Consider the following 56,988-nt stretch of genomic DNA (forward strand, 5'->3'; position numbering starts at 1 on the left):
ATGTCGTGCCGGGCGGACGTTTCCGTGAGGTTTATTACTGGGACAGCTATTTCACCATGTTGGGGCTGGCAGAGAGCGGCCATTGGGACAAAGTCCAGGACATGGTTGATAACTTTGCTTCCCTGCTGGATCGCTACGGCCACATTCCTAACGGTAACCGCACCTACTACCTGAGCCGGTCACAGCCGCCGTTCTTTAGCCTGATGGTCGATCTGCTGGCAACCCATGAAGGCGACAAAGCCTATACCCGCTATCTGCCGCAGCTGCAAAAAGAATACGACTACTGGATGGCAGACAGCGACAGCGTCGCAGCGGGCAGTGCCAGCAAACGGGTGATCAAGCTGGCCGACGGTACGTTGCTGAATCGCTACTGGGATGCGCGCGACGTGCCGCGGACGGAATCCTGGATGGATGATATTACGACGGCCAGTAAAGCGCCGCAGCGCAACAAGGCCGAGATGTACCGCGAGCTGCGTGCCGGAGCCGCCTCGGGCTGGGACTTCAGTTCGCGCTGGTTCACCGACGCTCATAACCTGGCCACCATCCGTACCACCCAACTGGCCCCGGTGGATCTGAACAGCCTGATGTTCCACCTGGAAAAAACCCTGTCTACCGCCTATCGCCTGAACAAACAGGACGATCGGGCAAAGGCCTTTGCAGACCGGGCAGAAAAACGTCAGGCGGCGGTTAACCGTTACCTGTGGGACAGCAAGCAGGGCTGGTACGCGGACTATGACTGGAAGAAACGCCAGATCCATCCGCAGCTCACCGCTGCCACGCTGTTTCCGCTCTATATGCAGATTGCCAGCGACAAACAGGCTGACAGCACCGCCAGCGCGGTGGAAAAACAGCTGCTCAAACCGGGCGGCCTGGTGACCACGACGGTTAACAATGGTCAACAGTGGGACGCGCCTAACGGCTGGGCACCGCTGCAGTGGGTCGCGGTAGAAGGCCTGGAGCACTACAAGAAACCTCAACTGGCGCAGCAGGTGGGCTTACGTTTCCTGCGTAACGTACAGCTGACCTACGACAAGGAGCATAAGCTGGTCGAAAAATATGTGGTGGAAGGTGCGAACCTGGGCGGCGGCGGCGGCGGTGAATACCCGCTGCAGGATGGCTTCGGCTGGACCAACGGCGTGACGCTGAAGCTGCTAAATAAATATTGCCCGAAAGAGAAAACCTGTAACAGCGCGCACGATATTCCCGAGGCGCAGAGCAGCGCACAATAACGGCAAGGTCATTGCCAATATAAAAAGGGCCCGCAGTCACCTGCGGGCCCTTTTTTTACATCATGTTCTGCGTTAACTGCGTACTTTGCGGTAGATAAACAGCACGACAAGCGCACCGATGACCGCGACAACGAAGCTACCAAAGTTGAACCCGTCCACACGGCCAAAGCCGAAGAAGGTACTGATCCAACCACCGACTACGGCACCGATAATACCCAGAATCACGGTAATGATGAAACCACCACCATCTTTACCTGGCATGATCCATTTCGCCAGGATACCGGCGATTAAACCAAAGATGATCCATGAAATAATACCCATCCGTTACTCCTTCCTTTTGGTTAGTCAATGGCGATCGCCTGATTAATCAAGCGGTTCACTGCGCCAAGTATAGTCGCGTTTTTCCAAAAATGTAGCGCAAGCAGTTAATGATAGTGGTTATTGTGTTAAAGCTTTATTATTGTGCGCCGATAACGAACGGGTAGTAACAGGATAATTACGTGAAAAAACGTTGCTCATCTGGAGCCAGCAAGTGAAAGAAACCGATAAAGAACAGTATCTGAAACGTGGCACGCTGGCCGTGCTTGGCGTGATGAAGGACCTGCTTCAGTTACAAACACCTTTGCTGGTGAATTTTTCGCGCGGGCAGTTTATTAGCCGTATGCTGGCTGCCGATGAAACGCGCATTGTGTTTGATCTGGGAAGCAATAACCTCGATAACGACTACGCGCTGCACTGCAATGAAATCACGGTCTTCGCCGAAACCCACGGTGCCAAAATCGAATTTGCCCTTGGGGCACTGGAAAAAACCGACTTTGAGGGGTTACCTGCTTTTCAGGCCGCCCTGCCGGACGTACTGTGGCAAATCCAGCGTCGGGAATTTTTCCGCATCAGCGCCCCTATGGAGCCGCAGTTCTGGTGCCATTGCCAGTGGCCTGACGGCACGGCCGCGCGCCTGCGCTTACAGGATCTCTCCCTGGGCGGCATTGGTGTTCTGGTGGAAGAAGCGATGCCGGAAGGGCTGAAAAGCGGGGACGATTTCAACAGCCTGCAGGTCGAACTGGGGGAATTTGGCCAGTTCAACGTCAGCGCTAAGCTTATGCACATTGGCGAACGCAGCATTATCACCAATAAAAATGAGACGAAAGTGACGCCTCGCCTGAGCTTCCGTTTTACCGCACTTGAGCCCCATCAGGAGCGGCAGCTGCAGCAGATTATTTTTGCCTTAGAGCGCCAGGCGCGCGACAAAGCACAACGCTTCCAGTAATCCGCCCTTTATCCTGCGCCGCGCACCGGCGGCGCATCCAGGCTATGCTTTCCCTTGCTTTCACGTTTAACCGGAACCAGCAAGGAGAATCTCCCCAATGGAAAACTGGCTCAGTTCACGTCATTTTCAGTCCATTTTTTTCAATCAAACACTCTGGATCAACAGCGCTATTGTTATCATTGCTACCCTTGTCATTTACTGGCTGCTGCGCAGCCTGATTCGTTTTGCCTCTAACCGCATTGCCCACTACAGCGAAGTTCGCTACGCCCGGTTTACCGGTATTCTGGTCGAGATCTTGCGCAGCACCAGCCAGCTTCTGCTGCTGATTTTTTCCTTTCTTATCGCCCTGCGCTTTATCGATCTCCCTGACGCCTGGCGCGCGACGATCTCGCACAGCTGGTTCCTGGCCCTGATTGTGCAGATTACGCTGTGGATCGATGGCGGCATCCGCCTGTGGTTAAAGAGCCTGCTGCGCGATCCGCAGCATGTTCGCAATCCTGTCACCACGGTGATTATGGGCATTTTACTGCGCGTGCTGGTTTGGGTCATGATGCTGCTGGCCATTTTATCGAACATGGGCATCGACATTACGGCGCTGGTTGCCAGCCTGGGCGTGGGCGGTATTGCCATCGCCCTCGCCATTCAGACGGTGCTGAGTGATGTGTTTGCCTCACTGGCGATTGGCTTTGATAAGCCTTTCGAACACGGTGATTTTATTGTCTTTGGCGACATCGCGGGGACCATCGAACATATCGGCCTGAAAACCACGCGCCTGCGCAGCCTGAGTGGTGAACAGATCGTCTGTTCCAACACCATTCTGCTGCAGCAAACGATTCACAACTACAAACGTATGCAGCAGCGCCGTATCGTGTTCAGGTTTGGTATCAGCTATGCCACCCCTTCTGAGCAGGTACGCGAGATAAGTGAACAGGTGAAAACCATCATTCAGGGCATCGAGATGACCCGCTTTGACCGCGCCCATTTTCTGGCGTTCGATGATTCGAAGCTGACGTTTGAAGTGGTCTATTTTGTGTTGAGTGCCGACTACAACCAGTACATGGATATTCAACAGGAGATTAACCTGCAACTGATGGCGGCACTGGAAGAACGCAATATACGCTTTGCCTTCCCGATCCGTCAGGTCGAATTCAGCGGGGGCAGTTTGCCGCCGGTCGATCTTAAGCCGGTTCCCGATGACGACGCGGCCCAGCTACGCCGCGCGAATCGTTAAGCGCCGGGACGAACGGAGGATCGCGGCACGCTGCCCGATCCTCTTGCAGCCCTTATGCGGGCTGATAGCGACAGCGGGCAACGGCGTTCAGCCAGCCCTGATAGCTGTCCTGCATTTTCTGCGCCAGCTGCCTGCGCGGCATCACGACGTTGCCGCCCTGAAGAGCCTGCATATCACTCCCCTGTTGCCACCATCCCAGCTGTTTACCTGCCAGCAGTGCCGCCCCCAGCGCGGAGGCTTCAGCGGTAGGCGCGCAATGCAGCGGGCGCTGCAGGACGTCCGCCTGAAACTGCATCAGCCAGCGATTTTGTGTCGCACTGCCGTCAACGCACAGCGCAGGCAATGTGTCGCCGCTTGCCTGTTCCATAGCGAAAAAGACGTCAGCAATTTGCCAGGTAATCGACTCCAGTGCGACCCGCGCCAGCACCGCCGGGGTGGCCGCATCGGTCAGGCCGCACAGCATGCCGCGGGCTTTTAAATCCCACCAGGGCGCGCCCAGTCCGGACAGGGCCGGGACAAAATAGCAGCCCTGATTGTCATCGCAGCTTTCGGCCATTGCCGTCAGCTGCCGGGGATCGGTGACGCCGAGCATTTTTCCCAGCCAGGCCGCACCTGAACCGGTGTGGGTAATATTGCCTTCAAACGCAAAGCGCGGTTGACCGTCGTGCCACGCCACGGTGGTGCTGAGGCCATTGTCGGTCAGGATCGGCGTTGCCATCGACATCATCAGCGAGGAGCCCGTGCCATAGGTTGCCTTGACCACTTCCGCCTCGTCACGGCGCTGGGCATAAAGCGCCGCATGGGAATCGCCAATGCGTGCCAGGATCGGGGTGCCAGGTGCCAGACCGGCAATATCAGTTAAGGCAACCACGCCCGCACAACCCGCTGAGGCGTTAATCTGCGGCAACGCAGCGCGCGGCAGGCTGAACAGGGACAGCAGTTCATCATCCCAGTCGTTGGTGTGCAGACTGTAAAGCTGCGTGCGTGCCGCATTGGCATGGTCGGTAACGAAGCACTCTCCCGCCGACAGTTGCCAGGTCAGCCAGCTGTCCACTGTACCAATACATAACTCCCCCGCCGCCGCTCTGGCAAAACCGTCAGGCAGTGACGCCAGCATGCCAGTCAGCTTGGCGGCAGGAAACATAGGATCGACCGCCAGCCCGGTTAGCGCCGTAATCTTCCCGGCCAGTCCAGACAGATGAAGATCGCGGCAAAACGATTCCGAACGGCGGTCCTGCCAGCTCACCAGCGGGGTGAGCGGCATGCCGTCCCGACGCTGCCATATCAAAACCGATTCACGCTGATTGCTGATCGCAACCGCCGCGACCGGTGCGTCGGCGCACTGGGCAAGACAGTCGGCTATCGCCTGCCTGACGGCCAGCCAGATGGCCATGGGGGCCTGCTCGGCCAGACCGGGTTGCGGATGCTGCAGCGTCAGGCCCTGACTGGCCCGCGCCACCACTTTTCCCTGACGATTTACGGCGACCGCTTTGGCGTTGGTGGTGCCTTCATCAATAGCCAGAATCACGGACTCATGCATCGTCAGCCTCCTGTGCAAAGGCGCAGCGCCTGGGCCGCCACGCTGCTGGCGTCAATGCCATGACAGGCCCGGGTAGAGGCGCGATCGCCGGCGATGGCGTACTCGCCATCCGCAATGCCCAGACGCAACAGCTTAACCGGCAAGCCGTTCTCGGCCAGGACCTCCGCCACCAGGCTGCCTACGCCACCATTGATGTTGTGCTCTTCAACCGTGATGACGCTACGGTAGTGACTCAGCAGATTATGCAATTGCTGAGTGTTACAGGGACGAAGAGAAGGCACGGCGATTACCGCAGCGGAAACCCCCTGCTTTTCCAACTGCTCTGCGGCGGTAACGGCCTCATGTACCGTTGAGCCCATGGCAACAAGCGCAATGTCATGGCCTTCGCGCAGCAGATCGATCGCCCCAGGTGTAAAGCGGTATTCGTCGTCATGCAACTGCGGCAACGCCTTGCCATCCAGCCGAATATAAACCGGCCCCACATGATCAAGGGCATAGTCGATGATTTGGCGGCACTCAAGGGGACAGGAAGGCGCGTAGATTTCAATATTGCCAAATCCACGCAGGATGGCGATGTCGTCAATGCTGTGGTGCGTGCTGGCGAGCGGGCCGTAGCTGGCTCCTGCATTCAGCCCAAACAGCTTAACGTTAGTATTGTTATAACAGACGTCGATTTTCACCTGCTCGTTAGCGCGGGAGATCAGAAAGGGTGCGGCGTTACAGGTTACAGCCACTTTTCCGCCCAGCGCCAGCCCGGCAGCCGTGCCCACCAGCGCCTGCTCGGCGATGCCCACGTTAATTAACCGGCCGGGAAACGCCTTAATAAACGGCGCGATTTTAGCAGTTGAGGTGGAGTCAGCCACCACCGGAACCACATCGATACCGCGATCAACCGCCGCCATCAATGCTTCTACCATGACCTCTGCCAGATGTTGTGCCTTACTCATCTTTTAACTCCTCCAGTGCCCGGTCGATTTCTTCACCCTTGGGCACCCGGTGGTGCCATTCCGCTTTGCCCTGGATAAAGGAGATACCAAACCCTTTTTCCGTGTGGGCGATAATCACCCGCGGTTTGCCGCTTACCGGCGGCTGTTCGAGTGCGCTGACCACCGATGCCATGTCATTGCCCTGGCATTCACTCACCGCCAGACCAAAGGCACGCCATTTCTCCGCTAGCGGATCGGTGTTCATGATGTCACGCGTCGATCCCGCCAGTTGGAGTTTGTTTTTGTCGTTAATCACAATCAGGTTATCCAGCCCGTAATGGGCTGCCACCAGCGCCGCTTCCCAGTTACTGCCTTCTGCCAGCTCGCCGTCGCCGGTCACGACAAAAATACGCCGCCGACTGTTGCTCTTCTTCGCCGCCAGCGCAATGCCCACCGCCACGGGCAATCCGTGCCCCAGCGCGCCCGTGTTCAGTTCGACGCCCGGCGTCTTTTGCCGCACCGGATGCCCCGGTAAAGCGGAGTGTGCATGTTGATAGGTCGCCAGCCACTCCAACGGGAAATACCCGGCTTCCGCCAGCACACAGTAATATCCTCCCACGGCATGACCTTTTGACTGGATATAGATATCACGCTCGTCATCTGCCGTCCGGTTGGGCGCACAGTTGAGGATGCGGAAATAGAGCGCAGTCAGGATTTCAACCTGCGACAGGTCCGCGCCGGTGTGCCCCCCCGCCGGGCTGCCCGCGTTAAGCTGAATAATGCGGCGGCGCACTGACCGAGCTCGTTTTTCAAGCTCATTTACAGAAAGCATAAAAGGATTCATAGCTCACCTATTGAATTTTAAGTCCACACTGAATATATATTCAGGCTGGGTGTTATTGCCCCGTGCTGACAGGCAATGCGTGAAAGTCTCACACTTACATGCGCTGCCAGACCAAAGTCCTTTTCCTTTATGAATATATATTCAATAATGATTTTATATTCAAAACCACTATGCGCCTTGCGGGTGACGCCGTCCAGACAGGAAGTGATAAAAAGCGAAAATGATCACAAATTGCCGTGGATTGTGATTTTTACGTGGGTGGTTAACAATGGCAGGCAGAACACGAGAGGAAAAAAACCAATGGCGAAGCAGGATGAACAGCGGCTCATGGTAAAAATTGCCACACTTTACTATGTCGAAGGCAGGAAGCAGTCCGATATTGCACAGCTACTTAAGCTGTCTCAGTCGTTCGTATCGCGCATTCTGAACCGCAGCGTGAAAGAAGGCGTGGTAAAAATCAGCGTGGTGCCGCCTGCGAATGTCTTTCCGGAACTGGAAAAAGCGCTTGAGCAACGTTATCAGCTGCCGCAGGCCATTGTGGTGGATGTGCCAGAACAGGCGTCCGCTGGCGAGATCAAACAGGCGATTGGATCGGCGGCGGCGCACTATCTGGAAACCCGACTGCGCGCGGACGAACTTATTGGCATCTCCTCCTGGAGCGGCACCATTCGTGCAATGGTGGATGCCCTGCATCCTCTCAATAACGCCTGTAAAGGGGTGATTCAGCTGCTGGGCGGCGTGGGGGCCAACGGAAACGTCCAGGCTACGATACTGACGCAAAATCTTGCCGCGCTGTTGAATTGCCCCGCCTGGCTGCTGCCCTCTCAGTCCATTGAACACTCGGTCACGGATCGCCAGCGGCTGGCCGCCAATCCCGACGTCGCCGAAGTGCTGAATAAGTTTAATGAGGTGGACTTAGCCATTGTCGGCATTGGCGATCTTGAACCTTCTGCGCTGCTGCGCAATTCGGGTAACTACTACGACGCAACCATGTTACGCACCCTGGCCGGGCGCGGTGCGGTGGGGGATATTTGCCTGCACTATTTTGATGAACAGGGTCGACCCGTGCTGAACGCCGATGAGGATCCGGTCATTGGCATGGAACTGGAACAGGTGCGACAGTGCGCGCAGGTGGTGGCGCTGGCAGGCGGCAAAGAGAAAGCACAGGCGATTCGCGGGGCGCTGCGGGGTGGCTATGTGAATGTGCTGATTGTAGATTATCCCACGGCAAGGCTGCTGACCGCTTAACTGTTCTCTCCTCACCTGCCAAAAAGGAAGGTGAGGAGAAAACATGAGGATCAGCTGTTAGCGCGGTAAGCCGTGGTGACTTTCCACAGGTAACGTGGTGCCTGGGCTGCAGGATGTTTGTTTTGTACGTGCTGATAGAACTCGTCCGGCGTCATGGCATTTATCATGGCAATGGCCCGATCGCGATTGCTGGAGAAGGTGCGCAGTAACGCGCCAGCACCGTTTGCATAGGAAACAATGGTGGCGTAACGCAGCGTGAGGGGATCGCGGATGCCCGAAAGCGCGGACTGCTGCAGAATTTTGATGTACGCGGTACCAATATCAATATTTCTGGCCGGATCGCGCAGCTCTGCGTTACTCGGCTGACCGTGGCGCCCCTGGGTGCGGTACACTTCCCGGCCCGCGGTTGAGGCTTTGATCTGCATTAATCCCACCGCATTAGAACGACTGACCACGCCAGGGTTCCCACCGGACTCCACATTGATAATGGCGCTGATCAGTTTTTCATCCACGCCATACTGGCTGGCGGCCGTTTCGGTAAAGAGTGACCAGGTTCCACTGATGCGTGAAGGCGGTGCCTGAGTTAACGGCGTATTCTTCTCTTTAACGTAAGTATGCGGCGGTTCACTGGCACAGCCCGTCAGCAGCAAGGCTGAAATGACAAAGTAGCGAATTTTTAGCAATTTTTTATCTCGTCGCAGAAGTGGCGGAAGCTATCATACCGAGCCGGCTGAATTGCAAAATTACCGTTTATCCTAATTACAGCAGTCTGATGACTTATTTACGGTTTTTCGTCATTATCGTGAAGTCTGTCACTGACTAATTTCAGGAATTTACTATGACGTCACGTTCCATCCGTCTTATTGCCCCTTCAGGTTATTGCCATAATCAACCTGCGGCCCTGCTCGGGGTTGAACGCCTGCGAGCGGAAGGACATCGCGTGGACAATGACGCCGTCATCGCGCGGCGCTTCCAGCGCTTTGCTGGCACCGACGAGGCGCGCTCAGGCGATATTAATGAACTGGCTGACTTAGCAACCCTACCCGATATTGTGCTGGCGGTGCGCGGCGGTTATGGCGCAACACGGCTGCTGCCGTCGGTGGATTATGCCGGCCTGAAGCGTCGTTTAGCGCACCAGCCGCTGGCCATCTGTGGGCACAGCGACTTCACCGTGTTGCAGTTAGCGCTGCTCCAACATGCCGGTTTGATTAGCTTCAGTGGACCGATGCTGGCGGGCAATTTTGGCGCTGAGGTTTTATCCGAATTTACCCTGCAGCACTTTTGGCATGCGCTGACATCACCTACAGTCAAGGTGGCCTGGCAAAGTGAAACACCCGATAACGGCCACTGGCAGGGGACGCTGTGGGGCGGCAACCTGGCGATGCTCTGCTCGCTAATCGGGACGCCATGGCTGCCGCAGATTGAGAACGGCATTCTGGTTATCGAAGATGTTAATGAGCATCCGTTCCGTATTGAACGTATGCTGCTGCAGTTGCACCAATGCGGCGTGCTGGCCAGACAGCAGGCAATTGTCACCGGCAGTTTCACCAGTACCGCTCTGTCGGAGTACGACAACGGATTTGATTTTCCTACTGTCTGGCAGCACATTCGCGAGGTCAGCGGCCTGCCGGTTATCAGCGACCTGGACTTCGGTCACGCTCCGGATACCGTCACCTTACCTCTGGGTGCAACGGCCACGCTGCAGGTGAATCAGGGTCAGGTTGTATTACAGGCGAGCGGACATCCCGTATTGCGCACATAGCTGAAGTTGCAGGAGATCGACATTGAAGCCGCTGTATGACGATTTGTGGATCTCAACGCCGGAGTTTCCGGCCGAAGGTACCGAAGACATTATGATGCATGGTTTTTTGCTGCGTCATCCGCGCGGCAATTTACTGATTGGACGGGTAGAAAACCCGCTGGATCATGAAGTGCTGGCGGACGATAACGGCATAATCCGGCATTACCTGACCCACTGGCATGAATCCGCGCCCGGCGCGGCGCGTATCCAGCAGCGCTTTAACAGCGCGCTCTACTGCCACAGCCGATCATTGGGGCAGATCAGCCGCTTTGTCGAACCTGACGATACCTTCACGCAGCAGGAAACGCATTTTGGTGATTTTCACCTGTTGCCGACGCCCGGCCACACGCCCGGCAGCTGCAGCTATCTTTACGCTTCCCCTAACGGCCTGACCTACTTGTTTGTCGGTGATACACTCACACGTCAGCATGACCGCTGGATAACCGTGCTGGTGCCCGAGAGCAATCCTGCCGAACTGGCCGCTTCGCTGGAGCTCTACCGGACTCTGCGCCCTGACGTGGTGCTGATGAGCACCACGCGCGGCCATCTTTCATGGCAAAAAGTGACCCTGTCCGGCTGGCTGGCCGCTATCGACGAGGCAGAGCTGCACCCGCTGGATCTGCGCCAGCAGGCGGTGCTGTAGTTACAGGATTTTGGTCAGATAATGGCGCTGGTGATGGTGAATATAGTCGCCAAGCGTTAACCGGACGTGATAGCCCAACTTTTCGTAGAAGGGCCGAGCCTGAAAGCTGGCCGTATCGACCTGGGCAAAACGGCATCCTCGCTGGCGCGCCTCTTTTTCTGCCGCCAGCATCAACTGACTTCCCGTGCCCTGCCCCCGGAGACTGTCGCTGACCCAAAGCAAATCGATGCGTAACCAGTTACCTGTCGTCGTACCGGTTAACCCTGCCAGCTTCTTACCCTGAGAATCACAGATAAACAGCCCCAGCGGTTTAATCAGGTCCACGTCAAAAAATTTGCTGTTATGCGCATTCAGGCCCAGCCGGAGTTCATCCTGATCTTTACTGGTCACCTTATCAGTGAGGGTAATCTGCATTGGCATTCCTTATCGCGGCAAATCAGGAGTCGTTACGTTGTCTGTCGTCGTAGCGCTCAAGGCTCAGGACGTCCACGTCACGCTTCGCGCTGCGGCTGCAGGGCACCAGCGCGTCGCTGTCATGGTAGACAAAGAAGGTGTCGAGATTGCTTTTGTTGACGATCAACTGATCGCCGTTGCGGAAGCGGGTAATGGCCACTTTGTCACCGCCCTCAATCTGCGTGTTCAGTTGCCCCGCCGCAATCTGGAAGTGCTGTTTGGGCCAGGAGAGCGTACTCAGCCCATATTCAGCGCGTGAAATGGTCATGGTAGGCCGACCGGGACAATGGATCTGGAATTCGCTTTCGCTCCACGCTGACGCGCTATAACAGGCCAACAGGCACAGGGCAAGACGGACTGCTTTCATCTGATTTCCTCCGCTGAATACGTCATTTCCCATTGTCAGGGGAGTTTATCACAATAAAAGCCAGGCAGAGCAGGACGGGACAGGTTGCCGCAGGGATTCAGGCGTGCCGGAGAGACAGCCGCTCACCTGCCCTGCGCACCACCAGAAAACCGAACGGGCGGGATGGCATCGGGTAAACCACGGCTCAATTAGTCTGCAGCCACTTCTGCTGCGACCAACATTAACGCCAAGTCGGCGTGTTCGCTGTCGAAGCTGCTCATCACATCGCGAATTTCAGCGGCACAGGCAATGACCTGCTGCCTTTTTTCTGCATCCAGCGATTCGATGGCGTGGCGAATAATCATTAGGCTGGCTTCTTCTTCTTTCATCATTTATCCCTGAATTTGCTTAAGCGATGCGCAAAGATGGCAAGAATAACGTTTATTCCACCTCAAAGTCATCTTTTGCATTTCTGTTGCTTAACCTTTGAGCAAAGCACAAATCAGCCTGTGTCGCAGAACTGCTATGATCATGTTATTTGCGGCGCAACAGGATAGAATCGTTCACCGCTTTCATGGACTTGGGCAGGGACAGGATATGTTGCGATCGGTAGTTTTCATTTTTATGGCACTGCTTGCGGGCTGCTCATCGTCGCCGAAAGGCGTGGAATGCCCGGGCGAGGTCAGCACCCTTTACGGTCAGTCGCTGGGCCAGACCCAGGGGACGATTTTCGATCTGGTCACCTCATTTAGCGTCAGTCGGGACGGCGCAAGCGTGCAGAGCGGTCCGCTGCAGTCGCAGGATCGCTTCCAGTACATTCCTTCCGCCGTCACGCGTGAGGGTTATTATGCGCAACGCCTGTCGGACAAGCAGTTCCGGCTCATCAATCCCTATCAGGATACCCTGATCACCTGGACCTGCCCGTAGAGGGGTGAATCCGGGCGCAGAATGGTATAGTGTCAGGAAACGTCAAGAGACAGGTCATCCTTCACATGGAAAAGCGTCTGGATAACAACGGCTATATCGATTTTCCCTTCCCGGCGACCCGCAATGAAGACGGTACGGTCAATCCCTGCGGCATCGACTTAACGCTGGAAACAGAGCGCCTTGAAGAGGTTGCAGTGCTGCGCCACTCAGCAAACCTGCAGCGTCTGGTGGAAGAGGTGAATCTTCAGGACGGGCTGTTCATGACGCTGGCCTGCGACTGGCAACAGCAGGAAAACGCGGTGTGCGGGTTTATTGATATCGCCTTTCGTCCCGAGTTGCCTGGCCATTCACGTGCTGAGACGCTGCAGCTGGAAACCGCGTTTTACACCTATCTCAAAGAGCAGGCGCAACAGCATGGGCTGGCAGCGGATGCGCTGGTTAACTATGCCCGTGCTGTACTCGACTGGGGCTGGTCGCCGCTGCAGCAACGTCAGCGCCGCTATGAAAAAATCACAATTCAGTACTACTGCCCTCAGTCGGAGGATGCGGAATGGTGCTTCGACCATATTCGCCACTTTCTGGTGAGCTGGTACCCTCAGTACATCGCCGCTCCGGGCAATGCCGTTTTGTGAAACAGCTGGTAATGATTTTTCCCTGCACACATTAGCCACTGGCGAGTTGCCGCGTTTCCCCGCTTCACGCCCCTGCCTGCGCGCCTCTCAGGCCAGCGATATGACGCGGTGGCAGATATTTTCCCCTGACCTTTGCCTCCTGCACAGAAGATTAATGCGCCCTGGGGCAGCACGACGGCTAAGCTTTGCTACGCTTTAGGTGACTGTGATAACCAAGGAGATGAAGCATGTCAGGAAAAATTGAAGATGCAGTGAAAGAAGTCGCCGGTGCCGCAGAGCAACAATGGGGTGAAGTTACCGACTCCCCGCGTCACCGTGCCCGTGGTGCAGCACGCCGCTACACCAATCAGGCATCCTACGCCGCACGTGATGCCGCTGATTGCATCAAGGATCAGGTGCAGTCTAACCCGTTCGCGGGTCTGGCCGTAGCCGCTGGCGTTGGCGTGGTACTTGGCTTCCTGCTGGGCCGCAAATAAGTCTTAAAACGGGAGCGTTGGCTCCCGTTTTACCCTCATACCAGATCGCGCAGATGATCGTCTTTGTTTAACGTCATCAGTGCCGGTATTGTTACCAACGCCGTTGCCATCATGTACCACGCCGGAATATCCAGATTGCCCGTCTGCTTGACCAGCCCTGTAATAATCAACCCCGCACAGCCCGAGAAAACGGCATTCGATAGCGAATACGCCAGTCCCAGTCCGGTGTAGCGAACCCGTGTGGGAAACATTTCGGCCAGCATCGCCGGCCCCGGTCCTGCCAGTAAGCCCACCACGCCGCCTGCAATAAACACCACCAGCGCTTTGCTGGGTAACGCCACCGTTTCCGCCTGCAGCACCTTCAGCAGCGGCATCGCCAGTAACAGCAACAGTACGCTGGCCACCACCATCACCCGGCGTCGCCCTATCCTGTCACTGAGTATCCCCGCCGGAATAATGGTCAAGGCAAACCCCAGATTGGAAATCACGGCGATCGCCAGCGCCTGGTGCAGTCCGGTGTGCAGGGCGGACTGAAGGTAGGCTGGCATAATGACCAGACAAGTGTAACCCGCCGCTGACCACAGCATCACGCGCGCCACGGCCAGCAGAATGGTTTTCAACGTCTGGAGCGGTGCGGCTTTGCCCCCCTTCTGCTGCTGTTGCTGACGGACAAAGCCGGGCGTTTCGTCCATTGCCAGCCGCAGCCAGAGCGCCACCATGCCCAGCGGTAATGCCAGGATAAACGGAATGCGCCAGCCCCAGGCCAGCATGGCTTGTGGGCTGAGCATAAACGACAACAGCGCCACCAGCCCGACGCCAGCCAGCAGGCCCAGCGCCACCGTGAGCGACTGCCACGCACCATACAGGCCGCGCTTGCCTCGCGGCGCAAATTCCGTCATCAGGGAGACCGCACCGCCGTATTCTCCTCCGGCAAACAACCCCTGCAGGATACGCAGCCCGGTCAGGATTAACGGTGCTGCGATGCCCACTGAGGCATAGGTCGGCACCAGGCCAATCGCCGTGGTCGCCAGCGTCATGAACACCAGCACCATAATCAGCGTCGGTTTGCGGCCGATGCGATCGCCGATACGGCCAAACACCAGCGCACCCAGTGGCCGAAAGAAAAATGCGACGGCAAAGGAGGCCCAGGTGAGAATCAGCCCACTCAAGGCCGACTCGCCCTGTAACTGGAAAAAGTTCTGCGCAATCAGCGTGGCGAGAAAACCATAGATGGCGAACTCATACCACTCAATAAAGTTGCCAACCGAACCCGCAACCAGCGCACGTTTATGTTGCTTTACCTGGGGTGAATAGGTTTCCATTTGACTATCCTCAACTTGCAGCCTGCAAAAGCAGTACGGCGATAAGAGAGATAGTATAGAATTCCAGCAGATAAGGTTATGTATCCCAGACGAGAATAATGACATCACAGCATAATGCCCTTTTCAGTCATCTGAGCAGCGTGCTCAGCGCCGAGAGCAAAACCCCGCTCTATAAACGTTTCGTGCAGGTGATTAAAGACGCCGTGCGCGACGGCGTGCTGCGTCACGAAGAGGTGTTGCCCAGCGAGCGCGAATTTTCTCACTCTCTGGGGATTTCCCGCATCACGGTGCGTAAAGCGATGGATGCGCTCTCTCAGGAAGGGATTGTTCATCGCTCGCGTGGCTATGGCACGCAGATTTGTCGCGCACTGGAATACTCACTGAAAGAGCCGCAGGGATTTTCACAGCAGGTCGTATTACGGGGTAAAAAGCCCGATACGGAATGGCTGCAAAAACATCGTATCCGTTGCGAAGATGACATTGCGCAGAAGCTGCAGCTGCCCCCGGACAGTGAGGTCTATTTGCTGAAGCGCCTGCGTTATGTCGATCAACAGGCCGTGTCCGTGGAAACGTCCTGGGTGCCGTGCGATTTGATCAACGATGCCAGCGACATCGGTATTTCGCTGTACGACTATTTTCGCCGCCACCAGATCCAGCCGGTGAAAACGCAAAGTCGCGTCAGTGCGCAAATGCCAGATGCCGAATTACAGCGCCTCATTGCCCTGCCCGAGCGGATTCCCGTACTGGTGATTAAGCAGTTGGCGCTGGATGCGAGCGATCGTCCTCTGGAATACAGCATCAGCTACTGTCGCAGTGATTTGTACGTGTTTATTGCCGAGTAAGGCACTGCTGCCAGTGGCGAATCAGCGCTGCACGGTCGGGGGCGGTATCGCCTCCACGCTGCGCAACCACGAATGATGCGACGGCATTCCCCAGCGCCACTGCGTTATCAAGTGGCCAGCCAGATGCGAGCGCAGCCAGTAATCCTCCCGTGTGGCTGTCACCGGCCCCAATCGTATCGACCACCGCCGTCTTGAATGCTGCGATCCAGCCGTACTGTCCGTGATGGCTGAAGCCTGCGCCTTCGCTATCCAGCCTGACCACCAGCGGGCTGGCAAAATGTTTTGCCCACTGGGTAATCAGCGCCTGCGCGTTAAAAGACCCGTCCTGCTGCAAACGCTGGTGCCAGACGTGTTCGGCTTCCTGGCGATTAAGCGTAATCAACGGCTGCAGCGCCATCACGCGCTGCCAGTGATCCGGCGCGATCGCAGGCAGACGCGGCCCAAAATCGATCGCCAGCCGCGGCCTGTTTGCCAGCCCTTCCAGCCAGGACAGCAGTGTTTCCGCATTCTTGCCGATGAGCTGATAACCCGACAGATACAGCCAGCCTTCTGCGTGAAGCGGAACAGAGGCCAGCATCGCCTCATCCCACTGGTTCTCCACCCCGGCCACCGACAGGAACGTGCGTTCTCCGTCGGGTTCAACCAGCGCCAGGCACCAGCCATTGTCGCCCTTGTGGGTTTCCGTGACGCTGGTCAGTCCACAGGCCGCAAGCTTTTGCCGGAGTAGCTCAGCCCAGACGCCCTGGCCGAGCGGTAACGCAGAAACGGCATCCATACCTAAGCGGTGCAGCGCCAGCGCCACGTTCAACGCACAGCCTCCCACGCTGATACTTTGCTGCTGCAGCGCGCTGTCGCCGCCGCGCTGGGGAAGCTGCTCGGCGCGGGCGATGACATCCACGACGGCGGCGCCCAGTACGACGATCGGGGCCCGGTTGCCTAATGTTGCCACGCTCTGGGAATCAACCATGCGCCGCCTCCCGCTTGAGGCGAAAAGCGGTAAACGCCCGGCCGTAGCTTTCAAAGTCCAGTTTATTTACGCTATCCAGCTGCTGTCGGAGCGCAGGGTCAATGGCATCAATACCGTTAAGCGCACCACAAATGGCAACCGCCATCGCACCAATGGTGTCCGTGTCGCCGCCCAGATTGGCGCAAAGAATGGCGCAGCGGTTGGGATCGGTTCCTGCCAGTTCAACCATCGCGATGGCGGCGGGCACGGACTCGATGGTGCTGGTGCCTGTTCCCACCAGGGCATAGATGTTCTCCATAGTGGATTCAACACCGCGCCCCTGTTCAACCACCGAAAACGCCAGCTCAAGGCGCGCAGACATGGCCGCACTAAAGGTGGTTATCTGCCGCTCCTGCGCCGCACGCGCGACGGCAGGCAGCGCGTCACGAATCTGTCTCCAGCCTGCGCCCTCTATCGCCCGGGAAACGGCCCAGGCAATCACGGTTGCCCCGGCAATCGCGACGTCGGCCTTGTGGGTGGGGCTGGAAGCCAGCGCAACCGCATCAATAAAACTGTGCAAATCTCGCGCGGGTAACAGGCAGCCCAGCGGGGCAATACGCATCGCCGCCCCATTTGTCAGGCCGTTGTTTTCCAGCGCGCTGATCGGCTGGCCGGCCTGTAATGCGCGCAGCGCGATTTTTGATGTGGGCCCCAGAACATTTTTATTAAACGCGTCAAACCCTTCTGCCCAGCGCAGGATGTTAAGACCAATGGTTTCAGCGACGATCTCTCCGTCATGACGGATGATGGCATCGGCCAGCGCCAGCGCCATCGATGTATCGTCAGTGAACTCGGCGCGGCCGAAATAGCAGGCGGCGTTATTCTCTGCCGGGCCGGGCAGGAAACGATCAATCCAGCCAAAATGTGCTTTTACGCGGCTTCGCGGCCAGAGTTCTGACGGCATGCCCATGGCATCGCCAAGCGCCTGACCATAAAACGCGCCGGTGATCCTTTGTTGTACGGTAATCATCTTCTCTTCCTTATTTTTGGCTTTCCGTCGCGGCGGCAGGCTCAACCACGTTAAGCTCATCGCTGCGTTTTTTCGTATCGCGGAACAGCAGAATAAACGCCACGGTAATCAATATGATCATCACGCTGCCAAACAGCCACATTCCCGCCCAGTTGAACGTCAGGCCGTTGCGCGGTTGACCATAGGCAAACATCTCCTGCATCAGATAGCCCCCCAGGCGATAACCTAACAGGCTGCCGATTCCCTGACAGGCCAGGGTAATTAATCCCTGCGCCGCATTGCGCATGCTCACAGGGGATTTTTTATCGACGTAGATGTAGGCAGTAATAAAGTAAAAGTCATAGCTGACGCCGTGCAGCAGAATGCCCATAAATAACAGGCCATAGGTGAGCAGGTTCTGATCGCTGCCAAAAACAAAAAACAGATAACGCAGCGCGGCCGTCACCAGGCCGAGCAGCAAGACCTTGCCGATACCAAAACGTTTGATAAAGAACGGCAGCGCCAGTAAAAACAGAATTTCGGACATCTGCCCTAACGTCATCCAGCCCGTGGCGTGCGCCAGGCCCACTTCGGTCAGGAAGCCCTCGGCAAAGATGTAATAGAACGCCAGCGGCATACTGAACAGGAAGGAACAGACAAAAAAGACCAGGAAGCTGCGATCTTTTAACAGATGCAGGGCATCCAGGCCCAGCGCGGTTCGCACACTAAAGGCGCCGGTACTTTTAGGCTCCGTGGCGGGCAGCATAAAGGCGAATATACCCAGCAGCAGCGAGCTGGCGGCGGTAATCAGCAGCGGCACATTGCTGGCGGAGATATCGCCAAAGCCCAGTAACGACGGCAGAAAACCGCAGACGATACCGGATGCGATCCAGCCGAGCGTACCCAGCACGCGGATACGCGGATAATCACGCTCCACGTCTGCTACATGCGAAAACGCAATGCTGTTGGTGAGGGCAATCGTGGGCATATAGGTCAGCGCATACAGCAGCAACAGGGGAAAGAAACCGCTGAAGTGCGTTTGCTGCGCCGCGAAGTACATCAGCCCGGCGCCCAGGATCATCAGCACACCCAGCACTTTCTGGGCCTGAAAAAAGCGGTCTGCCAGCGATCCCACCAGAATGGGCGACAGAATGGCGGCGATGGAGGTACAGGCATAGCACCACGCAATCTCGACGGGCGTGAAACCATTTTTGCTAAGGAAGGCCCAGAGCGGGACAAACCACGCGCCCCAGATAAACCATTCCACAAACATCATCAATGACAGGCTGGCCGTTTTCATTTTCATTATGGTGTGTTCCCCGGTGTTGGTAAGGCCAATCTAACACCACAAACATAACCTTTATAATACCTTTGGGTGGAATTTTGAGCTACCTCCCATTCTCGGTGAGAACGGTTTTATGCGCGCCACTGGAAACGGTGGCGTCTTCTGTCTGGTCTCACCCAACCGCCGGATGCGAGACGTTGAGCACTTAATGCTCTGGAAAGGCAGCGCGTCTTTGCAGGCGGTTCGGGCTTACAAACACGCCACCGGCCGTAGGCTTTGGGCTTTGGGCTTTGGGCTTTGGGCTTCGGGCTTTGGGCTTCGGGCTTCGGGCTTCGGGCTTCGGGCCGCAGGCAACCACAATGCGGCCCGCACGGCATCCTCTAACAACGTATGCGGTTCCTGGCCGAGAAAACTCACCCGTTGAGTATTTTCCATTCGGACAGGCCGCTGCCACAAATAACGCATCTCAAGCATTTCATGTAGCGTGGTATGAAATGGAGCCCGCGCAGAAACACGCCACCAGGCTGTAAGGCGGCGGAATTCGCTCGCCTTCAGGCTCATTCTCCAGGCGCGTCTCTGAACAATGCAGCCGCGCTGCTCATTTCTGGACATCCTTCTTTTCGCTTTGCTGACATACAGATTCTTGTGCATTTATTACACTGCGCGCTGAGAATGAACGTTCATTACAGGGTACTTCATGAAAACTTTACAGCGCAGTATGATCGCCGGGCTGGTCGTGATGATCGCGGGCTGCGATCAAAACAGTCCTCCCGCCGATGCCAACATGACCACCGAAGTCGGGGTAAAAACGTTGCAAAGCGCATCGGTGACACTGGACAGCCAGCTTGCCGGGCGCGTCACCGGCAGTATGACGTCTGATGTCAGGCCGCAGGTGGATGGGATCATTCAGAAACGTCTGTTCACCGAAGGCGATGAGGTGAAAGCCGGACAGGTGCTGTATCAGATCGATCCGGCCAGCTATCAGGCCAGCTACGATCAGGCCGTCGCACAACTTAAGAATGCGCAGGCTCTGGTGAAGAGCAGCAAACTGAAAGCCGAACGCTATGCCGCACTGGTGAAAGATAACGGCGTTTCACGTCAGGATGCGGATGATGCGCAGGCAACGTATCAACAGAACGTTGCTTCCGTGGATCAGTACCGTGCTGCCGTCGAAAGTGCGCGCATCAACCTGAATTACACCCAAATCAAAGCGCCGATTAGCGGTCGCATTGGGATTTCATCGGTTACGCCTGGCGCGCTGGTGACCGCCAGCCAGACCACCGCGCTGGCGACGATTCGCGCACTAGATCCTATCTATGTCGATCTCACGCAATCCAGCGTGCAATTGCTCAAACTGAGACGCCAACAGGCGTCACTGCAGCAGAACAAAGATGGCGTGCCCGTGACGGTGAAACTGGAAGATGGTACGACCTACGATCATCCCGGCAAGCTGGAACTGACCGAGGTGTCGGTGGATGAGGCGACGGGCACTGTGACGCTGCGTGCGATTTTCCCCAATCCCCAACATGAACTGTTGCCGGGTATGTACGTGCGCGCCAGCGTCACCAACGGCGTGAAAAGCGATGCCATTTTGGCGCCTCAGCAAGGCATCACCCGTGATGCGAAAGGCAATGCTACCGCGCTGGTGGTCGATAAAGAGAACAAAGTCGAAAGTCGCGACGTAGTGACCGACCGCGTAATGGGCAATAACTGGCTGATTACTTCCGGCCTCAACCAGGGTGACAAGCTGATTGTTGAAGGCACCGCAAAAGTTCAGGCGGGCATGCAGGTGAAAGCGGTAGACGTCTCTTCGGGCGATAACGCTCCGACCAGCGAGGGTCACTGATATGTTGGCGCAGTTCTTTATCCGTCGGCCGGTCTTTGCCTGGGTGATCGCCCTTTGCATCATGCTGTTCGGTATCCTGAGTATTCGCAGCCTGCCCGTGGCGCAGTATCCCGATGTGGCACCGCCACAAATCAGTATTCAGGCCACCTATACGGGCGCATCGGCGGAAACGCTGGAAAGCAGCGTGACCCAGGTTATTGAGCAACAGCTCACCGGACTGGATGGACTGCTCTATTTCAGTTCGACCAGTACCGCATCCACCGGCCAGGTGAAAATCAATGTCACGTTTAAACAGGGCACCGATCCCGATATTGCTCAGGTCCAGGTGCAGAATAAGGTGCAGCAGGCCGAGAGCCGCTTGCCGAGCGCCGTGACCTCACAGGGCGTGACCGTGCAGAAAGCCCAGAGCGACTTTCTGCTGATTTTGGCGGTGTACGATAAAAGCAACAAAAGCAGCGCTTCCGATGTCGCCGACTATATGGTCAGCAACATGGAAGACACGCTGGCGCGCGTGACAGGCGTCGGTAACGTACAGGTTTTTGGCGCCGAGTACGCGATGCGTATCTGGCTCGATCCCAGCAAGCTGGCGTCGTATTCGCTGATGCCTTCTGATGTCACCACCGCTCTCGAGAGTCAAAATACCCAGGTGTCTTCCGGGCAGCTGGGCGCGCAACCGTCCAGCAACACGCAACAACTGGTGGCGACGGTACGTTCGCGTTCACGCCTGCAAACCCCTGAGCAGTTCCGCAACATTGTGCTGAAAAGCCAGGCCGATGGTTCTGTGGTCCGTCTGAGCGATGTCGCACGCGTAGAAATGGGCGATGAAGACTACAGTGCCAATGTCATGGCGAACGGCCATCCGGCATCCGGTATGGCTATCCAACTGGCATCTGGCGCTAATGCACTCTCCACCGCCGAAAAGGTGAAATCCACCATTGACGAATTCCGGAGCAGCATGCCGGCGGGCTATGAAATAGCCTATCCGCTCGACAGCACTGACTTCGTTAAAATCTCGATTGAAGAAGTGGTGAAAACGCTGGTCGAAGCGGTCATTTTAGTGGTGATTGTGATGTTTGTGTTCCTGCAAAACATCCGCACCACGCTGATTCCCACGATTGCAGTTCCGGTCGTTCTCCTGGGCACCTTTGGTGTGCTGTCTTTCTTTGGTTATTCGATTAACACGCTTACCATGTTCGGCATGGTGCTCGCCATTGGCTTGCTCGTCGATGATGCCATCGTCGTGGTTGAAAACGTCGAACGCGTGATGCGCGAAGAGGGATTACCCCCGCGAGAAGCAACCGAGAAATCGATGAGGGAGATTACTGGTGCGTTGGTTGGCATCGCGCTGGTGCTCTCTGCCGTGTTCCTGCCGATGACCTTCTTTAGCGGTTCAACAGGCGTGATTTACCGTCAGTTCTCTATCACCATCGTCTCTTCCATGGTGCTGTCGGTGATTGTGGCGCTGACGCTGACGCCCGCCCTCTGTGCCACCTTGCTTAAACCGCACAATCACGACAGCGGTCGCAACGGTTTCTTTGGCTGGTTTAACCAGCGCTATGAAAACGTGCAGGCACGCTATCAACGTGGCGTCGGGAAGGTCATGCACCGTTCCGTGCGCTATCTGCTGCTGTACGGCGTGCTGTTGATCGGCTGTGCCGTACTCTATATGCGCCTGCCAACCGGCTTTCTGCCGACCGAAGATCAGGGTTACATCATGGTGCAGTATCAGTTGGCACCGGGCGCGACGGAAAATCGCACCCGTGAAGTCCGTCGTCAGGTCCAGCAGTATTTCGCCACCCAAGAGAAAGATAACGTTAACGTTAGCATGCTGGTAGACGGCTTCAGTTTTGCCGGTAACGGACAGAATGCGGGGGTCGGCTTTATCTCGCTTAAAAACTGGCGTGACCGTAAAGGCAGTGAGAACAGTGCTGATGCGATTGCAGGCCGCGCCATGGCGGCGCTGTCGCGGATTCGTGATGCCCAGATCTTTGTGCTGTCGCCGCCCGCCGTCTCCGGGCTGGGTCAATCCAACGGCTTCACGTTTGAGCTGCAAGCGCGTGGTGCTACCGCACGCGATCAACTGCTGAAAATGCGCGATCAGCTGATTGCAAAAGCGAATCAGGATAAGGATCTCAGCGCTGTACGTGCCAACTCGCTGCCGGACCTGCCGCAGCTGGATGTCAGTATCGATGATGCGAAAGCACAGTCACTGGGCCTGACCATCAGCGACATCAATAATACGCTCAGCGCAGCCATTGGCGGCAGTTATGTCAATGACTTCTCCGACCGCGGCCGCGTGAAGAAAGTCTATATGCAGGGCGATCAATCGTTCCGCAGCAAGCCAGAGGATATTGATCAATGGTATGTCCGCGGAACAGACAGCAGCAATAACACCACCATGGTGCCCTTCTCGTCCTTTGCCTCGTCGAAATGGTCCTATGGTCCGGATGTGCTTTCACGTTACAACGGCCTGGCATCCTATGAAATTCAGGGATCGGCCGCCGAAGGGAAAAGCTCCGGGGATGCCATCACCGCAATGGAAAAACTTGCGGCGACCTTGCCTGCGGGCACCACCTTCGCCTGGAGTGGGCTCTCTTATCAGGAAAAACTTTCCGGTAATCAGGCGCTGTCGCTGTATGGCATTTCACTGGTTGTGGTGTTCCTGTGCCTGGCCGCCCTGTATGAGAGCTGGGCAGTGCCGCTTTCGGTGATGTTGGTGGTGCCGTTGGGCGTCATCGGCTCACTACTGGCGATTACGCTGCGTGGCCTGGAAAATGACGTTTACTTTCAGGTTGCGCTGCTCACGATCATCGGACTTTCCTCGAAGAATGCCATTCTGATTGTGGAGTTCGCTGAAGAGCACTACCGCAAGGGCGAGAGCCTGATAAACGCGGCGGTTCATGCGGCGACGATGCGCTTGCGTCCCATCATCATGACCTCACTGGCCTTTACCGCAGGCGTACTGCCGCTGGCGATCTCCACGGGCGCGGGGGCCAACAGCCGTATCGCCATCGGTACCGGTATTATTGGCGGCACCTTAACCGCCACCCTGCTGGCTATTTTCTTTGTACCGCTGTTTTTTGTGCTGGTCCGCCGGGTCTTTCCGGCACAGCCGCATGACACGGTCCGGTCAACCGACTCAGCAGCGAAGGTGAAGGAATAATGACCATGACTGCAAAACTTTTCACCGTGTTTTTACCCTGCTTCCTTGCGGGCTGCGTGTCGCTGGATCCGCATTATGATCGTCCTGTGGATGCCGTGAAGGCGACAAACCCGACCGGGGAAGCCTACCCTAACCTGCAAGGGACTGCCGTCAATTATCGCGCTATCCGTTGGCAGGATTATGTGCTGAACAGCCAACTCAATCAGGTTGTCGGCATGGCGTTGGACAGTAGCCGCGACTTACGTGAAGCGGTGGCGAGTGTAAAATCCGCGCATGCGCAATACGCTGAGCAACGTGCCGATCTCTTCCCGTCATTGAGCGCCGGCGTCAGCGGGACGCGCTCACGTGCCCTGACGGGCGAAGGCAATCAAACGGCGCTGGGCAATTCTTACTCTGCCGAAGGCAGTGTCAGCGCATTTGAACTGGATTTATTTGGTAAGAATCAAAGCCTGTCGCGCCAGCAGTATGAAACCTACCTTGGTACGCTGGAGGGCGCGCGGAGTACGCGCCTGACGGTGCTGTATAACACCATTGATTACTGGCTTCAGTTGGCGGCGGATCGCAGCAATCTGGCCATTGCGAAAGAGACAGCTGAGAGTGCGCGGCAGTCACTGGACGTGACGCGCAAGCGCATGCAAAACGGTGTGGATTCGATGGTTGATGTGGCGTCTGCGGAAACCACCTATCAGTCTGCGCAGGCGGATGTGGCCAGCTATACTACCAGCGTGGCGCAGGATAAGAATGCGCTGGATCTGGTTGTTGGAAAACCTGTACCCGATACGTTGTTGCCGCAAAATCTTGAATCGATTGGCCATGCGTTGCGCGATGTGCCCGCAGGGATATCGTCGGATGTCCTCAATAATCGTCCAGATGTCTTGCAGGCTGAGCACAACCTGAAGGCGGCGAATGCCAACATCGGGGCAGCGCGGGCCAATTTCTTCCCCAGCATTTCACTGACCGCCAGCGGTGGCGTTGGCAGTGCCGATCTCGCCTCGCTGTTCAAAAACGGCGTGGGAATTTGGTCGTTTTCCCCCAGTATCTCGCTGCCTGTCTTCAAGGGCGGCTACAACGTGGCCTACCTGAATTACACCAAAGCGCAGAAGGAGTACTACGTGGCGGCGTACGAAAAGTCGGTGCAGACCGCTTTCCGCGAAGTCGCGGATGCCCTGGCGCGGCGCGGCACCATCAACGATCAATTGACCAGCCAGCGTAACAATGTGGCAGCCTCACAGATTTACGCGCATCTGGCCGATCTGCGTTATCAAAGCGGCGTGGATACCTGGCTGAATGCGTTAACCGCCCAGCGAACGCTCTACTCCGCCAGAACCCGTCTGGTCAGCGTGGAACAGGCGTACTACCAAAACCTAAATACATTCTACAAGGTGATGGGAGGCGGCTCGGCGCGACAGGCGTCTGAACAAACGGTAGATGTGCGTTGAACGCCCAAATGCGCAGGGATGCGCACCCGACAAACTGCGCGCAATAACATCGCGCGCTGCCCTCAATAGTGGAACAGGGCAAATCCCGATACACGGACATCAGGCCATTCTGTGTCAGAATGTGTGACGGCGATTCCCTCGCCCCGGAGCCTCGCGTACCATGCCAGAATAAGTCAATAAAAAGGGCCGCATATCGGCCTGTATTCAGGAGAGTTTTTTGAGCAAGCCTGATAATGAAACGTTTTTTAAGCAGCGGCAGCAACTGATCATTTCAGCCGCGAAGAACTGCTTCAGCCGTTCCGGTTTTCACGGTGCAAGTATGGCCGATATCAGTCGTGAGTCCGGTTTAGGTGCAGGTCAGCTTTATCGCTACTTTAACAGTAAAGAAGTGATTGTCAGTGAAACCATAAAAAGTATCGCAGAAAACTGGCGGACGTTTTTGCTGCATAGTTTGGCGCACGAAACGCACACCGCCAATATTATTGATACCGACTCGCCCTTTTGGCAGAAATGGTCTCCTGAGGACCGGTGTTTATTACTGGAAATGTATTCCGAAGCCTCACGACATGAATCAGTGCGCTCAATGCTGGCCCGCGAGGAAGCCTTATTGGTCGCAGATCTGGACAGGCTATTCAGGCAGAAAATGCCGACAGAAAGTCCACTCCAGCGCAGCAACCGTATCCAGTTTTTGCTGATGCTGGTGGATGGCGTCGCCTGTCGTGCATATGGAGATAAAAATGTGGATCAGCAGGAACTGAGCCGGATCAATGCTGTACTCGACCGTCACCTGTTTTGATGCGTTACTCAGCATCCGGTTGGTGGATGTCATGGCTAACCGCCTCAAAGAACGGCATAAAGCTGTCTTCTGTCTCGCGGCGTTTCATAAAACGGCGAATGATCATGCCGTCTATTGCCAGGGAAACCACATGCAATCGTGCATGGATGATGTTCGCCTCCAGTGCCGGATTGAGCGCCTGTTGCTCAGTAATAAAATTCTCTTTTAAAACCTGCCAGGCATCGTGAAGAATCTGACCAATACGCGCATTACGCGTGGATTCGGATGATATCTCGATGAGCAACACAATGCTTTGTTCGACTTCTGGTGACGCCAAATCTCCCGGCAGATGCGTCACTCTCCCCGCGTTCGCCATTTTCTCGAAGTCGGCTTTCAGTAACACGATCATACGCTGCACCACTTTCGTGACCAGTGCTTCAACGATCGCTTCCTTATTTTTATAATATTTATAAATCAGCCCGATGCTGACATTTGCCTGACTGGCGATACTCTGAATGGAGGTTTGATAAAACCCTTTTTGTCGCATGCAGTATTCGGCTGCATCAAGAATTTCTTCGCTGCGATTCATCAGGATACTCACAAGATAAAAGAAATGACTTTAGTGTCTGTCATTACCAATAGCTATGGCAAGGGGGTAAGGCATTTCACGTCCTGTCGTATTCGGCGTGATGAAACAACCCCTTTCCTGCGTCCGTTTGCCTGACGGTTGTCTTCCATCAGGCGAACGGGCGTTGCTCAACGAACTGCGCGTGGCTTTTCCATACGAAATCCCATGCCGATGAGTCGGCCAAAAATAAAGCGTAAAAAGGGATATTTACGGATGATGCCGGGCATTTTGCTTTTGCCTTCCCCACCCGGTTTCTTTTTACTGCTCATTTTTATTTGCAGGAACTGCGTCGCAACGGTGGGAAACTGACGGCGCTGCTGTACTTTTTTCAGATCCCTGAACGTGACCTTCCTCTTTAACAAAGGCCGGGTAAGCAGATTCGCCGTGGCCACCGCATCCTGGATGGCAAGATTAACCCCCACTCCGCCAATGGGTGACATCGCATGAGCCGCATCACCGATGCAGAGCACGCCCGGTTTTGCCCACTGATTCAACCTGTCGATACGGATTGACAGCAGTTTGAAACTCTCCCAGCTGTCAATTTCCGCCAGCCGTTCGACGCTAAAAGGGGAGACGGTGGCAATGTTGTGTTTCATCGCGTCAAGCCCACGGGCCTGGATCGCCTCAAACTGCCCTTTTTCAATCGTCAGTCCACACTGCCAGTAATCGCCCCTGTCGATCACGATAACGTTATTTCGCGGGCCGGTGTGGCCCATCCCTGACTGCGGATCCTCTGGCTGTTTGTTCAGGCGAAACCACAAAACGTCGCGTGGTGAGCCAAAATGCTGGCTCACCAGTCCGGCCTGTGCGCGAACGGCAGAGTTGCGCCCGTCTGCCCCCACCACCAGGCGGGAACGTATCTCAACGGGCTGACCCGACTGTAAGGCCAGAACACCCCGAACCTCACCCTCTTCGATGATCAACTGGCTTAACGAGGTGGATTTTAGCAGGGTGAAGCCGGGAAACTGCGCGCTCTGTTGCGCCAGAAAATTCAGGAAATCCCACTGCGGCATGAAGGCGATAAAACGACACTGCAGCGGCAGGCGCGAGAAATCGGCCATCGTGACCTCCTCGCCCCCCATTTCCGCCTGCAGCTTTTCCGCACGCTGATGAGGAAGTTTCAGCAAATCGTCCAGCAGGCCCAACTGATGCATGACCTCCAGCGTAGAAGGATGGATCGTGTCACCACGGAAATCGCGGAGAAAATCGGCATGCTTTTCCAGCACGACTACCTGTAAACCGGCGCGGGCCAGTAGATAGCCCAGCATCAAACCGGCTGGGCCGCCGCCGACGATACAGCAGTCAGAGATAACGTATTCAGTGGATGGCATAGCTTACCCCTCATAATATGCGTGGTAAGTGTATGCCACTGCGGATGATTTAAGTACCGAGGAACGACAGGGATAAGCGTTGTTGTCCCGGCCAGACCAGGTGCACCAGTACAACAGCGTAGTCATCTGGCGTTCTCTTCTTTTATCTCTACCAGCACCAGCGGACATTTTCTGACCTGGCAGGCGTGATGATAGGCCATAGAGCATACTGAGCAATAATCGGCAGAATCTGACTGATACTCGTACTCCTGAAAATAGCGAAAGCCGCCGCTGTCAGCATCGGCGCGCGCGCTGTAGAAAGCATGGTCAGCAAGCTGCTCGTCCAGCTGCATGAACGTAAGTGCGGAGGGGTTGTGATAACCCACTTTAATGCGATATGTGGTCATAGTGACGAGTATTGCTATGCAAAGCAGCATTAGCCAGACATTTTGGGTGTTGACTGTGATAGTTAAAAATTATCAAAAACGATGCTGACCTTAGTAAACCTCAGCGTCACTAAACCTTTCCTGCGCAAATCGGCATCGGTCTTTTTTTAAGCATGAGACACCTCTTTTGCCCGCTTGTCTGCACATATTCATGCGCCTGGCGGGCATTAAATCCTGTTCAGCCACCCTTTCTCTGAGTGCGTAATCGCCGACATAAAAAAGCCAGGACGCTATATTTATACTATTTAACATCACTGTGATGATTCCCTGTGAAAACGTCGCTGGAAGACAAACAAATAAAATTGTCAAAACACTTAAACAACTATCATTTAACTGTAAAGGTACACTTTAGGATAAATATAACAAATCAACTTTAGGTACTCTACATGTTGCACAATAAGGCACCGGAAACTCTACGCAAGGTAAAAAACAGCAGACTCAATTTAACAAAGAATTTTAATAATTTAATGAACATACCGAACAGAGCGTTTAGTTTTGCACAACGATAAACCTTAAATTTTTAATAAATGACGCAGAATTTATCATTTTGTGCTGTTTTTTTATTGATCCTTTTCCCTTGAGGACGGGAATAATCCTGGGCGACCGTAAATATTCTTAATATGGAAACTGTACAAGATAATCATTTAATCATCGTAATTTTAACATTCTCAGGAAGATTACCGCTTAATGAAGCATCACAATTGTGCGTAACCGACATCAGAATTTTCTTGGTTAAAGAAGCCGATCTTTCTTTTAACCCGTTGAAGGAAAAGGAAACCCACTGTTATGATAGGTCAACTTTCTTAACAAGCGGTAGAAATCGGCTGATGAGAAGGATAACCAAAGAGGATGTTCGCTGCTCAAGTTGTAAATATTGTTGCCAACTGACGAGCAATACTCAGGAAGAGATATTACGATGCCCAATTCAAAAGATTGCCGTATGGCCAGGCAACAATCATTTTTTGATAAAAGGCGTTTTGTCGTTGGTCGCCGGACGATACGAAAGCCTGTTCTGCAGAGGATGCATATTTGTTGACTTTTCGATTCATAACCTCCGTTATTTTACCAGCAAAAACTGGATGGATTATCTGCGAGGGACCGGCCTTGCCATTATTATCATCAGCGATCGCCGAATGGAATCTCTGGCGTCATTTTGGCGGAGACAGGAACCCACGATAAATACTGTGATTTATGCGGACGGTAAAATTGAGGATATTAAAAAAGCGGTTAATGCCTGTTATTACGGATTAAAAGGAGGTGAAAGGAAACGCGTCAACGCCTTGACGCTGGAAGAAGTTAAATTTTTGGACCTTGCCAATTATGGCCATTCGCTGGGTGAAATTTCCAGCGAGATGAAACTTGGCCTTAAGAAGGTTTACATCATTAAAGACGCTGTCAGAAGGAAAACTGGAATCAATCTTAATCAGTTACTTTCCAGTTAATTGATCATAAAGGAAGATAAAATGACTTATCACACCAATAAATTTAGCTTGTCTCTGATTGTGAGTGCCTTTCTGCTGTCAGGATATGCACAAGCAGATTCTGCTAATACCATTAATTTTCAGGGCGAAGTCTCTGATGAAACCTGTTCAGTTGCCATTAACGGCAATGAGAGTTCACCCGTTGTACTGCTTCCTACCGTAAGTAAAGCGGATTTAGATACCAGTGGTATGACGGCAGGTAAAACTGACTTTACCGTCGGTCTGACAGGCTGCAGCGGTTCAGCGACCACCACCCAAATCTCAACGGTATTCGTGGGCAATAACGTGAGCGCAGCAGGTAACCTGACGAACACCGGGTCGGCTGAAAATGTTGAGATTCAGATGCTGGATACGGCGGGTACGGTAATCAACCTGACGGGGGGCTTTACCGGTAGCGGCGACTTAAGTTTATCCGCGAATGAGACTGAAAAGTCAGCGACCTATGGCGCGCAATACTTTTCAACCGGGGTGGCAACATCCGGTACGGTCGCTGCCTCCATTCAGTATGCCATAACTTACCGTTAGTTCTGTTCGGGTGCGCCACGGTTATTATGGGGCGCACGTTTTTTTTGAGGAATCAAATATGGAAAACCGCTGGCTGGTGTTTGCGCTAAAATTATTTTTCATTACTTTCCTGTTCTTACTTGCAGTAAATAACGCCAGAGCGAACGTGACTATTCTTGGTAGCCGTGTCATTTACCCTGCCAATGCCAAAACCGTTGATGTGCAGTTAAAAAACAACGGTGATATCCCCTATGTTATTCAGGCCTGGTTTGATAACGGCGATGCCAATTCTCAACCTGAGCAAAGCAGTCAAACGCCCTTTATTGTGACACCACCCGTTTTTCGTATACAGCCCAAGACTGGCCAAATTGCACGAATTATATTCAACGGTAGCCTGCCTCTCCCTCAGGATCGGGAGTCTGTCTTTTGGTTTAACACATTGCAGATCCCCCCTGCGAATCTGAAAAATGAAAATAATCAAAATGCCATGATGGTCATGTTACGAAACCGCCTTAAAATCTTTTACCGTCCTGTTTCAGTGGGAAACCCGAATAACATATTAAAGAATATCTCGCTTAAAATCGTTCACGATAATCATAAAGGGCTGGGCATTGAAATCAATAACCCTCAACCCTGGCATGCTTCATTACTCGACATTTCATTTAAGGTGGCAAATCAAGACCTGCATTCCGATGCTGATATGATTCCGCCTTTTAGCAAAAAAACTTTTTGGTTCAGTGCGGATAAAAAACGTTTACAGGGCGTAAACATTGTCTCCGTTGCTGCAGTTAACGATCAGGGAGCCAGAATAAGTGAAAACTATAAGGTTGAAATTAATTAACTCAAGATTAATTGCATTCACCATTTCGATTTCCTTTTCTCAGCATGCTTACTGCGAAGATTATTATTTTGACTCAAGCCTGTTTAAAGGCTCGGCATTTGGACAGAACATTGAACAATTTAACCAGAACGCCACGCCTGCTGGCAATTATCTGGTCGATATTTATCTCAATAATAAACGGGTTACATCCGGTGTCAAAATCGCGTTTATCCAGTCTGACCTCCAACAGGATGCGGAACCTTGCCTTCCGTCAAAGGTTGTTGCCTTGCTGCAGCTAAAAGTGCCACCCACGCCTGAACCTGAAGAGCAGTGTCATCCACTGGGTTACTGGTCATCAGACGGTCATTGGCAATTTGACCCTGCGTCACTGCAATTACAGCTCACGATCCCAAACTCAAGCCTCGATAAGAAGCCGAGAGGTTACATCCCTACATCTGAATGGGAAGAAGGTATTAGTGCAGTATTTTTACGGCACAACACCAATTACACCTGGACCGAAAACCGTACGTCTGATTATCGCTATCAATATTTATGGAGTGGGATCACCGCGGGTACCAATCTGATGAAGTGGCAGTTCCGTCATCAGGGTAATGCGCGCTATCTCAATGACAGTGCAGGCGGCAGTCGATACCGTTACAACACCGTGAAAAGCTGGGTACAACGCCCGCTGGAACAGATTAACAGCATACTGTCTTTAGGTGACAATGCCACCGACAGTTCCCTGTTTGGCAGCCTGGCTTTTAACGGGATTAAATTGTCTACCGACCCACGGATGTGGCCACAAGGCAGGCGGGGTTATGCCCCTGAAGTCAGGGGCGTGGCAACCTCCAGCGCGCGGGTTGTCATTAAACAACTGGATAAAGTGATCTATGAAACCACAGTGCCACCAGGCCCTTTTGTCATTGATGACTTGTACAACACGCGCAATCAGGGTGACCTCGCTGTTGAGGTCATTGAAGCTAACGGTAAGCGTTCGACCTTTACCGTTCCTTATGCTTCCGTTCCAGACTCTGTGCGCCCGGGCAACTGGCAGTACTCGCTGGCGCTGGGACGGGTTCGCCAATATTACCGTGTCAATAACACCTTTTTTGAGGGCATTCTGCAACGGGGCATCAGTAATCGCCTGACGGCGACGGCGGGTACCAGGCAGGCAAACGATTATCAGGCGTGGCTGTTAGGTGGCGTGCTGGCAACAGAGGTCGGCGCACTGGGAATGAACAGCACCTTTTCACATGCGCGGGTTGAACAGAACAAAACAGCGTCAGGCTGGCGTGCGGAGATCAACTACAGCAAGACGTTTGACACCGGCACCAACCTGGTTCTGGCTGCCTACCGGTATTCAACGAGTGGGTTCCGTGATTTGCAGGATGTTCTGGGCGTGAGACGTCAGCAAGACGCAGGCATTCAGTATTATTCTGATTCATTAAATCAGCGTAACCGTTTGACTGCCACACTGAGTCAGTCCATGGACAGATTCGGTTTGATCAGTTTGAGTGCCAGTACTGCTGATTATTACAATAACCAGTCGCGCATCACGCAATTGCAACTTGGCTATAGCAACACCTGGAAAACTATCAGCTACGGTATCAACATAGGTCGTCAGCGTACGGTCTGGTATAACAACCGATATGATTCAGGTTTTTCCCTAGAGCAGGATGACAGCCGCCAGCAAAAATACACCGAAAATACCTTTTCACTCAACGTATCCATTCCGCTTGACTGGGGTAAAAGCCTCTCGTCAGTCGCTTATAACGTTAACCAGTCCAGTCAAAATCGCAACACATCCTTGTCGCTGTCGGGAACGGCAGGCGATAACCGTGACTTATCTTATTCACTCTACTCTGGCCTCGATCAGAACCGGGATGGGCAGCGCAATCGTGCCCTGAGTTTCGGTGGCAATCTGCAACAAAATACCCGACTGGGCGCGGTACGCGCCAGTTATGGGCAGGCCGAGAGTTATCGCCAGGTCGGATTAGGCTCGTCAGGCACCCTGGTTGTGCATCGCGGTGGGGTGACGGTGGGCCCCTATACCAGTGATACGTTTGCGTTAATAAAAGCCGAGGGCGCGCAAGGCGCGACAGTGCGTAATGGTCAGGGTGCTGTTGTGGATGCGTTCGGCTATGCCATTTTACCTTCTCTGACCTCCTATCGCGAAAACACCGTCAGTCTGGACACACTCAACATGCAGGCTGACGCGGAACTGAGCGGTGGAAGTCAACGCGTGGTGCCTTATGCCGGTGCGGTGGTGCAGGTGCATTTCGCCACGCTCAAAGGCAAAGCGGTCCTCATCAATCTGAAGACAGCCAACGGTGAGATGCCGCCCATGGGCGCTGAGGTCCGTGACGCAGAGAATACGGTAATCGGCGTGGTTGGCCAGGGGGGGCAGCTATACGCGCGCGTGCCTCATGACTCGGGGGTGCTGCGCGTAAGCTGGAATAACAACGGGCCGCAGCGCTGCCGGGTTAATTATCAGATTACCGGCCAGTTTGACAGCCAAATCATCCACCTCGACAGCCTGTGTAGCAAGGAGTGATGCAGTGTCTTTACATCGATCTTTTTTCTTCATCGCAATGCTGTGCGCAACGCCGCTGCCGCTGCTGGCAAACTGCAGCAAGGTAACGAGCGCATCTTCACTTTCAACGGAGGCGAAGGAGGCAGGTTACACGGCAAGTTCGTGGTCAGGTGCCTGCGATACCTGCTCAGGCAATGTGGGCCTGCCGTCGATCATCAGCATCAACACGGGCAATACATTTCAACCCTCAGGTACGCTGCTGGCGAGTTCAGTGGGTAATTTTCTGACAGCATCCACTAACAAAGCCTACACGCCGAATCAGATTCTTTATCGGTGCGCGCAGGCCGATGCCGATAAGCTGTATGAAATGTACGCCACTAACGGTGATTCACCTTTTGCCGGGAAAAACAGCACCAGCGAAGTCGACGGTGCTTATTATGACTATGTGAAAAATGTTGCCGTTCGCCTGACTAATCTTGCCACAGGAGAATATTACAGCCGTTACTGGAAGAGCCGTAAACTTACCGCTGATGACTGGTATTCCGATGGACAGTATATTTATATCCCCGCCAGCGCTTTCAGTAATGTGCTTTATGAGATGTTTAAAATTGACTCTACCAGCTATTACGTAAACAGCGCTAATCGTTACGTCGATGGCCATGCACAACCACGGGGATATATCGCTTTTAAAGGACCAGGGTTAGATACAAATAACCTTGATGAAGGCAAAGACAGTAGCACTGTCTGGAATGGATTTCATCACAACTGGCCTGGCGGCTGGAGTACCTGGAGCTACGTCACCTATGTCCGCGGTGCAATCTGTGAAGTGAAAGATTACCCTTCCGTCGTATTGCTTCCTACCGTCAGCACCGCCACGCTGGCCGCAGGCGGTAGCAGCCAGGCGCCCTTTTCTGTCGCGCTTCAGTGCGAATCGGGCGCGATTTCCAGCATCAATGCGTCAACCAGCAGCGCAGCGAATGTCGCCATGGGCTTTCTGGTCAATCAACCCAATGCCGTGGCAAAGGCGAACAGCCTTGGCCTGGCGACCAGCGGCGGCGGCTTAACCTGGCTACTGGACACCCGGTATGGCAATAGCGACGTTGCGTCAGGTGTGGGAATTAAAATCTATAACAGCAATGGAACAGCCATGAATTTATTACCGGATTTTACCAGCACCGGCTCAGGAAACAGTCGTGGATGGTATGCCTATAAAGACTTAACCTCACTGGTTTCCTCAAGTCATGGTGAAACCTATCAAGGAGACTTCACCGCCTCGCTTGAAGCCATTCCCGGACAGATCACTACTGCAGGAACCGTCAATGCTCAGTTACAGGTCGTTGTTAGTTTTCAGTAGATTCATGCTGCTGTCGATGTTTATGCTACCAGGCGTCAATCTGGCCGCCGTGAATATCGATAAAACACGGATTGTTTTTAACGCTGGGGACACTGCACAATCCGTCAACCTGATAAACAAGGCAGAAAGCCCTGCCATTGTGCAAATCTGGACGGATGAAGGTGATATCCATCTGTCGCCCGATAAAAGTAAAACACCTGTGATGGTCGTACCACCGGTATTGAAAATGATGCCGGGCGAGATGCGTTCGTTGCGGCTAATGCTGACATCCCGAACGGGCCTGAATACCGATAAAGAGAACCTGTACTGGCTGAATATTTATCAGATCCCGGCGTTGACCAGGACGTCAGGCAACGCTGCCCGAAAAGTCGTATTACCCTTGCGTCTACGTCTCAAGGTGTTTGTCCGCCCCGCAGGACTTAGCGCCCCTCAGACGAAAGACGCACAAAAATTACGCTTTATTCAGCATGATCGGGCGCTGAGAATCATGAATCCCGCGCCATGGTTTACCAGCATGAATGCTGAGGTAGCCAACGAAGTGCTGAAAGACATTATGATTGCCCCCTTTTCATCAATTACGATACCGGTAAAGGCCGGGCTTCACGCTGGTGATAATATTCACTATGAAGTCATTGATGATCAGGGGAATGCGTCCCGCTATCAGTCCAGTATTGAACCTCAGACTGCGTCAGGTTAAGCAGTAAAACAAAGACAATATTGTCCGGGCGTACGTTCAGCGCCCGGACAATATTAACGTAACAATGCGGTGTCCTGACAGACCAGATTGCGCTCTACGGCGTTGCAGACCTCAACACTGCTTATCCCTTTTACCCCATCAGACTCATCTGCCGGGGACAACACCTGATGAATCGCGCTGTCCTGAACAGGCGCAGCACCATCAATCGCATTCTGATCGCTGAACAATGCCACAGTCGGCGTCTGCACTGCTACGGCAAGATGCAAGGGACCCGTATCGCCCACCACCAGGGTTTTAAAGCCGCTGATCTTTTCCGCCAGTTGAATGAGGTTTGTGGTACCTGCCACGTTTTTTACCCGTTCACTGGGCATCTTCATGCCTTCAATGATGCGTTGATTCAGGGCCTTTTCACCCGGCGCCCCCACGAGTTCAATGGTCAGATCGGCATGACGGGAAAGTAACATGTCGATGAGTTGTGAATAAAAGCGGTCAGGCCAGCATCGTTCTAAACTCGATGCGCCAGCATGGATACCCACAACCGGTGAGCTATGACTCTGACGTTTGTAAGGCGCCGGAATAAACATGTCTTCTGACGGCATTGTAATACCGACAGAACTTAACATATCTTTTTTCTGGCGAATAAGATGAATATTGCCTTGCTTCCGGTTGTCATAAAACGCGGACAGGCAGCTTTCCAGAATAAAGTTGTCTTGCCCCTGGTAATCCGCATAATAGACATCTTTTAATATGTAGTCAGACCCTGCCAACGAGGCGGCAACAATGTCATAGGGTGCGCGCGAGTGCAGGATAAAGGTTGCCTCAACCTGCTCTTTGCGTAACGCTTTGACCAGTTTCATCATGCCGCCGACTTTACCGTCCCAGTATAAAATGTTGTCAATCAGCGGGCTTTTTTCTACCAGCGCAAGATTACGTGGCTGGATTACCATAACGATTTTGGCATCAGGCCAGCGATTTTTTATTGCGCCAATCGCGGGCGTATTAAACATAAAATCGCCAAGGGCCGTGTTCGAGATAATTGCGATGCTTTTGAGGTTATGTTGCTCAGAAAAACGGGCAATTTTTTTGACGCGATAACCCGTCAATTTCCATAATGACAGGAATAATCTGGCGGCTTTTTGTTTTGCGATTTTACTCATACGTAGTCCTGACTGACGCCTTATAATCCTTACTGTGTACCACTGGAAATCCTGTTCCGCGTGGTGTTAAGTGGACTGGCGTACACTTCCTGGTCACGCAGACTGGCGGAAAACTGCGGGAGCAGTATATAGCATAAAAGCCTAAGGGCGAAGTCAGCGCCCGCCGCTGACCGCGGTTTATAGCGACGTTACAGGTTACAGTTCGTCACCCGGCCAGATGGCTTCCGGTGCCACACGAGGACGGCCGCGCTGTTATAAACCACGAAAAATGCGTGACAAAAACGGTTTTCGCTAACCTTTGCAGGTTTACGCCCACAGCCAGGTTGTCCGCACCCGGTCAGAAGCATTGGCGAACGAAGGTCAGGTAAAGACTGGAAGCATCACGAGAGAATGGCGGTGCGTCCCGGTGTGATACGCCTGTTTCCTGCCAGTACCGGACGGCGTAATCTGCGCTTTGCAGGGGCATGCAGGAAATAAAAAAGCCAGCATAAATTGAGATCTATGCTGGCTGGATCAGGCAAGGCTGGTATTACATATTCGCGATAATCGCGTCACCAAACTCTGAACATTTCAGCAGTTTAGCGCCATCCATCAGACGTTCGAAGTCATAGGTCACGGTCTTGGCAGCGATTGCGCCTTCCATGCCTTTAACAATCAGGTCTGCGGCTTCGAACCATTCCATATGACGCAGCATTACACACTCAATAAAACTATAACCACTTGATTTCCATATTATAAATCAATAACTCAGCCGCCAGATTTGAAGTTTCATGAATTCAGTAACTATCTGATTCAACTACGCATATTTTGAGTTTTGATAACTTAGTTTCATGTGTTGAATTTCTGACAATTGATATGTTACATCTCAACTTGAGAGATTATCTTTATGATTTTTCACCCTACCTGAAGGATAAATATATTTCCTATGAAATATAGATCATATTAAAGGACGAAGGTTCTCATTAAGATCCTTCAAAACCCCGGCGTTAATCAGGTGCGGTATCACGCATATTATTAGCTATTGAAGGCCACAAAATTACTTATTCCAACCTCTTTTACTTAGCGAGCTCTGCACCTCAATTACTGTAAACATAAGCTCAGGATCAATAGTGGTTTTTTTTATTTTTCCCAGTTCAAGTTCGGTTTTTTTGTTAGTAAAAAAATCATGAAAAATGGAGCTTGTTGTGATCATTACTGAAGGATTATCAAAACCGCGATCTTGGAACTGATCCGCAGTCAAATCAATGATATATTCCCCCAGTTGAACCCAAGCATGTGAATTTCCATTTGATAGACCGCATTCAACTCCTTCATGCTCATCTTCATAGTATTTTCCAGAAACGACTTGTGTAATAACATCGAACTGTTGACACAGTAAATAAGCAAGAACTCTAGAGGTGTCTCCACAGCAACCCGAAGGGAAAGAAGATACTGCAAAACTAGCATTGAAGTAGTGTACATTTTTATCAGTTTCTTCCAGAATCACACGCACGTCTTTACAAAATCGAGTAACTTCATCTATCATTATCGACATAATACCTCTATCATTATTAAAATTATTCTTGGAAAACTCTGCTTTATTACCATGTTCGATAAAAACTATAACATTATTTATAATACTCATCAAATTCATCTTTACCGTTTGATTTTTTCAAGCACTTTTAATTTCTTATATTTAAAAAAATATCAGAATATTAATCTAAATCTACCAAAAAATAGTATTGAATTAATACTTTTGTAAAAAAATTTGATATAAAACTATTTAGCAGAAAAATATCATAATTTCTCAATTTATTAGAATTAAATTCTCCCAGATATAAATTGATTAGCAAAGAGACTAAATACCTCCCTTCCCATCAGATCAATTACCTAATAAGGCTCTTAATGAAAAAACTCATAAAAAACAGTAATTTGATTGGCTGCTAAATCATTTTTAGAGTTTTTCCGATGATGACAATACATAAAAAATACAATTTTTAATTGCAGATGCGTATCGGTGCATGCCGCTAACTGGTTAATGTTGAGGCACAGGTTTTTCAGTTCATGGTCCATGATGGTGAACAAAAAAAAATACATTTCGACATCCGGCAGTTTTTGAACGCCAGATAATCAATGAGTTAAAGGGATGATGATGATGCCGATAAAATGCAAAAAACCAGCCTTTTCCCGCGCGTCCACGCCCCCGCGGTAGACATAATTGTTAGAAGTACCTTTCGAATTTTATGATCATCGTTTTAATTAGTGCAAAAAAACCGCCAATGGCGGTTTTTATCGAAAAATTCACTTTGAGAATTAACCAAATGTTCCATCTGACCATATATTATGGAGTTGATCAGCTTTTACAAAATCTACTCTGTGTACCCCAACGCCAATCAAGCTTTTTCCTGCGTTCAAGATGTTATTATCGTAATCTGGTTTAGGTAGAATACTTCCTATTTCTTTGCCTATACGTGTAAATTCGATACTTTTCCAAGACATTTGACAAGTTTGATCATAAAAGACGTTTAAATGTGCATCATCTTGTTCAATGGGAGACCATATGAATAATTGTGTTCCTAACAATTCCATTTTTTTTTCATCACTTGGCAAGTATTGACTTGACTCATTAGGATACATCAATCCAGCTTCAACTAATCTTTGCCTTAAGTGATAACCATCACCAATCTGCCAAAATGGCGAGTAATCAACAGCCCCACCTACACTTAAACTCCACGCACTTAGAAAATCGTTAGCAATATCTTGATCAAGTTCGCTAACAGTTCTAAGAGTTGACCGGCTAAATGATTTTGGCCGCAAAATCTGCCCGGACAAGATTCGAGCAAACAGATTTTGTAAATCTTCTGAAGAAGCATCTTCCGCGAACCGTGAAAAGTAGTTCATCCAATCATCTTCAGGCTCTGCGGTTTTTTCAGAAGTATATAATTCTGGATCTTCCAGTAAAAACCGCTTGGCTTTTTGCGCAACAATTAATTTATTTTTTTCCTTACGAAGATTTGTAGGTAAAAAGACATTCCCAGCGGCTTTCATCACTTCTGAATTTTCCAAGGCTTCTTTCGAGCTAGCCTCTGAAATGACTTTGGCTGCTTTGCTTCTGGCAATGGTGGTATCTCTAATTCCTTGCGCGACTTGTTGAAGCATAGCATTAGGGACATCAACAATGTTACCTACCAAGTCTCCTAGAGCCTTGAGTAAAGGCTTACGTACCGGCTCAGGTATTCCAGTAACAATATCTGCTATTGGGGAAATAAAATTAGCATCTGAATTATTCTCTGTATCGCTCATCGCCCACCCAAATGGTAAAATTAATTAACCATAACAGGGTAATTCAAAGCAGATTTAAATTAAATAATCTTGACATATCCAAATGATAATAAATGGTTTATACTGTTAGTTTAAAATATGAAGAATTATTATTCTTTTAAGGCCACCTTTTTCAATTATATATTCTTAAATCAATAAAATGAATTTTCAATTTTTCATTGTTATAACTTCACTTTGTTGAAATTTCTTTCACATGAAGTTCCGGCTGCAAAATTTTTGTCAGCTTCTTCAGCGAATTTTCCCGCCAGGCCGTCAGCTTCGCTAAGCAGCTCGGCAAGCAATATGGTGACCTCTGCTGTTGACGCGCTTCCTGTGGCAAAGGCGGTAAGGCGGCTTGTCTCACTGTCGGCAAACTGACGCTGGATGGCTTTGAGTTGTTTACGCAGCCCGACAGCAGCCCTGCCTGCAGCATCACGATCACGCTTAATTTTTGCCAGTTCTTCATTGGCTCTTTCCCGTTCCTGCTCAACTGCGCGCTGATAGCGTTGCTCACGGGCGCGCTCTTTAATCTCGAGTTGGAAGCTTGATGTAATGTCAGCTAAATCGCGCTGAAGCCATTGTTGCTGCCATTTCGCATCCGCTGTGGAATAGCCCGCGTTATAAACTTTCCACATAACTCCAGCCACCAGCACCAGTACCACTAGCCGCTTACAGCTCGACAAGACGTTAAGCACCGTCCAGAACTGCCAGCGCTTTCTTGTAACGCACACGTCGGTCTTTTAGGCCATTGTTACCGCTATTGATGATGTTGGTTACTCTGCTGACATTCCCGCTGTAATTGAGGCAACCTTTGGACGTGAAGAACCATGCAGCTGAGCGAGCAGCGTATTCGTCCTGCTCAAGCAGGGTTGGCACCAGAAGTAAGTCGAGGCCCAGCGCATCACCGCATGCGCGGTAGTTCGAGGCGAAGGTTATACCGATTAGGCCTCGGGCGCGGTAGATCCAGCCATCGTCCGGTTTTGTGTTTCCCATGCGCTGGCCATATACGATGTTGGCTATCGCACGCTGATCTGCAGAGTGCTTAATTGTGCGTCCATACTTCTCTGCCTTTTCTGCATTGAAATATTTAGGGAAAACTTTTAGTAGCCCCTCTGGTGAGTAGTTCAGATTTTCTACCAGACGCGAGAAGCCTGATGACTCATGGCCAGCCTGAGCAATAAACATCGCCTGGTCAGTGACCTTGAGAATACCGAACTCAGACATGGCTGCGCTGAGCGGCCCTATCCAGCGCGCTGCTAATTCGGCGCTGATATTTGCCGCCGTCATTAATTGGTTGCAGTTCATTGTCGATTAAATCCTGTGTTGTGAGAGGAGAATTAAGACGAGCCTGTTTTTCTGTCAGCCAGGTTTTTGATGACGCCGCCAAAATATTTGGTACCGAGATAACCAATCATCACGCTGGCAAAGTAGGTGAAGTCCTCACTGACACCAATGACCGTCAGGCCGTCTTTAACAAACCAGCCAAAGATCGAACACATTAGCGAGTCACAGAGGGTTTTCCAGCCGTTGTCGCCCTCATAGCGGCCTCTTAAACACGCCATCACGCCATCACGCCATCACGCCATCACGCCATCACGCCAGCGAGTAGTGCGGCTACAAATGAAGACGAAGCAACAGCTATCGCCATTGAGGCTAATTCTCGCCTCGCTGAACAAAGAACAAGGCAAATCCTTGCTTTGAGTGACCGAGTTGCGACCACAAAAGGGAAATCAATTAATACAATTACATGGCTTGAACGCTATTGGAAAATTCAAGATGAGAGACTTAAGGCTGGAGATATTAAGCTGAATACATATAAGCAAAAAGCTAAGCCAGTTTCATTATTGAAAGAACGCGTTGGCATGAAAATGATTTCAGCTGTCGACGTTCGGGACATAGCCCAAATTCTTGACGAGTATATTGTCGCTGGACAACCACGAATGACACAAGTGATCCGCTCAGTCTTTATTGATGTTTTCAAAGAAGCTCAACATTATGGAGAAGTGCCACCCGGACATAATCCGCCTCTTGCAACAAAACAACCTCGACGAAGAATAACCAGGCAACGACTGAGCCTAGAAGAATGGCAGAAAATCTTTGATATAGCTGACTGCAATCATCGCTATATGGGCAATGCAATGCTTCTCGTGCTAGTAACAGGCCAGCGCCTAGGGGACATTTCAAACATGAAATTCAGCGATATTTGGGATGACCAACTACATATCGTTCAGGAGAAAACAGGAAGCAAAATAGCCATTCCACTTTCGTTACGACTCAGTGATATTAATTTGGAGCCTTCGCGATGTTATTGCACGCTGCAGAGACTATGCAGTGAGTAAGTATTTAGTACATTTTTTTCGAGCCACCTCAATGGCGGAGCGGGGTTCTCAGGTCAAGTCAAATACAATAACTATGAACTTCATCAAGGCAAGAGATAAAGCTAAAATCGATTGGAGTGGTGATACACCAGCAACCTTTCATGAACAGCGTTCTTTAGCAGAACGTCTTTATAAAGAACAAGGTATAGATACAAGAAAACTACTAGGTCATAAATCCCAGATTCAGACGGATCGCTATAACGACGATAGAGGAAAAGAGTGGATAACAATTTAGAACATGGTAATTACGGTTTAAGTGAAAGCAGTATAACCTGAGCTACAACGAGTATCACTTGGAAGAAAGTAATAAAACTGAACATCAAAGCGAGTGATGCAACAAAATAAACTTTGATGTTTGATAAACATAACAAGGCTAGAAAAAAAGTAATGCCAAGTTCAATAAAACAGACAAAATAAAAAAAATAGGTTGACTTCAAATACCCATAAGCTTTGAATTTTCGGATATTATTATTATCTAAAGATGTGAGTATAACAATTAATGCAAAAACCAGAGCCATCATGGCTGTAGCGTAAGAAGCGATAGCAGAGCCTAGGCCATCTAAATGTTCGACAAAATTAACATTAGGGAAGATTGTATAGCGAAAAAAATATAGTACGAATCCAATCCCATTGGTCAGACCTAAAAAAAAGATTAATGGGGTTGTTTTAGTCATATCAATAGCCCGCTAAACAAAGATCATTATTGTTATTGAAATTATTATCCATTTGTGTGTGGACAGCTATCTGTGCTCTCGGATTGATTAAATCAGATATACATCCTGAAGTAGTGATATGCAACTCTTCAACCTGATCGCCTATTGCTCGCTTAGCGGCTAAGGTCATATCTATCAAGCCTTGCGGAAGGTTTGTCAAAGTAGGGACGATTGTATCACGAATGTTTTGTGCGCGTTTTGGTTTTATTGTTATCTCGAAGCTGTCAACATCATTTAATTCAACAGGAGTTACACCTAGAAAGTTGGTTAATTCCCTAATAGCAAAAGGTGACGTTGCTTCAAGCTTAACATTAATTTTTCCAATATGTGCGAATCCCAATGCCTGTGCAGGTGTAATTGTTTTAGAAATTATTTCAAAGCGCAGGTTGTTGTTATTATTAGAATTAAAAAAATGATGATCATAAAATGTCGCAAAGGCTCCTATTTTAGGGCCGTAAATTGTAGAGCTGAATCCGATGCAATTGGGCTTTGCGATTATATAAGAGGCAAATGCAACTTCTTCATTTGCCTGAAGAAGATTTGAGATATCCTGATAACTGTTAGTAGTTCTGTTGATGGTTTTTAAAACGTCTGTGTCATTAGTTTTGAGGAATATAAAAACATCACGTGATACGTGATGTACAGAGTAATAAGAACCATTGATTAGAGCCGATTCGACATTTGGTCCTGATAGCTGGATCAAAGAGTTCCTAATCTGTGAAAAAAGCGGACGTCCATTTTGTGGAAATAAGTCAAATTTGAAATAGTTAGTTTTCATTCCATGTCAACTTTAATGAAAGTATTTATTACATATCCTTATAAAAAACATCAGCCTTGCAAGAGTTTTGATAAATAAATTTGATAAATGTTAGATTGCTAATAATAAAAAACGGGAACCATTGGGTCCCCGTATGTGGTCAAACTCGATGATGGTTTACATATTCGCGATAATCGCGTCACCAAACTCTGAACATTTCAGCAGTTTAGCGCCATCCATCAGACGTTCGAAGTCATAGGTCACGGTCTTGGCAGCGATTGCGCCTTCCATGCCTTTAACAATCAGGTCTGCGGCTTCGAACCATTCCATATGACGCAGCATCATTTCAGCTGACAGGATGACGGAACCTGGGTTCACTTTATCCTGACCCGCATACTTCGGTGCTGTACCGTGGGTTGCTTCGAACAGGGCACATTCGTCACCGATGTTTGCGCCTGGTGCGATACCAATACCGCCAACCTGCGCCGCCAGGGCGTCGGAAATGTAGTCGCCGTTCAGGTTCATACAGGCAATAACGTCGTATTCAGCCGGACGCAGCAGGATTTGCTGCAGGAAGGCATCCGCGATCACGTCTTTCACAACGATCTCTTTGCCGGTGTTTGGATTTTTAAACTTCATCCATGGACCACCATCGATCAGCTCGCCGCCGAACTCTTCTTTCACTAACTGGTAACCCCAGTCTTTGAATGAGCCTTCGGTGAACTTCATGATGTTGCCTTTGTGAACCAGAGTCAGTGAATCACGATCGTTAGTGATGGTGTATTCCACTGCCGCACGCACCAGGCGCTTGGTCCCCTCTTCCGAACAAGGCTTAACGCCGATGCCGCAGTTCTGTGGGAAGCGAATTTTCTTCACGCCCATTTCTTCGCGCAGGAATTTGATCACTTTGTCGGCTTCTGCCGTGCCCGCTTTCCACTCGATACCGGCATAGATATCTTCTGAGTTTTCACGGAAGATCACCATATCGGTATCTTCAGGACGTTTAACCGGGCTTGGTGTGCCGGTGTAGTAACGAACCGGACGAAGACAAACGTACAGATCAAGTTCCTGACGCAGCGCAACGTTCAGAGAACGGATGCCGCCGCCGACTGGCGTGGTCAGTGGACCTTTGATCGCTACGCGGTATTCTTTGATTAAATCGAGGGTTTCTTGCGGCAGCCAGACATCCTGACCGTAAAGTTCAACCGATTTTTCGCCGGTATAAATCTCCATCCAGGAGATTTTACGCTCGCCGTTGTAGGCTTTTTTCACAGCGGCATCAACCACTTTCAGCATCACTGGTGAAACATCAACACCGATACCATCCCCTTCGATATAAGGGATAACCGGGTTGTTTGGCACAACCAGTTTGCCTTGATTCAGGGTGATTTTCTGACCTTCCGCCGGAACAACTACTTTGCTTTCCATTAACCTCTCCTTCGAGCGATTTTTTGTTAATGATTTGTAAGATGCGCGTCAATACTACTTGAATATTGACGCCACGCCAATCACCGCAATTTCGCGTTATAATGCGCTGAATGTTTCTGACTGCAAAGCTTATGCGAAAAACTAATCAGACTTCTCAACCAAATAAACGATTCAGCCGACAAACTCGCCCCGTACAACGTAAAGCGGTAGCGCCGCCTGCCGTCAGGCGAGTGCTCCTGTTCAATAAACCCTTTGATGTGTTACCGCAGTTTACGGACGAAGCCGGCCGCCGGACGCTTAAAGATTTTATTGATGTGAGCGAGGTTTATGCCGCGGGTCGTCTTGACCGCGACAGTGAAGGACTGATGGTGCTGACCAACGATGGAGCCTTGCAGGCCGCGCTCACCCAGCCCGGCAAGCGTACCGGCAAGATTTATTATGTTCAGGTTGAAGGCGCGCCAGAAGAGCGCGATCTGCAGCCCCTACGGGATGGGGTTAATCTGAAAGACGGCCTTACTCTGCCAGCCGGTATCGAAAAAGTAGCAGAACCCGAATGGTTGTGGGCACGTCAGCCGCCCATTCGTGAGCGAAAAGCGATACCCACGCAGTGGCTGAAAATCACCCTGTATGAAGGACGCAACCGCCAAGTCAGACGCATGACCGCCCATATTGGCTTCCCGACATTGCGCCTGGTGCGCTATGCGATGGGTGACTTTGAGCTGGATAATCTGGCCCCCGGCGAATGGCGGGATATCAGCACCTTAGTCTGAATGCTGTTATCATTTCCATAACTTCAAGTTAACAATTCCGGAGGATTGATGTTTAAACCGCATGTCACCGTGGCGTGCCTGGTACAGGCACAGGGAAAACTTCTGGTCGTGGAAGAACAGGTGAACGGTGTGGCAACCTGGAACCAGCCCGCCGGTCATCTTGAAGCCGACGAAACGCTTCATGAAGCCGCGCAGCGTGAACTGATTGAAGAGACAGGAATTGACGCCGCGGTGCAGTATTTTATTGGAATCAACCAGTGGATAGCCCCCGATAATACGCCTTTTGTGCGGTTTCTGTTTGGTCTGGATCTGGATGCGCCACTGCCCACCGCTCCACAGGACAGCGACATTGACCGCTGCTGGTGGCTGCCGCCAGAGCAGATACTGACGGCATCTAACCTGCGTTCGCCGCTGGTGGCAGAAAGCGTACGTCGATGGCAACAGGGGGTTCGCTACCCGTTAGACCTGATTAGCCCGTTCAACTGGCCGTTTCATGCAGGTGCGCACCCGACTTCAGCGTGATAGAATGCGCCGCCTGTTTTATTGTTTTGCGAGCTTGTGATGTCTGATAACTGCCAGAAAAAAGTGATCGTCGGGATGTCCGGCGGCGTCGATTCTTCCGTTTCCGCCTGGTTACTGCAACAGCAGGGCTATCAGGTTGAAGGCCTGTTCATGAAGAACTGGGAGGAAGACGATGGCGAGGAGTATTGTACCGCCGCTGACGATCTGGCGGATGCGCAAGCCGTGTGCGACAAACTGGGTATTAAACTGCACAAAGTGAATTTTGCGGCGGAATACTGGGATAACGTCTTTGAGCACTTCCTTGAAGAGTACAAGGCCGGTCGCACACCGAATCCCGATATCCTGTGTAATAAAGAAATTAAGTTCAAAGCGTTTCTGGAGTTTGCCGCTGAAGATCTGGGCGCAGACTTTATCGCAACCGGTCACTACGTCCGTCGTCAGGACAGTGACGGCCGCAGCCATCTGCTGCGCGGACGGGATGGAAACAAAGACCAGAGCTACTTCCTTTATACGCTCAGCCACGAACAAATTGCCCAGAGCCTGTTTCCGGTCGGCGAGCTGGAAAAACCCGAAGTCCGCCGCATCGCTGAAGAGCTTGAATTAATCACGGCTAAGAAAAAAGATTCCACCGGCATTTGTTTCATCGGTGAACGCAAGTTCCGTGAATTCCTGGCGCGCTACCTGCCCGCTCAGCCCGGTGAAATCGAAACCGTTGATGGCCAGGTTGTCGGTGAGCATCAGGGGCTGATGTACCATACGCTGGGCCAGCGCAAAGGGCTGGGCATCGGCGGTATGAAAGAAAGCAAAGACGATCCCTGGTATGTGGTAGATAAAGACGTGGCGCGTAACCGTTTGATCGTGGCGCAGGGTGGCGATCACCCGCGTCTGATGTCGGTCGGCCTCATCGCCCAGCAACTGCACTGGGTCGATCGTCAGCCGCTCCGCGCCCCGCTGCGCTGTACGGTGAAAACCCGCTATCGCCAGACCGATATCCCCTGCGAAATCATTCCGCAAGGCGATGACAAAATTGAAGTCCGGTTCGACGAACCGGTTGCCGCGGTCACCCCGGGGCAGTCTGCGGTGTTCTACCTTGGCGATGTTTGCCTGGGTGGCGGCATCATTGAAGAGCGTTTGCCTTGGGTTGCCGCATAATACCGGCGCTAATAACGCGTAAACAGGAGTGACCGTGGCAAAAAACTATCAGGAAATCACCCTCGCGCTGGCGGGCATTTGCCAGGCTGCCCATCTGGTGCAGCAGTTAGCCAATCAGGGTCACTGTCAGCCTGAAGCGCTGACGGTATCTCTGCGCAGCGTGCTGGATCTCAACCCCACCTCCACGCTGGCGGTATTCGGCAACAATGAAGCCAACCTGCGCCTTGGGCTTGAAACCCTGATGGCGGTGCTGAACAGCAGCAACCGTAAAGGCGCCAGCGCAGAGCTGACCCGCTATACGCTGAGTCTGATGGTGCTGGAGCGCAAACTGAATGCCAACAAGCAGGCCATGAATACGCTGGCCCAGCGCATCAGCCAGCTCGATCGCCAACTGGCGCATTACGAACTGGAATCGGACACGATTCTGAGCGCCATGGCCGGTATTTATGTGGATGTCATCAGCCCGCTCGGGCCGCGCATTCAGGTTACCGGTTCCCCGGCTGTCCTGCAGAATTCCCTGTTACAAAGTAAAGTTCGCGCCACGTTGCTGGCCGGTATTCGTGCCGCCGTACTCTGGCAGCAGGTCGGCGGAGGCCGACTGCAGCTGATGTTTTCGCGCCAGCGCCTGCTGCGCGAAGCCAAAGCCCTTTTATCCCGCCTGCCACTGGCTTACTGAGTCAGTGGGGCAAACACCGTAAATGAATCAGGAGTTGCACTGATGGAATTATCCTCTCTGACCGCCGTCTCACCTGTCGATGGTCGTTACGGCGATAAAGTCAGCCCGCTGCGCGCAATCTTCAGCGAATTTGGTTTGCTGAAGTTCCGCGTTGAGGTTGAAGTTCGCTGGTTACAAAAATTGGCTGCGACCGCAGAGATCAAGGAAGTTCCTGCATTTGATGCTGACGCAAACGCTTTCCTTGATGGGATTGTCACCAGTTTCAATGAAACGGACGCCGCGCGCATCAAAACGATTGAGCGCACCACTAACCATGACGTGAAAGCGGTTGAGTATTTCCTGAAAGAAAAAGTGGCTGACGTGCCTTCGCTGCACGCGGTGTCTGAGTTTATTCACTTCGCCTGTACCTCTGAAGACATCAATAACCTGTCTCACGCGTTAATGCTGGAAACGGCGCGTCGCGATGTCATTCTGCCTTACTGGCAGCAGCTGATTGCCGCGGTAAAGGGACTGGCGCAGGAATACCGTGACATTCCTCTGCTGTCACGCACTCACGGTCAGCCCGCAACGCCGTCCACCATGGGTAAAGAGATGGCCAACGTGGCCTACCGCATGGAACGTCAGCTACGCCAGCTGTCGCAGATTGAAGTGCTGGGCAAAATCAACGGTGCCGTGGGCAACTATAACGCGCACATTGCCGCTTACCCGGAAGCCGACTGGCACCAGTTAAGCGAAGAATTTGTGACCTCGCTGGGCATTACCTGGAATCCCTACACCACCCAGATTGAGCCACACGACTATATTGCCGAGCTGTTCGACTGCATCGCCCGCTTTAATACCATCCTGATCGATTTCGATCGCGATATCTGGGGCTATGTGGCGCTCAACCACTTCAAACAAAAAACCATCGCGGGCGAAATCGGCTCTTCCACCATGCCGCATAAAGTAAACCCGATTGACTTCGAAAACTCAGAAGGCAATCTGGGCCTGGCAAACGCGGTGATGCAGCACCTGGCCAGCAAACTGCCGGTTTCCCGCTGGCAGCGCGATCTGACCGACTCTACCGTGCTGCGTAACCTTGGCGTGGGCGTGGGTTATGCGCTGATCGCTTATCAGGCTACCCTGAAAGGCATTTCCAAGCTGGAAGTGAACCGGGATCGTCTGCTTGACGAACTGGATCATAACTGGGAAGTGCTGGCAGAGCCGATCCAGACCGTTATGCGTCGCTACGGTATTGAAAAACCTTATGAGAAGTTGAAAGAACTGACCCGTGGCAAGCGCGTTGATGCGGCCGGTATGCAGGCCTTTATCGACAGCCTGGCGCTGCCGGAAGACGAAAAAGTTCGCTTAAAACAGATGACCCCGGCAAATTATATTGGTCGCGCGATTCAGATGGTTGATGACCTGAAATAAAATCCTGCCTGCAGACCGGTTGCCGCCGGTCTGCGTTAACCTGCTGTTTAGTTCATTTCGCTTATACTTGTTTAAATTCGTTTCGATCTGATGCTAAAGGAAATCCTATGCGTGTTCTGGTTGTGGAAGATAATGCCCTGCTGCGCCACCATCTTTCAGTACAACTGCGAGAAATGGGTCATCAGGTTGATGCTGCCGAAGATGCCAAAGAAGCCGATTATTTTCTCCAGGAACATCTGCCCGACATTGCGTTGGTCGATCTGGGATTACCGGACGAAGATGGCATGTCGTTAATTCGTCGCTGGCGTAATGACGCCGTGCGTCAGCCTATTTTGGTCCTGACCGCACGCGAAGGCTGGCAGGCGAAAGTCGAAGCCCTGGAAGCCGGTGCGGATGATTATGTGACGAAGCCTTTTCATATTGAGGAAGTCGCCGCACGCCTGCAGGCATTAATGCGCCGCAACAGCGGTCATGCGTCGCAGATTATTGCTATGGCCCCCTTTCAGGTGGATTTATCCCGTCGCGAACTCACGATTCACGACCAGCCCGTTAAGCTGACCGCATTTGAATACACGATTGTGGAAACCCTTATTCGCAACGCTGGCAAAGTGGTGAGTAAAGACTCCTTAATGCTGCAGCTTTATCCCGATGCAGAGTTACGTGAAAGTCACACGATCGATGTCTTAATGGGACGTCTGCGTAAAAAGATTCTTGCGCTGCATTCTGACGAAGTCATCGCTACCGTTCGCGGCCAGGGCTACCGCTTTGATCTCTGATGATGTCCTGGTTTAAACGCTATCGCCCTATTTCGCTGCGGACGCGCTTCTTACTGGCTTCCGCCGCCATTGTATTAATTCTTTCCCTTTCTTATGGCATGGTTGCGGTCATTGGCTATGTGGTAAGTTTTGATAAAAATACCTATCGCGTGATGCGGGGAGAAAGTAATTTATTTTTCACCCTGGCACAGTGGAAAGATAATAAGCTCACCATCGCCCAGCCTGAGCGCACGATGCTCAATTTCCCAACGCTGGTATTTATTTATGATGAACACGGCAAACTGCTCTGGCAGCAGCGCGACGTGCCGGAAATTCGTGAAAAGATCCAACCTGAATGGCTGTTGAAGCCGGACTTCTATGAGATAGATACCAACAACAGCACCAGCCGGGCTGCGATGGGCGATAACCTTACCGCTCAGCAGCAGCTCCACGCCTGGGATAATGACGATGACGATCAGGATACCTTTACCCACTCGGTAGCGGTAAACCGCTATGACGCGACAACCAATCTGCCCGCGCTGACCATTGTCGTGGTCGATACGATTCCGCAGGAGCTTCAGCATTCCGATGTGGTCTGGTCATGGTTCAGCTATGTGCTGGCGGCCAACCTGATTTTAATCGTTCCCTTGCTCTGGCTGGCGGCCCACTGGAGCCTGCGTCCAATCGGGCATTTAACGCTTCAGGTGCGCGAGCTGGAAACCGGACAGCGTGAAAACCTGGATGACAATCCGCCGCAGGAGTTACGTTCGCTGGTACGTAACCTTAATCTGCTGCTGACCAACGAACGTCAGCGGTATACCCGTTACCGCACCACGCTTGCTGACCTGACCCATAGCCTGAAAACGCCGCTGGCGGTGCTGCAAACTACCCTGCGCTCTCTGCGCGGCGGTAAAGAGCTAACGGTGGAACAGGCCGAACCGATTATGCTGGAGCAGATCAGCCGCATTTCGCAGCAGGTGGGATATTACCTGCACCGCGCCAGCATGCAGGCCGATCACAATCCGCTACAGCGCGATCTGCATTCAGTGTCCGGTTTGCTGGACAGCTTGTGTTCAGCGCTGAATAAGGTTTATCAGCGTAAAGGCGTCGAAATCACGCTGGATATCTCACCGGAAACCACCTTCTTCGGCGATCAGAATGACTTTATGGAAGTGCTGGGTAACGTCCTGGATAACGCCTGCAAGTACTGTCTGGAATTTATTGAAGTCAGCGCCCATCAGACCGACCATGCCTTGCATCTTTATATTGATGATGACGGTCCGGGCATTCCTGAAAGCAAACGCGATATGATATTTGTGCGTGGGCAGCGCGCCGATACCTTACGTCCCGGTCAGGGGCTGGGGCTGGCGGTAGTTCGCGATATTCTCGAACAGTATGCCGGTAAGGTGATTGCCTCCAGTAGCCCGTTAGGCGGTGCGCGCATGGAAGTGGTGTTTGAGCGGCAGGAAATGGAACATCGCCGCGAGTAGTTCACGCCGCGGGCTGTTATACTTGCGGGTATTTACAGCCCTTAGCGGAATCTCTCTATGGATTATCAGCTCGATCTCAACTGGCCCGATTTTATTCAGCGTTACTGGCAAAAGCGCCCGGTGGTGCTGAAGCGTGGCTTCAAGAACTTTATCGATCCCATCTCGCCTGATGAACTGGCGGGATTAGCTATGGAAAATGAGGTCGACAGCCGTCTGGTCAGCCAGCAAAACGAAAAGTGGCAGGTCAGCCACGGTCCGTTTGAAAGTTATGACCACCTGGGTGAGAACAACTGGTCACTGCTGGTGCAGGCGGTGAACCACTGGCATGAGCCTTCCGCCGCGCTGATGCGCCCTTTCCGCTTTCTGCCGGACTGGCGCTTAGATGACCTGATGATCTCCTTTTCCGTACCCGGCGGAGGCGTTGGCCCGCACTTTGACCAGTATGATGTGTTTATCATTCAGGGCACCGGCCGTCGTCGCTGGCGCGTCGGAGAAAAAGTACCGCTGAAACAGCATTGTCCTCATCCTGACCTGCTTCAGGTCGAACCTTTCGATGCCATCATTGATGAAGAGATGGAGCCGGGCGATATTCTGTATATTCCACCCGGATTTCCGCACGAAGGATACTCGCTGGAAAATGCTCTGAACTACTCTGTGGGCTTCCGCGCGCCCAGCGGGCGTGAGCTGATTAGCGGCTTTGCCGATTACGCGCTGGCGAATGAGCTGGGTAGCCTGCGTTACAGCGATCCGGACGTGCCCGCGCGTGACTGCCCGTCGCTGATCCTGCCGCAGGAGGTCGAAGGCTTGCGCAAGGTGATGCTGGATGTGGTGAATCAGCCAGCGCATTTTGAACAGTGGCTGGGTGAGTTTATTTCGCAGTCCCGACATGAACTTGACGTTGCGCCGCCGGAGCCGCCTTATCAGCCCGATGAAATCTACGATGCGCTGCAGCAGGGCGATGTGCTGTCGCGCCTTGGCGGCTTACGTGTCCTGACGCTGGGCAATGCCGTCTATATCAACGGCGAACGCGTTGAATGCGCGCACCCGGCGGTCATGGCTGTGCTGGCGCACAATCATGAAATCGCGCTTGAGGATTTGGGTGATGCGCTGGACGATCCCGCGGTACTGGCGCAGATTGCCGGGCTGGTCAACGCCGGTTACTGGTACTTTAGCGCGGAATAACGCCTTGCCGTTGCCACGGTTTTAACGGCCGCGTTGCCCTGTCGGGCAACGCGGCCTTTTATATTCAGGCTTTTCTCTGCCCCGCCAGCGCCGCCAGACGGACGATAACCTCAACCGATTGCGCCATAATATTCAGCGACGCAAATTCATGTTTGCCGTGATAGTTATAGCCACCGGTAAACAGGTTTGGACAAGGTAGCCCTTTCCATGACAGCGACGAACCGTCCGTACCGCCGCGAATCGGTTTCACCACCGGCTCGATGCCGCAGTCGCGCATCGCCTGCAGGGCCAGGTCGATAATGTGCGGGAAAGGTTCGACTTTCTCACGCATGTTGCGATAGCTGTTGCTGATCTCCACGGTAACAGAGCAGTCCGGATGCAATCCCTTGTTGATCTCCTCCGCCACCTGCAGCAGCGTATTTTTCCGCTGTTCAAAGGCTGCCGTATCGAAATCACGGATGATGTAGTGCATCTCCGCATTTTCAACCGTGCCCTTCATCTGGTGAAGATGGAAGAAGCCTTCATAGCCGTCAGTGCACTCTGGTTTCTCTCCGGCAGGCAGCGCGGCGTTAAAGCGGGTGGCCAGTTCCAGCGCATTCACCATCACGTTTTTCGCGGAGCCAGGGTGAACGTTGTTACCCACCACCTTCACCAGCGCCGAAGCCGCATTGAAGTTTTCGTATTCGAATTCGCCCACATCGCTACCGTCAACGGTATAAGCCCAGTCGGCCGCAAAACCTTCAACATCGAAATGCGATGTGCCGCGGCCAATCTCTTCATCCGGGGTGAAGGCAACGCGAATCGCGCCGTGCGGAATATCGCTCTCTGCCAGCCGCGCCATCGCCGTCATGATTTCTGCTATACCGGCTTTGTCATCAGCACCCAGCAGGGTTTTTCCGTCGGTGGTAATCAGCGTGTGCCCCGTCAGCTTATGGAGCACCGGAAACATCACCGGTGACAGCACTTCATCCCCATTTCCCAGCGCAATATCTCCGCCCCGGTAGTTTTCGATGATCTGCGGATTGACATTTTTCGCAGTAAAATCCGGCGAGGTATCCATATGAGAAATAAAGCCAATAACCGGCGTTGACCAGTCAACATTTGCCGGTAACGTGCCCATCACGCAGCAGTGATCGCTGAGGCTGACATCAACAAAGCCCAACGCCAGCAGCTCTTCCTGCAGCTGGCGGGCCAGAATCCACTGCCCTTCACTGCTTGGCACCTGACGTGCCTGAGGTTTTGCCTGAGTTTCCACTGCCACATAACGCAAAAAGCGTTCGAGTAATTGCTTCATATGCCATCCTTAAAATTTGCCGCCCGTTATTATTAACAGACGAGCAAGCGGTCGCGTTGCGTCAAATCATTATCCTTCAGGTTAGTCCCTGTGCGGCAAATTAAGAATGGCGAATTGCATTAAAAAGCATGCAACTGCTGTTTTTTGCGGCGATTTTCGCACGCTTTTCACGGCCGTCGCCCGCAGCGTTAAAGCTGGGCCTGTTTTTGACCGCTGTGCGGGTCTGCGTGGGGCCGCTGGCAGCCTGCGGACAGGCGACACGCAAGGGTAACCGGGCGGAAAAAATGGTGCGGCGATCGCGCGGAAACGAAGGAGGACAGAAGGACGCTGGAAACCTGTCTGGATGAACAGCGGGCGAGTAGCCCGCGATTCATCCGGTGGCACAAGGCGTTATTTGTGTAGCGCGTGCAGCAGCTTATGCACAAAAGCAGGCACCACCTCGCTGGCCAGTCCATAGTGGCTTTCGGCAAACTCGTTACCGACCTGGCTCGGTTCAAGGTTCAGCTCTACCGTATGCGCCCCCTGCAGTTTTGCCTCATGGACGAATCCGGCGGCCGGATAAACATGGCCCGAGGTGCCAATGGCGATAAACAGATTCGCCTGCTCCAGCGCCTGGTAGATCTCTTCCATGCCGAGCGGCATTTCGCCGAACCAGACGACGTGCGGACGCAGCACCGAGGGGAACTGACAGCAGGTACAGCGATCTTCTGCCGTGACATCTTCATGCCAGTCGATAACCTGGCCGCTGTTGGCGCAGCGCACTTTTAACAGCTCGCCGTGCATGTGCAGCACGCGGCTGTTGCCCGCGCGTTCATGCAAATTATCGATATTCTGCGTGACCAACAGAAAGTTATCGCCCAATACCTGTTCCAGCTCCGCCAGGGCAAGATGTGCCGCGTTGGGCTGGATCTCCGGCTGCTGTAGCTGCTGGCGACGGGCGTTATAAAAACGCTGAACCAGCGCCGGGTCACGTCTGAAACCTTCTGGCGTCGCGACATCTTCTACCCGGTGCTCTTCCCATAATCCGTCAGCGGCACGAAAGGTGTTAATTCCCGATTCTGCGGATATCCCCGCACCCGTTAAGACAACGATTCTCGGCAACGGGTGCGCCGCCAGTTCGGCCTGACGATCGCGTTCGAAAATACGCTGGCGAAAGCGCTGATGCACTTTTCTGCGCGTTTTCTTCAGGCGGGCAAGTCGTAAACGGCGACGAGGTGTACGCATAAAGTCTCCTGGTGCGGTAGCGAAAGGCAGCTACCGCGGTTCAATATAAAGCGGGCGATGAGGCCCGGTGGTCGGTTTAAGGTTTACATCATCCTGCTGTCAGGCGCGGGTGCCTGAGCTGATTACTGGCCGCTCAGCACGCGAGCCGGATCGATACGACTGGCGCGCCGCGCCGGATACCAACTTGCCAGCAGGCTTAGCACAATAGCGGTAATCAATACCGAAAACACGTCCAGCCAGTGTAATTCAGACGGCAGGAAGTCAATGAAATAGATATCGCCCGCTAATAAATGGTGACCGGTCAGGGATTCCAGCCCTTTCATCAGCGAAGTGAGGTTGAGCGCCACCAGCACCCCAACCACTACGCCGCTGACGCTGCCCAGTAAGCCCGCCAGCAGGCCATACCAGATAAAGATGGCGCGGATCAGCCCGTCTTTCGCCCCCAGCGTGCGCAGTACCGCAATATCACTGCTCTTGTCTTTCACGGCCATCACCAGCGTGGAAACGATGTTGAAACAGGCCACGCCAATAACCAGCACCATCGCCAGATACATGATGGCGCGGATCATTTGAATATCGCGGTACATATAGCCGTAGGTGCCGATCCAGCTTTTGATATAGACGTAAGCGTGCGTGACTTCTCCGGCCGCCCGCACCAGTTTGGCCGCCTGGAACGGATCGTTCATTTTCAGCGCGATACCGGTGACGTTGTCGCCCATATCCAGATATTGCTGCGCATCCGCAAGCGGCACCAGCGCCAGGCTGTGATCCAGCATGCCGCTCAACTGAAGAATGCCGCTCACCTGCAAACGAA

At 52.5% G+C, this 56,988-nt stretch carries 56 protein-coding genes and 2 pseudogenes (2 of these 58 cut by a window edge); 30 read left to right on the forward strand and 28 right to left on the reverse strand.

Annotation, left to right across the window (positions count from 1 at the left end; translation table 11 throughout):
• A protein-coding gene (gene treA, locus NXS97_RS04795; RefSeq protein WP_064373548.1) for an alpha,alpha-trehalase TreA crosses the window boundary here: on the forward strand, positions 1 to 1,229 show its 3' portion. It extends 457 nt beyond the left edge of the window; 1,229 of the gene's 1,686 nt are visible here — the last part of the coding sequence; its start codon lies beyond the left edge, outside the window; the stop codon is at positions 1,227 to 1,229.
• A gap of 72 nt (positions 1,230 to 1,301) precedes the next feature.
• On the opposite strand, the gene NXS97_RS04800 is transcribed toward treA, so the two are convergent.
• Complete coding sequence (locus NXS97_RS04800; protein WP_013025436.1) at positions 1,302 to 1,550, reverse strand: GlsB/YeaQ/YmgE family stress response membrane protein; 249 nt, start codon at positions 1,548 to 1,550, stop codon at positions 1,302 to 1,304.
• Between the two features lie 211 nt (positions 1,551 to 1,761).
• On the opposite strand from NXS97_RS04800, the gene NXS97_RS04805 reads away from it, so the two are divergent.
• Together NXS97_RS04805 and NXS97_RS04810 are read left to right on the forward strand one after the other, a co-directional pair.
• Positions 1,762 to 2,496, forward strand: a complete 735-nt coding sequence (locus NXS97_RS04805; protein ID WP_014606088.1) for a flagellar brake protein — start codon at positions 1,762 to 1,764, stop codon at positions 2,494 to 2,496.
• Between the two features lie 97 nt (positions 2,497 to 2,593).
• Complete coding sequence (locus NXS97_RS04810) at positions 2,594 to 3,727, forward strand: mechanosensitive ion channel family protein (protein ID WP_014593474.1); 1,134 nt, start codon at positions 2,594 to 2,596, stop codon at positions 3,725 to 3,727.
• Between the two features lie 52 nt (positions 3,728 to 3,779).
• Here NXS97_RS04810 and NXS97_RS04815 read toward each other — a convergent pair whose 3' ends face one another.
• Genes NXS97_RS04815 through NXS97_RS04825 form a run of 3 tightly spaced genes read right to left on the reverse strand, consistent with a single transcriptional unit; the run spans position 3,780 to position 7,037 of the window.
• Positions 3,780 to 5,267 (reverse strand): FGGY family carbohydrate kinase, encoded by a 1,488-nt coding sequence (locus NXS97_RS04815; RefSeq protein ID WP_064373544.1) that lies wholly within the window; start codon positions 5,265 to 5,267, stop codon positions 3,780 to 3,782.
• 2 nt (positions 5,268 to 5,269) lie between these two features.
• The gene (locus NXS97_RS04820) at positions 5,270 to 6,214 is read right to left on the reverse strand and encodes a transketolase family protein (RefSeq protein WP_013025432.1); all 945 of its coding nucleotides are present in this window, start codon (positions 6,212 to 6,214) and stop codon (positions 5,270 to 5,272) included.
• Positions 6,207 to 7,037 carry a transketolase gene (locus tag NXS97_RS04825; RefSeq protein WP_064373541.1) on the reverse strand — a complete coding sequence of 277 codons (831 nt, stop codon included), beginning with the start codon at positions 7,035 to 7,037 and terminating at the stop codon, positions 6,207 to 6,209. Before NXS97_RS04825 ends, NXS97_RS04820 begins: the two co-directional genes overlap by 8 nt.
• A gap of 300 nt (positions 7,038 to 7,337) precedes the next feature.
• On the opposite strand from NXS97_RS04825, the gene NXS97_RS04830 reads away from it, so the two are divergent.
• Entirely contained in the window at positions 7,338 to 8,285 is a 948-nt protein-coding gene (locus NXS97_RS04830) for a sugar-binding transcriptional regulator (protein ID WP_064373539.1), read from the forward strand.
• 50 nt (positions 8,286 to 8,335) lie between these two features.
• Here the strand turns inward: NXS97_RS04830 and emtA are convergent, their stop codons facing one another.
• Positions 8,336 to 8,968, reverse strand: coding sequence for a membrane-bound lytic murein transglycosylase EmtA (gene emtA / locus NXS97_RS04835; protein ID WP_014606092.1), 633 nt, complete (start codon positions 8,966 to 8,968; stop codon positions 8,336 to 8,338).
• A gap of 155 nt (positions 8,969 to 9,123) precedes the next feature.
• On the opposite strand from emtA, the gene ldcA reads away from it, so the two are divergent.
• Together ldcA and NXS97_RS04845 are read left to right on the forward strand one after the other, a co-directional pair.
• Positions 9,124 to 10,047: a muramoyltetrapeptide carboxypeptidase gene (ldcA, locus tag NXS97_RS04840; protein WP_064373537.1), complete on the forward strand. Its 924-nt coding sequence runs from the start codon at positions 9,124 to 9,126 to the stop codon at positions 10,045 to 10,047.
• A gap of 22 nt (positions 10,048 to 10,069) precedes the next feature.
• The gene (locus tag NXS97_RS04845) at positions 10,070 to 10,729 is read left to right on the forward strand and encodes an MBL fold metallo-hydrolase (RefSeq protein WP_064373535.1); all 660 of its coding nucleotides are present in this window, start codon (positions 10,070 to 10,072) and stop codon (positions 10,727 to 10,729) included.
• On the opposite strand, the gene NXS97_RS04850 is transcribed toward NXS97_RS04845, so the two are convergent.
• The 3 genes from NXS97_RS04850 to NXS97_RS04860 form a co-directional block, all read right to left on the reverse strand.
• A complete protein-coding gene (locus NXS97_RS04850) occupies positions 10,730 to 11,143 on the reverse strand; it encodes a GNAT family N-acetyltransferase (protein ID WP_116219666.1) in 414 nt (137 codons plus the stop codon).
• Positions 11,144 to 11,165: 22 nt separating this feature from the next.
• Positions 11,166 to 11,549: a hypothetical protein gene (locus tag NXS97_RS04855; RefSeq protein ID WP_014606096.1), complete on the reverse strand. Its 384-nt coding sequence runs from the start codon at positions 11,547 to 11,549 to the stop codon at positions 11,166 to 11,168.
• 188 nt (positions 11,550 to 11,737) lie between these two features.
• The gene (locus tag NXS97_RS04860; protein WP_033765874.1) at positions 11,738 to 11,917 is read right to left on the reverse strand and encodes a hypothetical protein; all 180 of its coding nucleotides are present in this window, start codon (positions 11,915 to 11,917) and stop codon (positions 11,738 to 11,740) included.
• Between the two features lie 208 nt (positions 11,918 to 12,125).
• On the opposite strand from NXS97_RS04860, the gene NXS97_RS04865 reads away from it, so the two are divergent.
• The 3 genes from NXS97_RS04865 (at position 12,126) to NXS97_RS04875 (ending at position 13,563) form a co-directional block, all read left to right on the forward strand.
• Positions 12,126 to 12,455 (forward strand): hypothetical protein, encoded by a 330-nt coding sequence (locus NXS97_RS04865; RefSeq protein WP_015700529.1) that lies wholly within the window; start codon positions 12,126 to 12,128, stop codon positions 12,453 to 12,455.
• 65 nt (positions 12,456 to 12,520) lie between these two features.
• Positions 12,521 to 13,087, forward strand: a complete 567-nt coding sequence (locus NXS97_RS04870; protein WP_116219665.1) for a hypothetical protein — start codon at positions 12,521 to 12,523, stop codon at positions 13,085 to 13,087.
• A gap of 227 nt (positions 13,088 to 13,314) precedes the next feature.
• Positions 13,315 to 13,563 (forward strand): YqjD family protein, encoded by a 249-nt coding sequence (locus tag NXS97_RS04875; protein WP_013025421.1) that lies wholly within the window; start codon positions 13,315 to 13,317, stop codon positions 13,561 to 13,563.
• Positions 13,564 to 13,598: 35 nt separating this feature from the next.
• On the opposite strand, the gene NXS97_RS04880 is transcribed toward NXS97_RS04875, so the two are convergent.
• Positions 13,599 to 14,885: an MFS transporter gene (locus NXS97_RS04880; RefSeq protein ID WP_088900451.1), complete on the reverse strand. Its 1,287-nt coding sequence runs from the start codon at positions 14,883 to 14,885 to the stop codon at positions 13,599 to 13,601.
• Between the two features lie 98 nt (positions 14,886 to 14,983).
• Here NXS97_RS04880 and NXS97_RS04885 point away from each other — a divergent pair, with 98 nt between their 5' ends.
• A complete protein-coding gene (locus tag NXS97_RS04885; protein WP_116219664.1) occupies positions 14,984 to 15,727 on the forward strand; it encodes a GntR family transcriptional regulator in 744 nt (247 codons plus the stop codon).
• Here the strand turns inward: NXS97_RS04885 and NXS97_RS04890 are convergent.
• Genes NXS97_RS04890 through NXS97_RS04900 form a run of 3 tightly spaced genes read right to left on the reverse strand, consistent with a single transcriptional unit; the run spans position 15,714 to position 18,988 of the window.
• Positions 15,714 to 16,694: a PfkB family carbohydrate kinase gene (locus NXS97_RS04890; protein WP_014593466.1), complete on the reverse strand. Its 981-nt coding sequence runs from the start codon at positions 16,692 to 16,694 to the stop codon at positions 15,714 to 15,716. The two genes, NXS97_RS04885 and NXS97_RS04890, sit on opposite strands and share 14 nt — an antisense overlap.
• Positions 16,687 to 17,703 (reverse strand): ADP-ribosylglycohydrolase family protein, encoded by a 1,017-nt coding sequence (locus NXS97_RS04895; RefSeq protein ID WP_014606100.1) that lies wholly within the window; start codon positions 17,701 to 17,703, stop codon positions 16,687 to 16,689. Before NXS97_RS04895 ends, NXS97_RS04890 begins: the two co-directional genes overlap by 8 nt.
• Before the next feature lie 10 nt (positions 17,704 to 17,713).
• Positions 17,714 to 18,988 (reverse strand): nucleoside permease, encoded by a 1,275-nt coding sequence (locus tag NXS97_RS04900; protein ID WP_081014507.1) that lies wholly within the window; start codon positions 18,986 to 18,988, stop codon positions 17,714 to 17,716.
• Between the two features lie 112 nt (positions 18,989 to 19,100).
• Here NXS97_RS04900 and NXS97_RS04905 point away from each other — a divergent pair, with 112 nt between their 5' ends.
• The 5 genes from NXS97_RS04905 (at position 19,101) to NXS97_RS04925 (ending at position 26,211) form a co-directional block, all read left to right on the forward strand.
• On the forward strand, positions 19,101 to 19,391 hold the full coding sequence (locus tag NXS97_RS04905; RefSeq protein ID WP_259232816.1) for a hypothetical protein: 291 nt from the start codon (positions 19,101 to 19,103) through the stop codon (positions 19,389 to 19,391).
• Between the two features lie 273 nt (positions 19,392 to 19,664).
• Positions 19,665 to 20,813 carry an efflux RND transporter periplasmic adaptor subunit gene (locus tag NXS97_RS04910; protein ID WP_089517440.1) on the forward strand — a complete coding sequence of 383 codons (1,149 nt, stop codon included), beginning with the start codon at positions 19,665 to 19,667 and terminating at the stop codon, positions 20,811 to 20,813.
• A gap of 1 nt (position 20,814) precedes the next feature.
• Positions 20,815 to 23,976 carry an efflux RND transporter permease subunit gene (locus tag NXS97_RS04915; RefSeq protein ID WP_116219662.1) on the forward strand — a complete coding sequence of 1,054 codons (3,162 nt, stop codon included), beginning with the start codon at positions 20,815 to 20,817 and terminating at the stop codon, positions 23,974 to 23,976.
• Entirely contained in the window at positions 23,976 to 25,415 is a 1,440-nt protein-coding gene (locus NXS97_RS04920; RefSeq protein ID WP_078828604.1) for an efflux transporter outer membrane subunit, read from the forward strand. Before NXS97_RS04915 ends, NXS97_RS04920 begins: the two co-directional genes overlap by 1 nt.
• Before the next feature lie 217 nt (positions 25,416 to 25,632).
• Positions 25,633 to 26,211 (forward strand): TetR/AcrR family transcriptional regulator, encoded by a 579-nt coding sequence (locus tag NXS97_RS04925; protein ID WP_064373522.1) that lies wholly within the window; start codon positions 25,633 to 25,635, stop codon positions 26,209 to 26,211.
• Between the two features lie 4 nt (positions 26,212 to 26,215).
• Here the strand turns inward: NXS97_RS04925 and NXS97_RS04930 are convergent, their stop codons facing one another.
• The 3 genes from NXS97_RS04930 to NXS97_RS04940 all read right to left on the reverse strand — a co-directional run bounded on the left by NXS97_RS04930 (position 26,216) and on the right by NXS97_RS04940 (position 28,535).
• Entirely contained in the window at positions 26,216 to 26,779 is a 564-nt protein-coding gene (locus NXS97_RS04930; protein WP_064373520.1) for a TetR/AcrR family transcriptional regulator, read from the reverse strand.
• A gap of 167 nt (positions 26,780 to 26,946) precedes the next feature.
• Complete coding sequence (locus NXS97_RS04935; protein ID WP_112900070.1) at positions 26,947 to 28,149, reverse strand: FAD-dependent oxidoreductase; 1,203 nt, start codon at positions 28,147 to 28,149, stop codon at positions 26,947 to 26,949.
• Positions 28,150 to 28,271: 122 nt separating this feature from the next.
• A complete protein-coding gene (locus tag NXS97_RS04940) occupies positions 28,272 to 28,535 on the reverse strand; it encodes a hypothetical protein (protein WP_019105685.1) in 264 nt (87 codons plus the stop codon).
• 659 nt (positions 28,536 to 29,194) lie between these two features.
• Between NXS97_RS04940 and NXS97_RS04945 the strand changes: the two genes are divergently transcribed.
• From NXS97_RS04945 to NXS97_RS04970, 6 genes are read left to right on the forward strand one after another with little or no spacing between them, the layout of a single operon-like run.
• A complete protein-coding gene (locus tag NXS97_RS04945; RefSeq protein WP_078828599.1) occupies positions 29,195 to 30,016 on the forward strand; it encodes a hypothetical protein in 822 nt (273 codons plus the stop codon).
• A 21-nt stretch (positions 30,017 to 30,037) separates the two neighbouring features.
• Complete coding sequence (locus NXS97_RS04950) at positions 30,038 to 30,580, forward strand: fimbrial protein (protein ID WP_078828598.1); 543 nt, start codon at positions 30,038 to 30,040, stop codon at positions 30,578 to 30,580.
• 58 nt (positions 30,581 to 30,638) lie between these two features.
• On the forward strand, positions 30,639 to 31,400 hold the full coding sequence (locus NXS97_RS04955) for a fimbria/pilus periplasmic chaperone (RefSeq protein ID WP_116219661.1): 762 nt from the start codon (positions 30,639 to 30,641) through the stop codon (positions 31,398 to 31,400).
• Entirely contained in the window at positions 31,372 to 33,933 is a 2,562-nt protein-coding gene (locus NXS97_RS04960; RefSeq protein WP_116219660.1) for a fimbrial outer membrane usher protein, read from the forward strand. Before NXS97_RS04955 ends, NXS97_RS04960 begins: the two co-directional genes overlap by 29 nt.
• Positions 33,934 to 33,970: 37 nt before the next feature.
• Positions 33,971 to 35,266, forward strand: coding sequence for a fimbrial usher protein StbD (gene stbD / locus NXS97_RS04965; RefSeq protein ID WP_246874105.1), 1,296 nt, complete (start codon positions 33,971 to 33,973; stop codon positions 35,264 to 35,266).
• Positions 35,232 to 35,963, forward strand: a complete 732-nt coding sequence (locus NXS97_RS04970; protein ID WP_041457568.1) for a fimbrial assembly chaperone — start codon at positions 35,232 to 35,234, stop codon at positions 35,961 to 35,963. The genes stbD and NXS97_RS04970 overlap by 35 nt, the downstream gene beginning before the upstream one ends.
• A gap of 53 nt (positions 35,964 to 36,016) precedes the next feature.
• Here NXS97_RS04970 and NXS97_RS04975 read toward each other — a convergent pair whose 3' ends face one another.
• The 7 genes and pseudogenes from NXS97_RS04975 to NXS97_RS05005 form a co-directional block, all read right to left on the reverse strand.
• The gene (locus NXS97_RS04975; protein WP_029568649.1) at positions 36,017 to 37,120 is read right to left on the reverse strand and encodes a glycosyltransferase family 9 protein; all 1,104 of its coding nucleotides are present in this window, start codon (positions 37,118 to 37,120) and stop codon (positions 36,017 to 36,019) included.
• Between the two features lie 529 nt (positions 37,121 to 37,649).
• A pseudogene (locus NXS97_RS04980) lies at positions 37,650 to 37,817 on the reverse strand (isocitrate/isopropylmalate family dehydrogenase); the annotation flags it as partial.
• A gap of 339 nt (positions 37,818 to 38,156) precedes the next feature.
• Positions 38,157 to 38,744 carry a hypothetical protein gene (locus tag NXS97_RS04985; RefSeq protein ID WP_147301581.1) on the reverse strand — a complete coding sequence of 196 codons (588 nt, stop codon included), beginning with the start codon at positions 38,742 to 38,744 and terminating at the stop codon, positions 38,157 to 38,159.
• Between the two features lie 668 nt (positions 38,745 to 39,412).
• Positions 39,413 to 40,402, reverse strand: coding sequence for a DUF2806 domain-containing protein (locus NXS97_RS04990; protein WP_116219655.1), 990 nt, complete (start codon positions 40,400 to 40,402; stop codon positions 39,413 to 39,415).
• Between the two features lie 200 nt (positions 40,403 to 40,602).
• A complete protein-coding gene (locus tag NXS97_RS04995) occupies positions 40,603 to 41,082 on the reverse strand; it encodes a DUF2514 domain-containing protein (protein WP_258873263.1) in 480 nt (159 codons plus the stop codon).
• Between the two features lie 25 nt (positions 41,083 to 41,107).
• Positions 41,108 to 41,725, reverse strand: a complete 618-nt coding sequence (locus tag NXS97_RS05000) for a glycoside hydrolase family 19 protein (RefSeq protein WP_116219653.1) — start codon at positions 41,723 to 41,725, stop codon at positions 41,108 to 41,110.
• Between the two features lie 32 nt (positions 41,726 to 41,757).
• Positions 41,758 to 41,982 carry a phage holin, lambda family gene (locus NXS97_RS05005; RefSeq protein WP_116219652.1) on the reverse strand — a complete coding sequence of 75 codons (225 nt, stop codon included), beginning with the start codon at positions 41,980 to 41,982 and terminating at the stop codon, positions 41,758 to 41,760.
• 48 nt (positions 41,983 to 42,030) lie between these two features.
• Between NXS97_RS05005 and NXS97_RS05010 the strand changes: the two are divergent.
• Positions 42,031 to 43,033, forward strand: a pseudogene (locus NXS97_RS05010) (tyrosine-type recombinase/integrase); the annotation flags it as partial.
• Positions 43,034 to 43,043: 10 nt separating this feature from the next.
• Here the strand turns inward: NXS97_RS05010 and NXS97_RS05015 are convergent.
• From NXS97_RS05015 to icd, 3 genes are all read right to left on the reverse strand, one after another.
• Positions 43,044 to 43,472 (reverse strand): hypothetical protein, encoded by a 429-nt coding sequence (locus NXS97_RS05015; protein WP_259231756.1) that lies wholly within the window; start codon positions 43,470 to 43,472, stop codon positions 43,044 to 43,046.
• Position 43,473: 1 nt separating this feature from the next.
• Positions 43,474 to 44,289: a hypothetical protein gene (locus NXS97_RS05020; protein WP_116219650.1), complete on the reverse strand. Its 816-nt coding sequence runs from the start codon at positions 44,287 to 44,289 to the stop codon at positions 43,474 to 43,476.
• A 156-nt stretch (positions 44,290 to 44,445) separates the two neighbouring features.
• Positions 44,446 to 45,696: an NADP-dependent isocitrate dehydrogenase gene (icd, locus tag NXS97_RS05025; RefSeq protein WP_013025401.1), complete on the reverse strand. Its 1,251-nt coding sequence runs from the start codon at positions 45,694 to 45,696 to the stop codon at positions 44,446 to 44,448.
• A gap of 110 nt (positions 45,697 to 45,806) precedes the next feature.
• On the opposite strand from icd, the gene rluE reads away from it, so the two are divergent.
• From rluE to NXS97_RS05065, 8 genes are all read left to right on the forward strand, one after another.
• Positions 45,807 to 46,466 carry a 23S rRNA pseudouridine(2457) synthase RluE gene (gene rluE / locus NXS97_RS05030; RefSeq protein WP_022623601.1) on the forward strand — a complete coding sequence of 220 codons (660 nt, stop codon included), beginning with the start codon at positions 45,807 to 45,809 and terminating at the stop codon, positions 46,464 to 46,466.
• A gap of 48 nt (positions 46,467 to 46,514) precedes the next feature.
• Positions 46,515 to 46,988 (forward strand): NUDIX domain-containing protein, encoded by a 474-nt coding sequence (locus tag NXS97_RS05035; RefSeq protein ID WP_013025399.1) that lies wholly within the window; start codon positions 46,515 to 46,517, stop codon positions 46,986 to 46,988.
• Between the two features lie 39 nt (positions 46,989 to 47,027).
• On the forward strand, positions 47,028 to 48,140 hold the full coding sequence (gene mnmA, locus NXS97_RS05040; RefSeq protein ID WP_014606115.1) for a tRNA 2-thiouridine(34) synthase MnmA: 1,113 nt from the start codon (positions 47,028 to 47,030) through the stop codon (positions 48,138 to 48,140).
• Positions 48,141 to 48,174: 34 nt separating this feature from the next.
• Positions 48,175 to 48,816, forward strand: coding sequence for a high frequency lysogenization protein HflD (gene hflD / locus NXS97_RS05045; protein WP_015700544.1), 642 nt, complete (start codon positions 48,175 to 48,177; stop codon positions 48,814 to 48,816).
• 42 nt (positions 48,817 to 48,858) lie between these two features.
• A complete protein-coding gene (gene purB / locus NXS97_RS05050) occupies positions 48,859 to 50,229 on the forward strand; it encodes an adenylosuccinate lyase (protein ID WP_013025396.1) in 1,371 nt (456 codons plus the stop codon).
• A gap of 107 nt (positions 50,230 to 50,336) precedes the next feature.
• A complete protein-coding gene (phoP, locus tag NXS97_RS05055; RefSeq protein ID WP_013025395.1) occupies positions 50,337 to 51,005 on the forward strand; it encodes a two-component system response regulator PhoP in 669 nt (222 codons plus the stop codon).
• Between the two features lie 2 nt (positions 51,006 to 51,007).
• Positions 51,008 to 52,474 carry a two-component system sensor histidine kinase PhoQ gene (gene phoQ / locus NXS97_RS05060; RefSeq protein WP_033765901.1) on the forward strand — a complete coding sequence of 489 codons (1,467 nt, stop codon included), beginning with the start codon at positions 51,008 to 51,010 and terminating at the stop codon, positions 52,472 to 52,474.
• A 57-nt stretch (positions 52,475 to 52,531) separates the two neighbouring features.
• Complete coding sequence (locus NXS97_RS05065; protein WP_013025393.1) at positions 52,532 to 53,656, forward strand: cupin domain-containing protein; 1,125 nt, start codon at positions 52,532 to 52,534, stop codon at positions 53,654 to 53,656.
• A gap of 64 nt (positions 53,657 to 53,720) precedes the next feature.
• Here NXS97_RS05065 and pepT read toward each other — a convergent pair whose 3' ends face one another.
• The 3 genes from pepT to lolE form a co-directional block, all read right to left on the reverse strand.
• Positions 53,721 to 54,950, reverse strand: a complete 1,230-nt coding sequence (pepT, locus tag NXS97_RS05070) for a peptidase T (RefSeq protein WP_116219648.1) — start codon at positions 54,948 to 54,950, stop codon at positions 53,721 to 53,723.
• A gap of 390 nt (positions 54,951 to 55,340) precedes the next feature.
• Positions 55,341 to 56,174 carry a Sir2 family NAD+-dependent deacetylase gene (cobB, locus tag NXS97_RS05075; protein WP_014593445.1) on the reverse strand — a complete coding sequence of 278 codons (834 nt, stop codon included), beginning with the start codon at positions 56,172 to 56,174 and terminating at the stop codon, positions 55,341 to 55,343.
• A gap of 122 nt (positions 56,175 to 56,296) precedes the next feature.
• Positions 56,297 to 56,988 carry the 3' portion of a lipoprotein-releasing ABC transporter permease subunit LolE gene (lolE, locus tag NXS97_RS05080; RefSeq protein WP_014593444.1) on the reverse strand. 553 nt of this gene lie beyond the right edge of the window, so 692 of the gene's 1,245 nt are visible here — the last part of the coding sequence; its start codon lies beyond the right edge, outside the window — the gene reads right to left on this strand; its stop codon occupies positions 56,297 to 56,299.

Origin of the sequence: Pantoea sp. B623, from assembly GCF_024814475.1 — a bacterium.
GTDB lineage: Bacteria > Pseudomonadota > Gammaproteobacteria > Enterobacterales > Enterobacteriaceae > Pantoea > Pantoea ananatis.

Coding starts and splice junctions, on each gene's coding strand:
- NXS97_RS04885 (WP_116219664.1), top strand. CDS start 14,984: ATGACATCACAGCATAATGCCCTTTTCAGTCATCTGAGCAGCGTGCTC.
- NXS97_RS04900 (WP_081014507.1), bottom strand. CDS start 18,988: ATGAAAATGAAAACGGCCAGCCTGTCATTGATGATGTTTGTGGAATGG.
- NXS97_RS04800 (WP_013025436.1), bottom strand. CDS start 1,550: ATGGGTATTATTTCATGGATCATCTTTGGTTTAATCGCCGGTATCCTG.
- NXS97_RS04865 (WP_015700529.1), top strand. CDS start 12,126: ATGTTGCGATCGGTAGTTTTCATTTTTATGGCACTGCTTGCGGGCTGC.
- stbD (WP_246874105.1), top strand. CDS start 33,971: ATGCTGTGCGCAACGCCGCTGCCGCTGCTGGCAAACTGCAGCAAGGTA.
- NXS97_RS04950 (WP_078828598.1), top strand. CDS start 30,038: ATGACTTATCACACCAATAAATTTAGCTTGTCTCTGATTGTGAGTGCC.
- NXS97_RS04990 (WP_116219655.1), bottom strand. CDS start 40,402: ATGAGCGATACAGAGAATAATTCAGATGCTAATTTTATTTCCCCAATA.
- rluE (WP_022623601.1), top strand. CDS start 45,807: ATGTTTCTGACTGCAAAGCTTATGCGAAAAACTAATCAGACTTCTCAA.
- phoQ (WP_033765901.1), top strand. CDS start 51,008: ATGTCCTGGTTTAAACGCTATCGCCCTATTTCGCTGCGGACGCGCTTC.
- NXS97_RS04910 (WP_089517440.1), top strand. CDS start 19,665: ATGAAAACTTTACAGCGCAGTATGATCGCCGGGCTGGTCGTGATGATC.
- NXS97_RS05020 (WP_116219650.1), bottom strand. CDS start 44,289: ATGAAAACTAACTATTTCAAATTTGACTTATTTCCACAAAATGGACGT.
- NXS97_RS04855 (WP_014606096.1), bottom strand. CDS start 11,549: ATGAAAGCAGTCCGTCTTGCCCTGTGCCTGTTGGCCTGTTATAGCGCG.
- NXS97_RS04880 (WP_088900451.1), bottom strand. CDS start 14,885: ATGGAAACCTATTCACCCCAGGTAAAGCAACATAAACGTGCGCTGGTT.
- NXS97_RS04875 (WP_013025421.1), top strand. CDS start 13,315: ATGTCAGGAAAAATTGAAGATGCAGTGAAAGAAGTCGCCGGTGCCGCA.
- NXS97_RS05035 (WP_013025399.1), top strand. CDS start 46,515: ATGTTTAAACCGCATGTCACCGTGGCGTGCCTGGTACAGGCACAGGGA.
- cobB (WP_014593445.1), bottom strand. CDS start 56,174: ATGCGTACACCTCGTCGCCGTTTACGACTTGCCCGCCTGAAGAAAACG.
- NXS97_RS04870 (WP_116219665.1), top strand. CDS start 12,521: ATGGAAAAGCGTCTGGATAACAACGGCTATATCGATTTTCCCTTCCCG.
- NXS97_RS04935 (WP_112900070.1), bottom strand. CDS start 28,149: ATGCCATCCACTGAATACGTTATCTCTGACTGCTGTATCGTCGGCGGC.
- NXS97_RS04940 (WP_019105685.1), bottom strand. CDS start 28,535: ATGACCACATATCGCATTAAAGTGGGTTATCACAACCCCTCCGCACTT.
- ldcA (WP_064373537.1), top strand. CDS start 9,124: ATGACGTCACGTTCCATCCGTCTTATTGCCCCTTCAGGTTATTGCCAT.
- NXS97_RS04830 (WP_064373539.1), top strand. CDS start 7,338: ATGGCGAAGCAGGATGAACAGCGGCTCATGGTAAAAATTGCCACACTT.
- NXS97_RS04815 (WP_064373544.1), bottom strand. CDS start 5,267: ATGCATGAGTCCGTGATTCTGGCTATTGATGAAGGCACCACCAACGCC.
- NXS97_RS04930 (WP_064373520.1), bottom strand. CDS start 26,779: ATGAATCGCAGCGAAGAAATTCTTGATGCAGCCGAATACTGCATGCGA.
- NXS97_RS04890 (WP_014593466.1), bottom strand. CDS start 16,694: ATGGTTGATTCCCAGAGCGTGGCAACATTAGGCAACCGGGCCCCGATC.
- NXS97_RS05005 (WP_116219652.1), bottom strand. CDS start 41,982: ATGGCGTGTTTAAGAGGCCGCTATGAGGGCGACAACGGCTGGAAAACC.
- NXS97_RS04825 (WP_064373541.1), bottom strand. CDS start 7,037: ATGAATCCTTTTATGCTTTCTGTAAATGAGCTTGAAAAACGAGCTCGG.
- NXS97_RS05065 (WP_013025393.1), top strand. CDS start 52,532: ATGGATTATCAGCTCGATCTCAACTGGCCCGATTTTATTCAGCGTTAC.
- phoP (WP_013025395.1), top strand. CDS start 50,337: ATGCGTGTTCTGGTTGTGGAAGATAATGCCCTGCTGCGCCACCATCTT.
- pepT (WP_116219648.1), bottom strand. CDS start 54,950: ATGAAGCAATTACTCGAACGCTTTTTGCGTTATGTGGCAGTGGAAACT.
- NXS97_RS04895 (WP_014606100.1), bottom strand. CDS start 17,703: ATGATTACCGTACAACAAAGGATCACCGGCGCGTTTTATGGTCAGGCG.
- icd (WP_013025401.1), bottom strand. CDS start 45,696: ATGGAAAGCAAAGTAGTTGTTCCGGCGGAAGGTCAGAAAATCACCCTG.
- NXS97_RS04820 (WP_013025432.1), bottom strand. CDS start 6,214: ATGAGTAAGGCACAACATCTGGCAGAGGTCATGGTAGAAGCATTGATG.
- NXS97_RS05000 (WP_116219653.1), bottom strand. CDS start 41,725: ATGAACTGCAACCAATTAATGACGGCGGCAAATATCAGCGCCGAATTA.
- NXS97_RS04970 (WP_041457568.1), top strand. CDS start 35,232: ATGCTCAGTTACAGGTCGTTGTTAGTTTTCAGTAGATTCATGCTGCTG.
- NXS97_RS04920 (WP_078828604.1), top strand. CDS start 23,976: ATGACCATGACTGCAAAACTTTTCACCGTGTTTTTACCCTGCTTCCTT.
- purB (WP_013025396.1), top strand. CDS start 48,859: ATGGAATTATCCTCTCTGACCGCCGTCTCACCTGTCGATGGTCGTTAC.
- NXS97_RS04810 (WP_014593474.1), top strand. CDS start 2,594: ATGGAAAACTGGCTCAGTTCACGTCATTTTCAGTCCATTTTTTTCAAT.
- NXS97_RS04985 (WP_147301581.1), bottom strand. CDS start 38,744: ATGAGTATTATAAATAATGTTATAGTTTTTATCGAACATGGTAATAAA.
- NXS97_RS04905 (WP_259232816.1), top strand. CDS start 19,101: ATGCGCGCCACTGGAAACGGTGGCGTCTTCTGTCTGGTCTCACCCAAC.
- NXS97_RS04860 (WP_033765874.1), bottom strand. CDS start 11,917: ATGAAAGAAGAAGAAGCCAGCCTAATGATTATTCGCCACGCCATCGAA.
- mnmA (WP_014606115.1), top strand. CDS start 47,028: ATGTCTGATAACTGCCAGAAAAAAGTGATCGTCGGGATGTCCGGCGGC.
- NXS97_RS04850 (WP_116219666.1), bottom strand. CDS start 11,143: ATGCAGATTACCCTCACTGATAAGGTGACCAGTAAAGATCAGGATGAA.
- NXS97_RS04975 (WP_029568649.1), bottom strand. CDS start 37,120: ATGAGTAAAATCGCAAAACAAAAAGCCGCCAGATTATTCCTGTCATTA.
- NXS97_RS04915 (WP_116219662.1), top strand. CDS start 20,815: ATGTTGGCGCAGTTCTTTATCCGTCGGCCGGTCTTTGCCTGGGTGATC.
- NXS97_RS04945 (WP_078828599.1), top strand. CDS start 29,195: ATGGAAACTGTACAAGATAATCATTTAATCATCGTAATTTTAACATTC.
- NXS97_RS04955 (WP_116219661.1), top strand. CDS start 30,639: ATGGAAAACCGCTGGCTGGTGTTTGCGCTAAAATTATTTTTCATTACT.
- NXS97_RS05015 (WP_259231756.1), bottom strand. CDS start 43,472: ATGACTAAAACAACCCCATTAATCTTTTTTTTAGGTCTGACCAATGGG.